The following is a 48,319-nucleotide window of genomic DNA, read 5'->3' on the forward strand; positions in this document are numbered from 1 at the left end:
GGCGCTCCACTGTTCGAGCGGTCAGCGAGTTTGGAGCGTCTTGACTTTTTTGCTTACTTTTTGTGTCAAGACAAAAAGTGAGGCCCGCCCGGCCAGGGCAAGCTATACAACAGCTCAACGGGCAAACCGCAAAACCCGCCGCTACGGTGCACATGCTGCTGCTACAGAGCACTTGACAATGCCCTTACTCCACCGGAACCAACCTGTAAATCGTGCCCGGACTCTCTACAGCCACATAGATATACCCATCCGGCGCCATCCGCACGTCGCGCACACGGCCAATGTTCTTCAGGAGCTTCTCCTCACTCACGATTTTGTCGCCATGCATCTTGAGCTTGCTCAGGAACTGGAAACGGAGGGAACCAACCAGCAGGTCGCCTTCCCAGCCTTTGTAGCGGTCGCCGGTCACGAAAGCCATACCTGATGGACCGATGGACGGCACCCAGTACCAGAGCGGCTGCTCCATACCTTCTTTCTTGGTGAGTTCCGTCAGCACGGTGCCGTTGTAGTTGATGCCGTAGGAAATGACAGGCCAGCCGTAGTTTTTGCCTTTCTCGGCTATGTTCACCTCATCGCCGCCGCGCGGACCGTGTTCATTTGTCCAGAGTGCACCTGTCTTAGGGTGAATCGTCATGCCCTGAATGTTGCGGTTGCCGATAGTATAGATGGTGGCAATGGCGTTTTTCTCATGCACGAACGGGTTGTCGGCAGGTATAGCGCCGTCGTCTTTAATGCGGTGTACTTTGCCCGGGGCGCGTTCTATGGTCTGGGCGTTTTCGTGGTGCTGTCCGCGGTCACCCACCGTGAGGTAGAGCAAGCCATCACGCCCAAACTCAAGGCGGGAGCCGTAGTGGTGGCGGGTTTTGGCCCAAGGGTGCGCCTCAAATATCACCTTCTGCTCGCTCAGTTTGTTTCCCTCCAGTTTAGCACGCATCACGGCAGTGGTGGAGAGGGTCTGGTCGCCTTCTTTCTTGAAAGCGGAGTAGGAGAGGTATATTGTGTTATTCTTCGCGAAGTCCGGGTGCAGCTCCACATCCAGCAGACCACCTTGTCCTTGGGCCAGCACTTCCGGTGCTCCGGCTATCTTCTGCAATTGGCGGGTACTTTTAGGCAAGCGGTAGAAGGAGCCGTTGCGGTCGGTTATCAGCATATCGCCGCTGGGCAGAAAGGCCATTCCCCAAGGTACTTCCATACCTGTCGCCACGGTGTCGAGGCGGTAACGCAGGGCTTCAGAGGTATAGACATCCGTAGCGGTGTCTTCCTGGCTGAAATCGTACTGCTTCACGTTCTGTATACCTTCCTGGATGTAGGCCACCAAGGCGGTTATTTCAGTATCAGAGAAAGTCTTTTCAAAGGCAGGCATACCTTCGTCGGGGTAGCCGTGCTTGATGGCGGCAAAGAGGTTGTCGGCGGAGTTGCCGTGTTTCCACTTGCGGTCAGTGAAGGCCTGCATCTGCTCACCGTGGCAGCCGGAGCAGTAGCTGGCGTAGTTGGTGCGGGCCTTCTCGAGCTGGGCGTCCGTCAGGGCTACTTCCTTGGCGGAAGCCTCGGCTAGGGTGTTGGCTTTGTTGTCAGCTGACGTGGTGGTGTTGGAGCCGGTGCAGCTGTCGAGGGTAATCAGGGCGAGTCCCAGGAGAGGGAGCAGGGAAATGGTTTTTCGCATAGTTGGAAATCGTGATATCGTCTACCCTTACGGGAATGATGTAAATTGGTAACCGCAAATATAGGAAGCAAGTGATGTATGAATAAAAAAGCCACCCGCGGAGGTGGCTTTTTTTTGTTTACAATGGCAGTTTCACATCTTTCATCAGCCTGCCCACCGGGTACATTTGGTGCGTAGGCTCGTAGTGTGGGGAGTTGCGGTACACAAAGTCGAGCTGGGCGCGGGCGTTCTTGGCAAACTCCGGGTCCTGCTTCTTGCGCTCCTCCAGTTGCTTGCGCAGTTCTGGCTTCTGCTTCAGGATGTCGGCGGCCAGGTCTTCAAACACATAGCTGGAAAAGTACTCCTTCTGCATCAGGATGCTGTCGAAGAAGTTCCAGTTGAAGTAGGAGTCCACAGCCTGCGGCTCCAGTGCCTCCACCAGAAAGCGGTTCGCCTCCTGGTTCAGGTATACCACATAGTCACCTTTCAGGAATTGGCGCGGCATGGTGCGCGTCTCCACCTGTGTGCCGTAGTGCAGGTAGTGCCCCTCGTACGGACGCTGCCCGGTCTTGTAATCGGTGATGTAGTAGGTGTCGAGGGTGATGGTGGTGTCGCGCTGGAGCTGGCGCATCTCCACTTTGTTCAGCTTCAATCTGTCAATCACCTCACGCCACGCCTGCGGAATGAGGTAGGCCACCGGCTTCTCCACCGTCACGGTAGGGGTGAAGGTATTGTAGTAGTTGATGTTTTTGGAATAGGGCGCCTTGCGGTCGTAGTACAGGCGCTCCAGCCCGCTTACCTCGCTCGGCTTGTACTTGGCGGCATAGCCCAGGAACGGAATCTGTTCTACTTTGGTGGTGTCCAGTTTCCAGTCCAGCGCGTAAGTTTTCTGGGTCAGCGTCTGCTGCTTCGCCTTCGCGCGCAATTGGCCAATCTCTTTGGCGTCGCGGCTCACGGTGCTAATCATGTGTTCCATCAGCTTGTAAGTGGACTTCACGCGCTGGTCGAAGGGCTTGAGCATGTGTGTCTCCGGCACAAAACCGATGGTGTTGTAAAGGGCCGTATATCCCGTGGCATAGCGTGGCGACTCCATGAACCCTACGATGCCTTTGTCAGGCGTCTCATCAATCGTGTTCATGTACGGCACCATCGGGAATTTGTCTTTCTTCATGCCCTCGTACAGCGTAGGCAGCATTTTGCCCTGCAGGTAGCCAGCCAGCGTCGGGTTAAGCTTGTTGTGCTGCGTGGCGATGAGCGTCATCACGTGCTGGTAGTCGGCGCCGTTGGAGGTATGGTTATCCATGAACACGTCCGGGTCCCAATCGCGGTATATCTGGTGGAAAGTCTGTGCGTTGCGGGAGTCGGTTTTGAGATAGTCGCGGTTCAGGTCGAGGTTGCGTGCGTTGCCCCGGAAGCCGTAGGTCTCCGGACCGTTCTGGTTGGTGCGGGTATGGCTGTTGCGGTTGAGCGCTCCTCCTATATTATAGACCGGTATGATGGCCAGCACCACATTGTCGAGTTGCTTGCGTTTGCGTTTGTCCTGCAGGTAGTCGCGGGCCAGGAGCATGGTGGCGTCAATCCCTTCAGGCTCACCCGGGTGTATGCCGTTTTGGATGAGGAGGATGCGCTTGTCTTTCTGTCGGATGGACTTCGGGTCGAAGTCTTTGTCGGTGGAGACGATGACCAGGTGCAGCGGATGGCCGGCGTCGGTGCTGCCGTAAGGCACCATCTTCACTTCGTCGTAAGCTGCATCGAGTTTGGTATACCAGTCGATGGCTTCGTTGTAGGTGGCAGTCTGGTTGCCGTTGCCTTTTTCGTAAGGCGTCTTGAGGTCTGTTTTGTCAGGTGTTCCGGTAGCCAGAAAAGCGGCTAAGAGTAGGGTGGTTAACATGGATGAGCTTGCAATTGGTGTTGTCAGGCAATGTTAACCATTTCCGGGGAAAAAACCCGCACTACACCCGAAACGTTGCCCTGTTCTTGTTGGTGGGGAACAACTTTTTGTCGAGGCTATACCTCCCGGGGCCTATTAACAGGAGAGAGCAGAAGAGGATGGCTGCCTCCAGAGCGTGGGAGTAGCCGCCAAAGCCTTCGCCAGCCGCCGCGTGTCGAAGGGCAGCCACCAGCATGGTGATGACAAGCAGGATGCACACCGGCCGAAAAAACAAGCCCAGCGCCAGCAAGGCACCACCCACCGTCTCCGCGAAAGCGGCCATAAAACCCCAGAAAACCGGCAGGAAGCTAATACCCAGCAACTCCATGTTGCCACCAATCTGCTCCCATTTCTCCGGACCACCCACCATTTTAGGCCAGCCATGGAGGATGAACATGATGCCGATGCCGATGCGGAGCAGCAGCAGTCCGGTGTTTTTGTAGCTGTAGCGGGAGCGGAGTATAGCCATGAGAGCAATAATACGTATTTCTACATAATATTACAAAAGCCTAATATAGCAAAATGCCTCGCACCAGTGTATTGGCCGGGATGTCGTCTGGTTTCAAGGCGTGTAACTGTGATTTGTCCAGTTGGCTGGTGTCCAGGATGAAGGACATGCCCGCCTCTTCTGATACGGCCACGAAGCCGGCCTCCCCCAGGCTAGCGTATTTAATAGGATAGCGCTGCCTCACCTCACCATACTTGGAGCCGACTCCTATACCCTCGGGAGTTTTGTAGTCATCGTCTCGCAGCCGGATGCGCCATACCTGGCAGTCTGGTTCGCATTGCTGCTCCACCAACAGGCCGCTGGGGCTGGTTGGGCTGCTGTACACGTAGGCGGTATAGGCCTGGCCTTCCAGGTGTAGGGTGGTGTCTTTGATTTGCTGATGGACGGGCACCTGCTGGCGCATCTCCGCAATGGGCATGCCGATACGTATGGTGCCCACCCGCCCTTTGGTTACTACGAAGTGGGCAGGGTCCGGCGTGGCGGCCGTGTCCTCCGCTTGCGACGTCTCAGGTGGGACGTTGCTGGTGGTCGTGGCTGTTCCTGTGTCGTCAGTGTCGGCAAGGCAAGCTGCCATACCCACGCCCAACAGGATAGCGTATAGAAGGTTCTTTAGCATGTGATGAGGATGAAGCAATCGTTATATTATTGTTATAACCTTGTTGCACAGGGGCAGGTTGTAGTATATTAGCGTGAAAACGAAATTAGTTTCTTTTGTCATACATCAACTCAGAATATTAAAATGACTAGACCATTAATCCTGGTATCGAACGACGACGGCATCACGGCTCCGGGCATCCGGACGCTGGTGAAGGTGGCCAAATCCATAGGAGAGGTAGTGGTGGTAGCCCCCGACGGACCGCAGTCAGGTATGGGACACGCCATCACGATAGGAAATACGTTGCGCCTGGACAAGTCCATCGCCTTTGACGATTGGGACGTGGAGGCCTACGAGTGCTCCGGCACCCCGGCCGACTGCGTGAAGCTGGCCAAGTTCCATGTGCTCAAGGACAGGACACCCGACCTGGTGGTGAGCGGCATCAACCACGGATCTAACTCCAGTATCAGCGTGCTGTACTCCGGCACCATGTCGGCGGCTATCGAGGCGGCCATCGAAGGGCTCCCGGCCATTGGTTTCTCCCTGTGTGACTACGGCCACGAAGCGGATTTCTCTCATACCGACGAGTTTGTAGAGTTGATTATCCGGCAGGCGCTGGAGCACCGCATACCGGAGAACACCGCCTTGAACGTGAACTTACCGAAGAAGAGCGAGGAGCCGATAAAAGGAGTGAAGGTATGCCGGCAGGCCCACGCCAAGTGGCAGGAGGAGTTTGACGAGCGCCTGGACCCCCGCAACCGCCGCTACTTCTGGCTGACGGGCAGCTTCGTGAACCACGACAAAGGCGAGGACACCGACGAGTGGGCGCTGGTGAACAACTATGTATCGGTGGTGCCCTGCCAGTTCGACATGACCGCCTACCACGCTATGGCTACGCTGAACGATTGGAATCTATAAGGTATAGGTATACCTGGAAGTGAACAGGCGCGGCTTTACCAACTGGTGAAGCCGCGCCTGTTTTGTGTTATGTCCACTCCGTAAACTGTCATTCCGATGAAAAGAGGAATGACAGAAAGGGGAAGGGGGTGTGTCGTTTTCCTACTTATACCTCGTCACCACCACGTCAGCCGGTTTGGTAGAGGAGGCTTCTGATGGAGAACTGCCGCCGTTGGTCACAAAGCGGATGACGAGCTTTCGGGACACGGGCACAGATTGGCCGTCTACTTTGCCGGGCGTCCATTTGCCTTGTGTGCTCTGAAGCACGTTGGAAATCTCATCATGCAACTCTTTCCCCACAGCTACCGGCAACATGCTGATGACCTTACCGTCTTCCTTGATAATCAGGTACACGTCCACATCGCCCTCAAACGTAGCGTCGGCCGGGTAGCGCAGGTTTTTGGCCAGGTATTTCTCCAAGGGGCCATCCTGCAACACAGGTTTCACATCGGCCTCCTCGTAGGTATAGGAGCTCTTGGTGTACTTCGTCATGGAAGGCGTCTGCATCTCCTTCTCGTTTTTGGCGGCTGTCGTTCCCAGGAACTGCACCGGCAGCACGAGTTCTGCCCCTATGGCCTGTCCGTTTTTAGTGGCGGGTTCCCACTTGCCGGAGGTGGCTTTCACGGCTGACATCGCTGATTCGGAGAGTTGGGCCAATAAGGCTTTGTTCTGCAGTTGGAAGGTGGAGGCATCCATGTAATCAAGGTCGGAGTCAGGGCCAACGGTCTTCTTCAGCTTGGTGCCTTCAAGACGGATGTTAGACACGGTACCGGCTTTGTCCACATAGAACTTCACCACCACGCGGGCGTTCAGGTTCTCCTGCTTGGCCTCGGCTGGCAGGGCCAGGTAGGGGAGCATGGTTTGGTACATAGCTTCCTGTCCGCCTTTGAACTGCGGTGGACGGTTGGCTTTGTCAGCGGCAGCTTTCCGGTCAGATTCCGACATGGCAAACCGGATGGGCAAGGTATAGCGCACCCGCACCGCTTCGCCGTTCTGGCGACCGGCGTTCCAGTGACCGCTCATCAGCCTGACCACGCGCAGGGCTTCTTCGTCGGTGCCGCGGCCTAGCGTTTTCACCGATTTAGCCTCGCTGATGGTGCCATCGGTTTCCACTACGAACGACACAACCACCAGGCCCTCCAGTCCGTTTTCTACCGCGTCTTTGGGGTATTGGATGTTGCTGCCCAGGAACGTGAGCATTTCTTTTTCACCGCCTTTGAATTCGGGCATCTGCTCTACATAGCTATAGGCCTTGTCAGCGGCTTTGGCGGTCTGTGCCGAGGCAGCGCCCAGTGGAGCTGCCACCAGGGCAAGCGCGAGCAAAGGGGCGGCGAGTGCGGTTTTAATGAGGTTCTTGTTTTTCATGAGATGTAAGTTTTATGGTTTGTCTTAGGATTGGAAAGGCAACAGTTCTCCTGGTCCAGCTTCTGGGCTGGATGAATCGGGGAAATCAAGGTATAGGGTGAGGTTATTTCATCGCGAAGCGTACTGGCAAAGTATAGCGCACGGGAACTGGTTTGCCATTCTGACGACCAGCGTTCCAATAGCCGTTCATTTCCTCCACCACGCGCAGGGCTTCTTGGTCCGTCGCGTCGTCCAGCTTCTTCAGGATGGCGATGTCATGCAGGCTGCCGTCCGCCTCCACCACGAAGCTCACCACCACCAGGCCTTCCACGCCAGCCTCCTGCGAGGACTGCGGGTAGCGGATGTTCCGGCCCAGGAACTTGAGCATCTCGGAATCACCCCCCTGGAACTGGGGCATCTGCTCCACAAAGGTATAGGGCTTCACTTTTTCGGGAGAGGCCACTTCAGGCTGAGCAGGTATAGCCGCTGGTTTCTCCGTGTCCGTGTGAGCCACGGCTTTTTCGGCGGGTTGTGTGAAAGTCAGTTTTTCAGGTATGGCTTTCGTGTCATTGGCTAAGTGCTCTTCTGGCTGTAGTTGACCCTGGTTGGCTGTCGCTGAAGCCGCTTTCTTGGCAGGTGACGTAATCAGAGTCTCGTTCAAAGCCGGTGCCTCTGCAAAAGGAACTGCCATGTCTGCATTGACAGAGTTGGCCGAGAAGGTGATTAACAAAGCGAACAGAAGCGGAAGCGCCAGCAGGGGGCGCAGGAGGCTGGCTTTTCGGCCATGTTTCTGCAGCATGCGCAGGCGGCGGAACACCTGCGGCTTCTGGAAATAACTGCCTACCGGTATACCTGCCGTATACAGGGCTTCCTTTGCCAGCAGCGAGCTGTATTCCTGCGGCTTATATTCTGACAGCACTTCGGCATCGGCCTGGTACTCATGCACATCGCGCAGCTCTCCCTTGAGCAGCCACACCAGCGGGTTGAACCACAAAATGGCCGTCAGGACTTCATAGTACAGCACGTCGTAGGTATGGCGCAGGCGCACGTGGGCCAGTTCATGGGCAAGCACTTGCCGCTGTTCGTTGCTTGAGAGGTGCGCTTGCCGGTTCAGGAACACGCGGTTAAGGAAGGCAAAAGTAGGATGATGCGTTTCCACCTGCAGGACGGTGGCCCCATAAGCGTCTTCGTTTAGCGGTGTGGCAGCGGCCGCCAGGCGGCGCAGGCGCACCAGTTGCCAGACCAGTCTGCCCAGCAGCACCAGCCCCACCAAGGTATACAGCGCTAGCAGGGCAGTGCCCAGAGAAATGGAGGATTCGGCTGCCGGCGTTGCCCCGCTATATCCGGTCACCACCACCTCCTGAAGTTGGATGCTGGGCAGCGTAGCCACCGGCAGTTGCGCAGCGAAGGGCAGCGGAATGCGCAACAGCGGCGCTGCCAGGGCCACAGCAGGCGCCAGCAGCAGGAACAGGCGGTTGTAGCGGAGGCTCGGCTGGTCGCGGAGCACGAGGCGGTAAAACAGGTAGAGCAGGAGCAGGCACAGCCCCGACTGTAGGATGTAATTAACGGTTGTCTCCATCGGGCTGGTCCTCCTCTTTCAGGTCATTTTTTACGTGGCGCATCAGTTGGTCGAGCTCCTGCACATCCAGGTTGTTGTCCTTGGCGAAGAAGGACACCAGTTTCTCGAAGGAGCCTCCGAAGTAGCCGCTCATGAAGTTCTTCAAGAAGAAGCTCTTGTACTTGTCCTCGGCTACGAGCGGGAAATATTCGTGCGACTTGCCGTAGGCCGTGTAGCCCACGAAGCCTTTTTTCTCGAGTATACGCACAATGGTGGAGACCGTGTTGTAGGCGGGCTTGGGCTCCGGCATCTGCTCGATGATGTCCTTGACGAATCCTTTTCCCAGCTTCCAGAGAATCTGCATGACCTCTTCCTCTGCTTTGGTGAGCTCTTTCATAGGCGGTGTTTCTGTTCAGTAGGATAAATATATAACTAAATACTTAGTTTACAAACTAAATGTTTAGTTTACCGGTAATATTCTTTCCTATACCTGCTTTGTGTCAGGCTTTTCCAGTACGCTCACACTCAGAAACCCGCTGCCTTCGTGCAGGGTGCTCTTCCAACCCATCTGTTGCAGGTACCGCCTGATGAAGTTGTTCAGCAGACCGTGGGCCACCAGAATGGCGGTGTTTTTCTGCTCGGCCTCCTGCGCCAGTAGCTCTGCGCCTTGTCGGGCCCGTGCCCTAGCCTGCAGGAACGTCTCAATGCCCTTGCTGTTGAAACCCAATAGCCAGAGGGCGCGGGCGCTGAGTAGCCAGAACCGGAGGGGCAGCCGGAGCAGGGGCAGGGAAAAAATGCGGCGTTCAAACTCCCGGAACTCATGCCGGACAAGCAGTTCCACGTCCTCCCCGAAAATGGCCTTGGCCGTGAGTTGTGAACGGATGAGGCTGCTGCAGTATACCTGTTTCACCTCTTTATAAGGTATGGCTTCGTGCTGCAGCACGAACTCCTCCACCTCGGCGGCATCGTAGTCGCTGATGAAGGTGCGGGCATCGGCGGCGCTGAAGAACCCTTTTTTGGAGACTTTGGGCCGCGCATGCCGAATCAGGAAAATCTTCTGCCTGCGCACAGGCTGTGTTGGTTGGCTCTCCAAGGTATAGGCGTTGCGTTCGTTACCACGTGTATACGCACGAGCCTCACCAAGTAGACTAAGAACTGTGCTGCATGCTCAGTCCAGCAAAAATAGTGGCCTTGATAGCCTCCCATTCCGGCCTCAGGATGCTGTAGTAAATCGTGTCGCGGCGGCGGCCGTCCTGCATGAGGGTATGGCTGCGCAGAATCCCTTCCTCGGTGGCGCCAATCTTCCGCATGGCTTGACGGGAGCGCAGGTTCAGCACATCGGTCTTCAACTCCACCCGCTCGTACTGCTGCACCTCGAAGGCGTAAGAGAGGAGCAGGAACTTGCAGTGCCGGTTGAGCCCGCTGCCCCGATAATCCTTGGCCAGCCAAGTCCAGCCAATCTCTAGCCGCTTGTCCCGCTCCGACACGTTTCCGTAGGCGGTGCTGCCCGCCAGTTTACCCGTTGCTTTGTCCACTATCATGAAGGTATAGCGCTGCTCCTTCTCCCTGTCCCGAAGGGCGGCCTGCATCCAGGCGTCGAGTTCCTGCTGGTTGCTGATGCGGGAAATCATGAAGCGCCAAATGTCGTCATCGAAGGCAATGGTTTGCAGTTGTTCCTGGTCGGAATCGTGGAAGGGGCGGAGCAGTACGTGGCTGTTTTCCAGTCGGATATCGCTGTTGAAGTCCATAGAGAATCAGTGTTGCTGTAGGTAACATACGCAAATCTGATTCCGGTGCAAAATCTGAGCGGGGAGAACATTGGTACTCTAAATAAAAAGTGCCTCAGAACAAGGGTAGAGGCAATAATAAGTCAATTTTTATATAGCAGATTAGCAGCATCAACAACCCTATTTCCGTATCGTACGTTTCATATTTAACAAATCAAACTATAAACATTTGTATATATAATAACATATAGATAATAGAAATTGGAGAATTTGAAGGGAAGGAAAGCACTGGTTTCAGGAGGGAGTTCAGGTATTGGACGCGCCATCGCGCAGAAACTCTCCGAGGCCGGTACGCAGACAGCCGTGGCCGATATCGCACCCCCTGACTCGACCTCGTCTGACCGTTTCCATACCTTCCGCTGCGATGTATCCTCCGGACCCGAGGTAGACACCTTGTTCCAACAGGTGCATCAGCAGCTAGGCAAACCTGACATACTCATTTGCAGCGCCGGCCGCGGCATCCACGAGAAGCTCACAGAGGGCGACCCGGAGAAGTGGCGGCACATCATCGAAACCAACCTGCTCGGAGCGCTGCGGATGGTGCGTGCTTTCACCCCAGGCATGCTCGAAGCCGGCCACGGTGACGTGATCTTTTTATCATCAGTGGCAGCACAGCACCCCTATACCTATGGGGGGGTGTATGCGGCAACCAAATCGGCGCTGGAGGTCGTGGCGGAGACGCTGCGCCTGGAAACGCTCCCGTTGCTGCGGGTAACGGTCATTGCACCCGGTGTCACCGACACCCGCTTTTTTGAGAACACTGTTTCCGGCTACCACACCGCCAAGGAGATAGGCTACGGCGCCATCTCCCCGGAAGAGGTGGCCGGAGCTGTACTATACGCCGTGAGTCGCCCACCAGGAGTATCGGTAGGGAACATCACCATCCGGCCCACGGCACAGCCATTTTAAAAGCAAACAGACAAACAGAACAAAACAGACTATGAAACAAAGAATTCTGATAACGGGTGGGGCCGGCTTCATCGGCTCTCATTTGGCAGACGAGTTGCTGCGCCAGGGGTACGAAGTGCGGGCGTTAGACAACCTGAGCGAGCAGGTGCACGGCAAAGATTGCAAGCGCCCGGAATACCTGCACGAAGACGTAGAATTGATAGTAGGCGACGTGCGTAATCCGGAGGATGTGGAGCGCGCGCTGGAAGGTGTGGATGCTGTTTTCCATTTCGCCGCCATGGTAGGCGTGGGGCAGAGCATGTATGAAATAAGAGAATACACCGATGTGAATAACATGGGCACGGCCGTGCTGCTGGAGGCGCTCATCAAGAAACCGGTGAAGAAACTGGTGGTGGCCAGCAGCATGAGCATCTACGGCGAAGGCCTCTACAAAAACCAGCAGGGTGAGCTGATGACGGCAGATGAACGCCCACTGGAGCAGCTCAAGGCAGCAGACTGGGAACTTTACGATGCCCAGAAGCAGGTGCTGCAGCCTATACCTACCCCCGAAACCAAGGCACCGACGCTCTCATCGGTTTACGCCTTGTCCAAATACGACCAGGAGCGCCTGTGCCTTATGACGGGCCGCGCCTACAACATACCTACGGTGGCCATGCGCTTCTTCAACGTGTACGGCACCCGCCAAGCTTTATCGAATCCATACACTGGGGTACTGGCCATCTTCGCCTCCAGGCTGCTCAACAACAATGCTCCCATGATATTCGAGGATGGCTATCAGCAGCGTGACTTCGTGCACGTGCGCGACGTGGCTTTGGCCTGCCGCCTGGCGCTGGAAAATGACGAGGCGAACGGACAGGTGTTCAACGTCGGCAGCGGCAACAACTACACCATACAGGAGATTGCGGAGCGGCTGGCTACGGTCATGGACAAGAAACACCTCGCGCCCCAGATTACGGGCAAGTACCGCGTGGGCGACATACGCCATTGCTACGCCGACATCTCCAGAGCCCAGCAAGTGCTCGGATTCTATCCGCAGGTAGAATTCAACAGTGGACTGGAAGAACTGGCGGACTGGCTGGAAGGACAGATTGCCTACGACCGCGTGAACGAGGCAAGTGCCGAGCTCGCAGCCCGCGGACTGACGGTATAGCCGCAGTCAATTGAATCCCCATCAAAAGAACGAAGAGTGCGATGAAAATAGACAATACGATTACACACAACACAAACTTGCCCACAGTGGGACTGGTAGAGTGGTTCAGACCCGGAGAGTACGAGCATGTGAAGCAAGTGCTGGCAGACCTGAAGGAGTTAGGAATAACCGAACTCCGCACCGGTGTTTCCTGGGCCGATTACTATACCGAAGGCGGCAAGGAATGGTACAACTGGCTTATACCTACACTGGCCCAAGAAGTGACCTTACTGCCCTGCTTCCTGTATACCCCGCCTTCACTGGGGGAGAAGCCGCGCACCTCTGCGCCTCCCAAAAACCTGAAATCCTATGCTGATTTTCTGGATGTGTTCATCACCGACCTGGGGGAGCACTTCGAGTGGGTGGAGCTGTGGAATGAGCCCAACAACCAGGTGGAGTATGACTTCACCCTAGACTACGGCTGGAACAAATTCGCCGAGATGGTGGGCGGAGCCGCCTACTGGTGCAAGCAGCGCGGTAAGAAAACCCTTCTGGGTGGCATGAGTCCCATAGACCCTAATTGGCTGCACACCATGTTCGAGCGTGGCGTGATGCAATACATCGATGCAGTAGGTATACACGGTTTCCCGTATGTGTTTGACCAGCAGTGGGATGGGTGGCAGTCTAATGTGGAGGCGGTGCGCGCGGTACTGGATAAGTTCGGCTCAAAGGCTGAGCTCTGGATAACAGAAGCCGGCTTCTCCACATGGCAGCACGACGAGTACAAGCAACTGGAGGAGTTCCGGTTGGCGCTTGATGCAGACGTGACACGCGTCTACTGGTACGGCCTGCAGGACCTCGACCAAAGCCTGCCCACCGTGGCCGGTTTCCACCTCGATGACCGAGAATATTACTTCGGGCTCAAGCGCGCAGACGGCATCCCGAAACTCCTGTACAGACTGATAGCCAACTACGGGGTAGAGGGGCTCGGCAATCTCAAGCACATCAAGAACTCAACTGAGGCGCTGCAAGGCAGACCCTATACCTTGATAACCGGCGGTGCGGGCTTTGTGGGCACCAACCTCGCGAAGCGACTGCTGGAAGAAGGCAAGCGGGTACTGGTGTTCGACAACCTGAGCCGCGACGGCGTGGAGCGCAACCTGCGCTGGCTGCACACCAACTACCCGGACAACCTGGAGATTTATGTAGGCGACATGCGTGATTTGCACACCGTGCGCAAAGTGGTGAACAACGCAGAGGCTGTCTATCACTTCGCTGCGCAGGTAGCCGTCACCACTTCCCTGTTCCAGCCGCTCAACGACTTTGAAATCAATGCGCGCGGCATCATCAACCTGCTGGAGGCCATCCGGGCGCAGAACAATCCGCCGCCATTGGTATTTACTTCCACCAACAAGGTATACGGCGGCCTGGAGGACATGAAATTCATATCGAACGGTAGCCGCTACAACCCAGCCGACAAGCATATCAAAGCACAAGGAATCAGTGAAAACCGACCACTCGACTTCCATAGCCCCTATGGTTGCTCCAAAGGCGCCGCCGACCAGTATGTGGTGGACTATGCTCGTACCTACGGTATACCGGCCGTGGTCTTCCGGATGAGCTGCATCTACGGTCCGCACCAGTACGGCAACGAGGACCAGGGCTGGGTGGCGCACTTCGCCATACGCGCCATTGAGGATAAACCTATCAGCATTTACGGAGACGGCAAACAGGTGCGCGACATCCTCTTTGTAGAGGACTTGGTTGATGCCTTCCAACTGGCGTTGGAGCACATGCCTGCCATTTCGGGCCAAGCCTTCAACATTGGGGGCGGGCCGGACAACACAGTCAGCCTGCTTGAGCTCATCCAACTCGTTGGGGAGTACAGGGGACAGGAAATTCCGCTGTCCTTCGGCGATTGGCGCACTGGCGACCAGCACTACTATGTATCCGACATCCGCAAATTCAAGGAAGCAACCGGCTGGTATCCGAAACACAATGTACAGGAGGGCGTAGCCAAACTTTACCAGTGGCTGTGCGAGAGCAGAGGTATAGAAGTGCCAGCCTTATTGACAGAAGAACCAGAGAAAAAAGCAGCAGTAGCCTAATGCAACAACAAGACACCCTTATACCTGAGAACACAAGCGCAGCCGCCGACAAAGCGGCTGCCTCTACGATGCAGGCCGCCGTCATCACAGCGCCTGAAACCATTGAGGTACAGGAGGCCCCTATACCTGAGCCGCAGACTGGGCAGGTACGCCTGCGCCTGCAGGGCTGTGGCCTCTGCGCTTCCAGCATACCTGTGTGGGAGGGCCGCGACTGGTTCACCTATCCGGTAGAGGCCGGCAACCCAGGCCACGAAGGCTGGGGCATCATCGATGCCGTGGGGGAGGGCGTGGAAGGTCTGAAGGCAGGAGACCGTGTGGCCGCACTGTCCTATAAATCCTATGCCCAATACGACCTGGCCGATGCCGACAAGGTGGTGAAACTGCCGGAGGCTTTAGCAGACAAGCCTTTCCCGGGGGAGCCGCTGGGTTGCGCTATGAACATCTTCCGCCGCAGCCAAATAGAGGCGGGCCAGACAGTTGCCATTCTGGGTATAGGCTTCCTGGGGGCGCTGCTGGTGCAGCTGGCCAAGCACGCAGGTGCCAGAGTCATAGCCATTTCGCAGCGCGACTTTTCCCTGGACATCGCCAAAAAGTGTGGTGCAGACGAAGTGGTGAAGATGGACGACCATTACAAAATCATCGAAAAAGTGAGCGAACTCACCAACGGAAACTTCTGTGAGCGCGTACTAGAGTGCACTGGCAAAGAATGGCCCCTGAACCTGGCCGGTGAGCTATGCGCCGAACGCGGCAGGCTCATCATCGCGGGGTTCCACCAGGACGGCATGCGGCAGGTCAACATCCAGCTTTGGAACTGGCGCGGGCTCGATGTCATCAACGCGCACGAGCGCGACCCACAGGAATATATCACGGGTATACGAGAGGCGGTGACAGCCGTGGAGCAGGGAATAATCAACCCGGACATGCTCTATACCCACACGTTTACTTTAGATGAAATTGAACAGGCTTTCCACCACCTGGCCACCCGGCCCGATGGATTTGTGAAAGCACTCATCACACTATAGACTATGCAGGAAACCATACTCGGTAACAGCCAGGAGGCTGTTACAGCATCTTCTTCTTCCTCATCTCATAAACCAAGACTTGGCTTCCTGGGCGTCGGCTGGATTGGCCGCAACCGCATGGAAGTGATAGCTAAGAATGGAGCCGCTGAGGTAGCCTATGTGTCTGACACGTCTCCCAACAATGCCGAGGAGGCCATGAAATTTGCCCCAAACGCGCAGCTGTTGAACTCCCTGGAGAGCATCTTGGAGCATCAGGAGTTGGATGCCGTGGTCATCGCGACCCCAAGTGCCTTCCATGCCGAGCAGAGCATGCTGGCGCTGGAGGCAGGCAAGGCGGTGTTCTGCCAGAAGCCGCTCGGTCGCAACCTGGAGGAGACGAAACGCGTGGTGGAAACCGCCCGCAGGCAAAACAAACTGCTGGGTGTGGATTTATCCTACCGCTATACCCAGGCCATGCAGCAGGTATACCAAGTAGTGAAAAGTGGAGAGTTGGGCCAGGTATATGCCGTGGAGCTGGTGTTCCACAATGCCTATGGTCCTGATAAGGCTTGGTTCTATGAGCCGAAACTCTCAGGTGGCGGCTGCGTGATAGATTTGGGCGTGCACCTGATTGACCTAGCCCTCTGGAGCCTCGGCTTTCCGGAGGTGAAGCAAGTGAACAGCCACCTTTACGCCAAGGGCAAACCCATCAGTATGGCCGAAGGCAAGGTAGAGGACTACGCCACGGCCAGCATTGAACTCAAAACGGGCACGCATCTGCAGCTGAGCTGCTCCTGGAACCTGCCCGCCGGACAAGAGGCCATCATCAGCGCCACTTTCTACGGCACCGGAGGTGGTGTCGCGCTCAAAAACATCAACGGGTCTTTCTATGACTTTGTGGCGGAACGCTACTACGGTACCAAAACAGAACAATTGGTTTCACCGCCTGATGAATGGTCGGGTAGGGCCGGTGTGGCCTGGGCGGAGCGACTTCAGAAAGGAGAGGGCTTCAGCGAGGAGGCCGAGGAATTCGTGAAAGTGGCAGAAGTACTAGACAAAATTTACGGGAGATAATATTATGGAAGCACATCATCCTTCAAAAATCTTGATGACAGCAGATACCGTGGGCGGTGTCTGGACATACGCACTAGAGCTCATCAGAGCCATGGCCCCCTTCGGGACGGAGGTAGCACTAGCCACCATGGGCGGACTGATGAACGAAGACCAGCGACGTGAGGCGGAGAGTATCCCTAACCTGACCGTGTATGAGAGTGAGTACAAACTGGAGTGGATGGACGAACCCTGGGAGGATGTACAGAAAGCCGGAGAATGGCTGCTGGAACTCCGTGACAAGGTGCAACCCGACCTGATTCACCTCAATGGCATGGCCCATGGCCACCTGGACTGGGGCAAACCGGTGCTGATGGTGATACACTCCTGCGTGCTGTCGTGGTGGCGCGCCGTGAAAGGCGAAGACGCGCCCGAAACCTGGAAGAAATACAGCGAGATGGTGAAACAGGGACTGCAGACAGCCGACGTGGTGGTAGCACCGACCCAGGCTATGATGCACCAGGCCGAAGAACTGTACGGACCTTTCAAGCAGAGCTCGGTGGTGTACAACGGCCGTGGACAGCACCATTTCCAATTCGGCCGCAAAGAGCCTTTCGTGTTCAGCATGGGCCGGGTATGGGACGAAGCCAAGAACATCTCCATGTTGGCGCACATCGCCTCGGAGTTGCAGTGGCCGGTATACATCGCAGGCGAGGAGAAGCACCCAGCCACCGGAAAGCTGGTCGAACTGGAGAACGTGCACTTCCTGGGCCAGTTGACGAACAAAGAAGTTTCCGACTGGCTATCAAGAGCCTCTATCTATGCCCTGCCAGCCAAGTATGAACCATTCGGACTGACCATTCTGGAAGCGGCTATGTCCGGCTGCGCACTGGTGGTAGGCAAGACAGAGAGCCAGGCCGAAATCTGGGGGAACGCTGCCAAGTACGTGGACCCGCAGAACGCCGATGAGTTGCGTGATGCCATCAGCAAACTGATTGACGATGAGTTCTGCCGCAACATCATGGCCTGCCGCGCCGTGAAGCGATCCCACGGTTACACCGCCGACCAGATGGCGCAAGACTACGCGAACCTCTACCGGCAGTTGACAAAAGCCACAGTCGCTGCATAACAATCCCAAAGCTAACAGCAATCAACAATTGACAAGCAAATGAACATCACCCTTTTCTACCACTCCATCCTCTCAGACTGGAACCATGGCAACGCGCACTTTCTGCGGGGAGTGGTGCGGGAACTGCAGGAACGCGGTCACCAGGTGCAGGTATACGAGCCCAAAAACGGCTGGAGCCTGCAAAACCTGCTGGAGGGCTATGGAGACGAAAAGTTGGAAGAGCTACAGCAATACTACCCGGGCATCCGCACGAACTTCTATACCTTGGACACACTGGACCTGGATGAGGTGCTGCGAAACCAGGACCTGGTGCTGGTGCATGAATGGAACGAGCACGAACTGGTGAAGCGCGTAGGCGAGCATCGCAGCCAACACGACTACAAGCTGCTCTTCCATGACACCCACCACCGCGCCGTAACAGAGCGCGACAGCATGGCTAACTACGACCTTACCCATTACGATGGCGTGTTGGCGTTCGGTCAGGTGATACGCGACCTATACCTGCAGGAAGGATGGACCGCCAAAGCCTGGACCTGGCACGAGGCCGCAGATACATCGGTTTTCTACCCACGGCAGCAGACGGAGCCGGAGGGTGACCTCGTCTGGATTGGCAACTGGGGCGATGAGGAGCGCACGGCGGAACTGCACGAGTTCCTGATAAACCCCGTGAAGGAGCTGGGCCTGAAGGCGAAGATTTATGGCGTGCGCTACCCGAAGCATGCCTTGGAGGCTTTAGCAGATGCGGGCATAGAGTATGGTGGCTGGCTGCCGAACTACAAGGCGGCGGAAGAATTCGCCAAGTACAAAGTGACGGTGCATGTGCCGCGCAGGCCCTATGTGGAAGCGCTGCCCGGTATACCTACCATCCGCCCTTTTGAGGCCATGGCCTGCGGTATCCCTTTGATCTCCTCGCCTTGGGAAGATGCGGAGAACCTCTTCACGCCCGGCCAGGATTTCCTGGTGGCCCGCACTGGCGAGGAAATGAAACAGCAGCTGCAAACTATACTATCAGATAATAAAAAAGCGCAAGAACTGGCGGAGCGCGGGCTGCAGACCATCCGTAGTCGCCATACCTGTGCCCATCGCGTGGATGAGTTAGAGAAAGTGTGTGAAGAGTTGGGCATTGAAACTTCTAAAATCTACATCACCCCTAAAGAGCAAGTGCTGCAAGATGAATAAGAAACTCAATATCGCTTTCTTCGGCTCAAGCCTCGTATCGGCCTACTGGAACGGTGCGGCCACCTATTACCGTGGCATCGTGCGGGCCCTTAACGAGCGTGGACATTCCGTTACCTTCTATGAGCCAGACGCCTACGACCGTCAGCAGAACCGCGACATGCCGGACCCCGACTGGGCAAAAGTAGTGGTCTATGAGGCCACGGAAGAAGCCGTATACAGATGCCTGGAGCAAGCCGCTGAGGCCGACATGGTCGTGAAAGCCTCCGGTGTGGGCGTGTTTGACGAGCTGCTGGAACGTGAAGTGCTGAAACTGCAGACGGCTGAACGGCTGGTCGTCTTCTGGGATGTGGATGCCCCCGCCACGCTGGACCGCGTGCATCACAATCCGCAGGACCAGTTCCTAAGCTTAATTCCGCAGTACGATATGGTTTTAACTTATGGCGGCGGCGACCCGGTTGTGAATGCCTACGAGGCCTTAGGCGCGAAAAAATGCGTTCCCATCTACAACGCACTGGACACCGCCACGCATTTTCCGGTGGAGCCGGACGAACGCTTCGCTTGCGACCTCGCTTTCCTGGGCAACCGCCTGCCGGACCGGGAGGCGCGGGTGGAGGAATTCTTTCTCAATCCTGCCGCCACCATGCCAGACAAGAAGTTTATCATAGGGGGCAGCGGCTGGGGCGATAAGTTCATGAGCGACAATGTGACCTACATTGGGCACGTGTACACCAAAGACCACAATGCCTTCAACTGCACCCCGAAAGCCGTATTGAACATCAGCCGCGAGAGCATGGCCCGCTATGGTTTCTCTCCGGCCACGCGCGTGTTCGAAGCAGCCGGTGCCGGGGCCTGTATCATCACCGACTACTGGGAAGGGATTGACTTCTTCTTTGAACCAGGCAAGGAGATACTCGTAGCCAAAAGTGGGGAAGAAGTGGCTGCAATATTGGCAGACTTAACTGAAGAGAAAGCCAAATCGATTGGCGAAGCAGCCTATAAGAAAGTACTTGACGCGCACACGTACAGCCATCGCGCAGAGCAGCTGGAGAAATTGCTTTATTCAAAAGTTACCAAACAAGACAAGGCACTGGCATGAACATCGTAATACTTGGCCTATCCATCACCTCCTCCTGGGGCAATGGCCACGCCACCACTTTCCGCGGATTGGTGCGCGAGCTACGTAACAGAGGGCATCAGATTCTGTTTCTGGAGCGCGACGTGCCGTGGTATGCCAGTCACCGCGATTTGCCCAATCCCGACTATTGCCAGACCGAACTCTATACTTCCCTCGATGACCTGAAGCAGCGCTTTGCGGAGCAGGTGCGCGAGGCGGATATGGTGATGGTGGGTTCCTACGTGCCGGAGGGCGTGCCGGTAGGCGAGTGGGTATGCCAGACGGCGAAGGGCATCAAAGCCTTCTACGACATCGATACGCCAGTGACGCTGGCCAAGCTGGAGCGCCAGGACTACGAGTACCTGCACCCGGACCTGATTCCGCGCTACGACCTATACCTGTCGTTTACGGGGGGGCCTACGCTGGACCTGCTGGAGCAGAAGTATGGTTCCCCTATGGCTCGCGTGCTGTATTGTTCCTTTGATCCAGAACTGTACTACCCGGAGTACAAGGAAATCAAGTGGGACTTGGGTTACCTGGGCACCTACTCCGACGACCGGCAGCCACCGCTCGAGAAGCTGATGCTGGATGCGGCGAAAAACTGGTCAGATGGGCGTTTTGTGGTGACGGGGCCGCAGTACCCCGAGGGTATAGCCTGGCCTGTCAACACCCAGCACATCCATCACCTGCCGCCTGCTGAGCACCGCGACTTCTACAACAGCCAGCGCTTCACCATGAACATCACCCGTGCCGATATGGTAAAGGCCGGTTACGCACCCAGCGTGCGCCTGTTCGAGGCAGCTGCCTGTTGCACCCCCATCATCTCAGATTACTGGGAAGGGCTTGATTCACTGTTTGAGTTTGACTCGGAAATTCTGGTATCCTACTCAGCGGCGGACACGCTGCGGTACCTGCGTGAAATCTGCAACACGGAGCGCAAGAGTATTGCTTCACGAGCTCGTAAGAAAGTCATGTCGCAGCACACGTCCGCGCACCGGGCACAGGAGCTGGAAAGCTATGCCGCTGAACTGAAGACCATCACACCAGCCAAAGAGGAGCAACTGTCGGTCAGTGAATAAGGCAGTTTCAATCAATTTTAGACGAACCACGACGCATACATGATGCAGGAGATAGAACAACTGGGTCCTTGGTTTCACAACCTGCACCTGCCCAACGGAGAACAGACAGCCCCCAACCACAGGCTCGGTGATTTTCCGGCTTTCAAATGGAGGGAACTGGAGCACGCTATACCTGCCGACCTGACGGGCTGGGAGGTGCTGGACATCGGCTGCAATGCTGGCTTTTATTCTATCGAACTGGCCAAGCGTGGCGCCAATGTGTTGGGCATCGACGTGGACCCGCACTACCTGCGGCAGGCGGCCTGGGCGGCGAAACAATTCGGGCTGGAAGACAGAATCGAGTTGAAGCAGATGCAGGTATACGACGTGGCGCGGCTGGACCGGAAGTTTGACCTCATCTGGTACATGGGCGTGCTCTACCACCTGCGCTACCCGCTGTTGTCGCTGGACATCCTCTCACAGAAACTCCGCAAAATGATGGTGTTCCAAACACTGTCCATGCCGGGCACGGAGGTGGCAGAGGCGCCAGAGGACTTTGACTTGAACGACCGCCAGCGCATGCTGGAAACTGGCTGGCCCAAAATGGCCTTCATCGAGAAGAAGATGGCCGGTGACATCACCAACTGGTGGGCGCCCAACCATGCCGCCATCGAAGCCATGATGCGCTCCTGTGGCCTGCGCGTCATCCAACGGCCAGGCCACGAGGTATACCTACTGGAACTGGACGAAGAGCTACAGAAACAGCAGCAGTGGAATCAATCCGAGTACCTCTCCGCCACGGGGCAGGACTGGACGGAAGCCGTGAAGGAGAAAGTGGGAGACAAAAACCAGTACATGGTGTCCGGGGATAACGGAAAGCAGTAAACCTTTGCTATACCTTAGCCACGCTTGCTGCAGCGCTTTTGCACCAAGCGTGGCTTCTTTGTGTATAATACCCTTTAACTTAGAAGCCGAAAGAGCTGAATTTGAATATGAGAGCAAAAGGAATAGAGCGTTGGAAGACGCTGAAGTCATATAACGTATTTGAACACAAGTGGTATACCTTGCGCCGCGACCACGTGGAGCTGCCCAACGGACACGTCATGGACGACTACTTCGTGAGCGTGCGGCCTAATGTGGTGCTCACTTTCCCGGTTACGGAGGATGGGCAGGTGATTTTCGTGCGGCAGTACAAGCACGCTGCCGGCGATATCTTCATTGAGTTGCCCGGTGGTGTGATAGACGAGGGAGAAATTGAGCCACTGGAAGCCGCCAAACGCGAGCTGCTGGAAGAGACCGGCTATACCTCCGACGACGTGGAACCCCTCCTGCAGGTAATCGACAACCCTACCAAGGATACCAACAAAATATACTACTTCATTGCCCGTAATGTGCAGGAAGTGGCGGCGCAGGACCTGGATGAGAGCGAGAACATTGAAGTGCTGAAAGTGCCGCTGCAGGAGGTGGAGCAGATGATACTGGATGGTCGGGTGAACGTGTCCGGCTCCGTGGCCCTTTGCCTGCTGGCGCTCAGAAAGCTCGGTTTGTAAGTGCCTCAGTTATTTCTATTGAACGAAAGCCTGATTTGAAATTGCCCCTCCCGGGAGGGGCAGTTCCGCTACATGTTCTGTCATTCCGACGATAGGAGGAATCTTGTACCCTTCTTGCCGCAAATCTAGCGTCTGCGAAGATGCGGCTTGCTGTAAAGGCAGACCAGAACAGGAACTCAGGGATATATCAGATGCATACCGGCTCACATCTTCCACCGCCCGTTCCCGCTGCGCTCGCACCGGCGGCAGGTAGCGTAACAGATTCCTCCTATCGTCGGAATGACAAAAGAGAAGATTCCCCCTTCGAAGGGGGCGTGGGATGTCAATCGTTCCCGATTCCCCTCCTCGGAGGAGCAGGTGTGGGTTTAAACCAGAAATAGAAACTAGTTGCCATCCGCTACCCAAGCGGTGGAGGCGATGATGTTGGTGCCTTTCCAGTAAAGGGTGTAGCCGGCGCCGTTCGGCACCAAACTGAATTCTGAGTGCAGCTGCAGCTCTTCGGCCAGCACTGGGGCCAGGTCAGGATGTTGCACAGGGCGGAAGCCGGTGCGGACCAACCGGCGCTGCCAGGCCTCATTGCGCTCATGGCGCTCCACACGTCTGCTGCCTTCGCAGGACACCACATTGATGATTTCCCTCCCGAAGAACTCTTGCTCAATCACCTGGCGCTCCGGCATGTCGGGTGGCAGCAGTGTGTCCAGCACATCAAACACGGTATGGTAATGGCGCAGCGACTCGCGTAGGCGCGGCAGGTAGTCCAGCTTGTTATGCTCCGAGTCAGGTTCGGTCAGGGTAAACACCCGTGGGCGCAGCGCTTTGATTTGATAAAGTACCTGGTCGCGCAAATCTGGCTCCGTTACCAATTGGTCTGGTATGTGGTGGAGCGTGAGCGCTGAGTTGATGACCAATGCCTGCTCAGGGTTTATAGACAGTGAGGTCAAGTCAAAGTCCTCCAGTTTGGTGGCGATGCAGGTATAGGTGAAGGCTATACCCAGGCGCTCGGCCTGTTGCTGCAGGCGCATGCCTGTCTCGCGGAGGCGCTGGTCCGGCTTCCCTTCGGCTGCGGGTATGTCTATACCGGTCAGGTGCAGAGCTGGTGCCCCCTGAGGCCGTGCTGCCAACTGCTCCATCAGGTGGAACCACTGCAAGCCGCTCCCTATACCCAAATCCAGCAGGTATACGGCGTTAGCATCGGCTATGGCAGACAGAATGAGGTGATTGGCGAAACGATGACCGAACGTAACCAAAGGCGTGGCATTCACGAGCACGTTGAAGGCCGCAATCATGTCCATCATCCCGTAGGTGGAGCTGTAGAGGTTGCCGGCATGTTGGGAGGCCTTTTGGTTACGGGCCGCAAAGGCGCGTGCAAAAGCCAGGGCAATCCTTCCTTGGGCATCATTTTGGGTGGAAGCGGCGGCGGCTAGTCTTTCTATGGCTCCGGCTGCCTCCTCAGCAGAGGCTTCTTGCAGGGTGGTGCCTGTTTCCACGACCTGTGCCAGCAGCGGGTGCTGTTGGCACAGGTTGGTTGGGTTCAGTAAGTTCTCAAGCATATAGATAAGGTGTGATTGGTGCTCCTCCTGGCCGATGGTGATGCGCAGGGTATAAGCGTCTTCGGTTTGGCGGGCCTGTATGCCGTGCCGCAGCAGGTGCCCATAAATAACGTCGGCCTTGATGCCAGCATCTAGCAGCAGAAAGTTGCCCTGCGATGGCCAGTACTGTATGCCCAACCGCTGCAGTGCCTGCTCCAGGTGCGCTTTGCCGGCCAGCGTAGCTCGTAGCGTCTGGTGCAGAAAACCATCATCGTTTAGGGCGGCCAGGGCGGCTACTTGGGCTAACTGGTTCACGTTATAAGGTTGCTTCACTTGTAGGAGCTGTTGTATCAATTCCTCGCGCGCCACCATGTATCCGATGCGAAGCGAGGCCAACCCGTAGGCTTTGGAGAAGGTACGCAGCACAACCAGGTTGGGGTACTGGTGCAGAAAGGCTAGGGCATCGCCGTAATCGGGGGCGGTCACATACTCCACATAGGCCTCATCCACCACCAGAATGACGTGCGGCGGCAGGTGGCGTAGTATCCGTTCCAACTCCTGTTGGGGCAAGTAAGTGCCGGTAGGGTTGTTAGGGTTGCAGAGAAAACACAGCCGTGTAGTCGCATCTATTTTCGCCAGCAGGGCATCCGTATCTACCTGGTAGCTGCTGGTGAGTGGCACCACCCGGAATGGCACCTGCAGCGCCTGCGCCTCCATGCGGTAAAGCGGGTAGGAGGGAGCCAGGGAAAGTATACTGGCCGCAGAGGCCGGACCGCAGAAAGCGCGCACCAGCAGCGAAATCAACTCAGCAGAGCCACTGCCAATCACTATTTCGCCTGCACCCACTCCCAACTTCTGGGCGATGGCTGCACGCAGTTCGGCGGCGTCAGGTATGGGGTAGCTGTTGAGCCGGGCCAGCGTATGCTGCAGGGCTTCGGTCACCTTCGGGGAGGTGCCGAACAGGTTCTCGTTTGAGGCTGCGTGGTATGTGGTAGGTTTGTTCCCCATCCTATGAATTGAAATGTTCTAACGAAGCCAAACTTGGCCTGAAAAATAGCAAGTTAACTATTTTAGGTGTATCTGCAGGGATTCGTATGCTTGCATCATGAAATTTTAGTGCAAAACCTGTACAATTTCGTTTATAGAGAGACTCGCTGGGCACAGGTGAAACTATTCGATTAATTTTATTGTATATACAATAGTTGCAATGCCATATTTATGAGATTGGAGGAAGAATTGAAAATGGATAAGTTCAGGAGCGTCTTTCAGAAGGCTTCGCTGAACCTGATGTTCACGGGGGAGTGGCTGATGGCGCGCATCGATAGCCTGCTCAAGCCATACGACATCTCCTCACAGCAGTACAATGTGCTACGCATCCTGCGGGGGCAGCAGGGCAAACCCATCAACCTGTTCGCCATACAGGAGCGCATGCTCAACCGTATGTCCAACGCGACGCGCCTGGTGGAAAAACTGCGCCAGAAGGGGCTGGTGACGCGGGAACTGTGCGAGCAGAACCGGCGCAAAGTCGAAATCGCCATCACGGACAAGGGGCTGCAATTGCTCGATAAGCTAGACCCGATGATTGAGCAACTGGAGGAGACGATGTTCCAGGACGTAACGGAAAAAGATGCCGAGAAACTTAGCGCTACCCTGGATACGATGCGAGGCAAGTAGAAAAGTAATGTTCTTTAGACGACCAAACCCTGCTTGATAGGGATAAGAAGAGCCTGATAGCTGCGATGCTATCAGGCTTTTTTGTGTTGGTACGGCTTTACCTATAAAATCTTAAAACCAAAGTTATAGCAAATAAATTACTGTTGTGCTTTGGCCTGAGGCACCAGGTATACCTCTCCTATGCAGCGGGCACCCAGCCAGGCGGTGGGGGCTTCGTAGCTGTTCACTTTCTCAACGGATACCTGCTCCAGGCGGTGCGCCCAGCTGCCGCCTTTGGCAATCCCCTTCTGCTGGGTCATCTCAGCCACATTGCCTATCAGGTGTGGGTACCGGCCATACAGCACCACCGCTTTACGCTGCGGGTTCGGGTAGGTCTTCTCCGGTTCCAGCAGCCCGTAGTATAGGCCAGGTTCAAACTTCTTGAGGCAGTTGAGGGCCGTGTCAGCATGCTGGGACAGGTATTTCTCCAAAGCCTTCTGCTTGTCGGGGCGGCTGTTGCCCAGGCTGTCGATGATGCTGTAGGCCGCGGGCGCTGTGGCTAGCTTTCTGGTGAGCAGTCTGGTGTTGCGGCTCTGTTCTGCAGCCATTTTCCACTCGGCCTCCGTTGGGAGTCGGTACCGGAACACCACCTCCTGGCCTTGCAGCTTATACTTTTTTTTGTTCTTTGGATTGCTGTTGAAGGCGGCTGTGGCGGCGGCGGAGCGCCAGCGGCAGTAGTTCAGCATCTGCTCATAACTCACCCCCACCACCGGGAAGAAACGATAGCCGGGCGAACGGAAGTAGTTCTTTTTCATATGGCCCGTCACGTCTACCTTATCCCATACCGTGGTGTCGGGCATGGCGGCCTTGTACTGCGCCAAACTGGAGTCCTTTTGCAGGTGATGCATATACTCCCACCAATGGATGTTGGATACCTCGGTCTCGTCCAGGTATAGGTTTTCCTGCAGCCTGATGCCGCCGGGCGGAACGGGCAGCGCGTCTTTGGCAGGCGCCGCAGGAAACGAGGACATCAAAAGCAGGTATAGCGACAGGAGGTAAATCAATGGCATAAGGGGCAAAAGGCTTTATCGGCCATTCAAGGTACGTAAAATCTTGGAGAGAACGGCCCTTCGCTCCAGGTAGTATACTTACGGCTGCGATGTGTGTTTTAATAAAACATCCTGCGGCCGCCCAAAGGGTTAAGTAAACCCGAATACGTGTGGACCGTTAAGAGAGATTGGATTCAACCACAAAAGCTATGGAACAAGAACAAACCACCTTATTGAAGGAATACTCAATGGAAGAGAAGGGCGCCTACCTGGCCGCCCTGGCGACGGTCGCATCGGCCGACGGACATGCCTCAGAAGAGGAACTGGAATTTTTGCGCATCCTGAGTGAGGCAGCCGAAATGCCCGGGAACGTGGAGCAGGAGGTGCTGGAAATCGCCAAGAACCCGTCGCAAATTAGCCTGCAGCGCGTGCTGGATGTGCTCAAGAAAAGCCAGTTGCGCTTCTCCTTCATCACCGACATCATCAGTTTCGCCAAAGCCGACGGCCAGTATACCCCGGATGAGCAGAAGCGCATACAGGAGATGGCCGATTACCTGGGCGTAGACCAGAAGCAGTACAGCCTGCTGGAGCAGTTCGTGAACAAGGCAGATGAGGCGCAGCAGCAGGGCGAGGACCCAGCTGCCCCGGCCTTTGCAGAGAAAACAGGCTTCGCAGAAAAGTTCAAGAGCCTGGGCATATCTCCCCAGATGGTGCAGGGCATGCTCGGCATCGTGGCCCCACTGGTGATAGCGCGTATGATGAGCGGCGGCAGACGCCGGAGCGGAGCGGGCATGATGGGTGGCCTTGGCGGACTGGCAGGCGGTGGCTTGCTAGGAGGCCTGCTTGGTGGTATGATGGGCGGCAGAGGCGGCCTGATGGGCGGCGGCCGTCGTTCTAATAGCGGACTGGGTTCCATGGCCTCCGTGCTAGGCGGCTTGAATGGTCGGAACCGCTACGGTGGCATGGGCTCAGGCGGACTGGGTGGCTTGCTGGGAGGTCTGTTCGGCGGCAAGCGCGGGGGCGGCACCAGCTGGTAAAGCCAGTGCACAGGTATAGCGTTTGCCATACCTGCCATTAGATATATAGAGCAACAAGAGCTGGTAGAGCAACAAGAGCTGGAGGCGCATTACGCTTCCAGCTCTTGTTTTATCAGCTTCCGCAGGTCTTCCTCGCGCAGCAATCCCCGCACCACTTTGTTGCCGACGAGGAAGGTCGGCACCGCCCGCACACCCATCTCCTGTGTGGCATGCCGCAGCGCCTGCTGATGCACTTCCTTATACCTGCGTGTTTGCAATGCCTGCCGGAAATCTTCGCCTTCCAATCCAACTTCTTCAGCCAGTCTGGTCAGCACCTCCACGTCTCCAATGTCCTGTTCCTCCTGAAAAAAGGCGGTGAACATGCGGTGGGTATAGGCCGCTCCCTTACCTTGCTCCTTCGCGAATTGGTAGCCTTCAAAGGAGAGATGGGTATAGGGTTGCGGCGAAACCTTGGGAAGCACGATGGCTATACCTAACTGCTCGGCCATCGGGTATACCGATTGCTTCCAGGTGGTCTGCAGGTAGTCCTCTTCTGGCTTTAGCGTGGGCGTCGGTTCCGGCCGCAGCTCGAAGGGCATCCATTCCACCTGCACCTGCTCCTCCATACCTGCCAGGGCCTTCTCCAGCACCTGCTCCCCCAAAAAGCAGTAAGGGCAAACGTAATCTGAGTATACTTTTATCTGTAGCATGGCTTTTCAGTCTAAGTAATACGTACCGTCGGGGCTACACATTTGTTCAGCAGGCAGTGGTTGGCGTTGCACAAATACCTGCCTTTTGCGTAGCTTTAGAATCAGAAAATGATACTCGACACGATGTTGAAAAACAGAATCCTATACCTGGCGCTGGCGCTGAGCACTCTTGCGTGCCAGCAACAACCGCAGCAGCCCACCGCCACTGCCCAAACACACCGCACCGAGGCCAAGGTATACTATCCGGGCAAAGGGGACAATTGGGAGAAGAAGCAGCCCGAGCAGGTAGGTATGGACGCCAGTTTGCTGCAGGAGGCGGTGGCTTGGGCGAAGCAGCAGGAAACCACTCAGATGCCCAAGGACTTCTCCACGCAGGAGGAGATTTTCGGAAGGATGCTCGGACCTATACCAAACGACAGGGCGAGCACCAACGGCATCATTTTGAAGGATGGCTACATCGTGGCGGAGTGGGGCGAGACCGAGCGGGTGGACCCCACCTACAGCGTCGCCAAAAGCGTACTCTCCACCATGTTAGGCATCACCATCGATAGGGGTATGATACAGGATGTGAAAGACCCGGTGGCCAAGTACGTGCAGGACGGTGGCTATGATTCGGAACAGAACCGTAAGGCGACCTGGGAGCATCACGCCCGGCAGACGAGCGAGTGGGAAGGGGAAATGTGGGGCAAGAAGCATGACTTTGTGGGCAAGGAGGAGTTTGGCAGAGGCGAACGCAAGCCACGGGAACTGCAGGAGCCGGGTACCTATTACGAATATAATGATGTGCGCATCAACCGCTTTGCCTTATCGCTGCTGCGCCTCTGGAAGAAACCGCTTCCTGAGGTGTTCGAGGACGAGGTGATGGACCCGATTGATGCCTCTGATACCTGGAAGTACGTGCCCTACCGCAATTCCTATGCGGAGATTGACGGGAAGCGCATGCCATCGGTGAGCGGCGGAACCCGCTGGGGCGGCGGCCTTTGGATAAGCGCCCGGGATGAAGCCCGTTTCGGCTACCTGTTCCTGCGTAACGGCCGCTGGAAAGACAAGCAAATCGTGTCGGAGGACTGGGTGAAGGAGGCGACAACTTCGCGCGGACCCGTAGGCCCGGACTACGGCTATCTGTGGTGGCTCAACACCGAAGGCAAGGCCTGGCCCAGCGCTCCCACCACCAGTTACGCCGCCTTGGGCGCTGGCTCCAACACCATCTGGATTGACCCGGAGCATGACATCGTCATCGTCTGGCGCTGGCACAACGGCAATCCTGATGAATTGATTAAACGGGTGCTGGCGGCGGTGAAGAAGTAAAGGCTTTTGCTGTACAATCGCTGAACTGCTTTGTAGCTTCGCCTGTGCGGCGGGCACTCACTTTTTCCCTGATGAAAAAAGTAGGCAAAAGAATCAAGACGATTTTGAACTCGCTGACCGCTCGAACAAAAAATCGTCATCGGTCCACCTGGCTGATGCCATTAATATGGCTGCTGTGGAAACTCTCCCCTTGAGGGGAGTCAGAGGGGTGTCAAGGCTATACCTGACGACTATACCTACTCCCTGTCCTTTGCCTTGCTATACCTGTCACTCCGTTCTGCCATTATTCCACCCGTTTCTGTCATTCCGACGAAAGGAGGAATCTGTTACCCTACCCACCGCCGGTGCGAGCGCAGCGGGAACGGGCGGTGGAATAAGCCGGCCGGTCTGCACCTGGCGTATCTCCTACTTTCCTCGCCAGTGTCCTCACAAAAGCCGCATCTGCGCTGGCGCTGGATTCGCAGCCAACAGGGCGTGAGATTCCTCCTTTCGTCGGAATGACAATATACCTGATAGGATTCGTGCTTGCGTTTTCCTATTGATAGGGGTAGGGGTAAGTCAACCGTTGGAGGTAAAAATCTGGATCAGTGGCAGAATGACTGTATCTAGTTCTTAATAATGGTGATTCCCTTTTCTGGCTCGAGAACGGTTAGACCTTGGATTGCAAAATCACCAAAGGAAGCAATCAGAATAACCCGCTATACCTCAAAACCGCTTCAAATGACTTCGTTGAAAAGTCCATTCCGGTGTGAGAAGAGGACCGCTGAAATCACTGCTGTACCAAGGACTTATACCTGGGTTCATCGGGTTTTTCAGAATCTGGATTTCCTGTGCCGGCATGTAGCTCTGGGCTAGTAGGAACAGCTTTTCCCCCGTCTCTTCGTTGATAGCCAAATCCATCACGATGACGGCGTGACCGGGGCTGCCGCCTTTGATGAATACATCACCAACCTGAATGTCCTCCATAGAAACCGCCATCATCTCCTTTTCCAGCGACAGGGTGCCGGCATACGTGAACACTACCTGAAGGTAATCCTTGAATGAGGCGTAGGAAGTGCTCGCATCTGCCTTTTTCACCCAAGTACAGGTGTTCCCTTTTACGTTGACCCGATACCCTTGCCGCCATTTGCTGTAGTCTGCCCGGAAGCCGCTCGTGAAGTTGAAATGGATGACGTCGTGACGCTGCTGTACAAACAGGTACTCAGCCCGCAGACGCATCACGGCATCGGCGCACTGTTGCAGGTCCCGCTTACCTACATCTATGTCCAACACGGCGTCATAAATGCCGTCATTGGGTTTGACGGCCCCATTGTAATAATGCACCACGGCTCCATGGGGCTTTAAGTTGAAGTTCTGTAGATAAGCCCCGAAACTGCTCTCGGGTTGTGCAACTCTCTTAAAACCCTTTGGCGGCAGGAACCGCTCCGCCACCGTTTTGCCTGCTGGGTTGAGCAGCACGTCGGTTTCGGCTATACCTATTGGGACTTCTTCGGTCACCTTCTCGGCTTTGGAGCCGCAGGCTGTGAGCAGGACGAAGAGGATTGAGAACAGGTATAGCGGCATAGGTAGAAAGTATATGACTTAGCTAATATACATTTATTCTTTCAGAAAAGGTACAGCAGCATGTGATAAGAGCAGGAGAGGTGCAGAAAAGACCATAAAACAGAACGAGCCGACTCACATGAGTCGGCTCGTTCCATATCAGATTAGACTAATCGCTTAGTGGCGGCAGGTGCAGTGCTCGCCGGCTATACCTTCAAAGCGGGTGTCGGTACCCTCGTGCCAGTCAAAGGCCGAGGCGTACTTGTTGTTCTCCCACCAGAATTTGCCTGGCTTGCGGTCGTAGTTCCCTACTTCGTTCATGGTGGCGGCATCGAACAGACGGCCGTTCACCATGGTGTACTTCACGTGCTCAGAATTCTGTATGTTCTCCAGCGGATTCTGGTCCAGCACGATGAGATCCGCTAGTTTGCCTGTCTCGAGTGAGCCAAGGTCTTTGCCCATACCCAGGTACTCGGCACCGTTCAGGGTGGCAGCACGGAGGGCTTCCATGTTCGTCATACCGCCTTGCTGCAGCATCCACAGCTCCCAGTGTGCCCCAAGGCCTTGCAGCTGTCCGTGCGCACCAAGGTTCACTTTCACGCCGGCGTCGGTCAGGGCTTTGCAGGCTTCGGAAGTCTTGAAGTAACCGTTGCGGTATTCTTCGTCCGGCACCTGCATCACAAAGCGTGAGCGACCGTCAATCACAGAGCGCGGTGTGAACTTCAACAGCCTATCTTTTTCCCATACCTTGCTGTTCTGATACCAGTAGTACTCGCCGCTGGTCGCGCCGTAGTTCACAATAAGGGTAGGGGTATAGCCGGTCTTAGAAGCTTTCCATACCTCCACCACGTCTTTGTAAAGCGGATGAACCGGGATGTTGTGCTCAATGCCGGAGTGGCCGTCGAGAATCATGCTCATGTTGTGGAAGAAGGTCGAGCCGCCTTCCGGCACCACGGTCATGTCGAGTTCGCGGGCAGCTTGGATTACCTGCTGGCGCTGCTCACGGCGTGGCTGGTTGTAGCTCTTCACTGAGAAGCCACCGGCAGCCTGAATGCGGCGCAGGTGTGAACGGGCATCGTCAAGGCTGTTGATAACGGCTTTGAAGTTGCCATCGGCACCGTACAGAATCGTACCGGTAGAGTAGATGCGCGGTCCTACCATGTGACCTGCCTTCACAGCTTCTGACTGACTGAACACCATTTCAGTGGTAGAGGACGGGTCGTGCGTTGTCGTTACGCCATAAGCCAGGTTGGCCAGGTACGACCACTGCTGTTTCGGGCTCATGCCGTTGCGGAAGGTGCCGAGGTGGGCGTGTACGTCCACCAAACCTGGCATGATGGTCTTGCCGCTGGCATCAATCACTTTGGCATCTTTCGGCACGGCTATACCTTCGCCTACCGATACAATGCGGTTGCCGTCCACTACTAGCGTACCGCCTTCAATCACTTCATCGCCTTTCATCGTGATGATGCGGGCGTTGGTGAAAGCCACTTTGCCTTGCGGAATGTCCGTTTTGAACTCAAGGCCAATTTTTATACCTGTTGTATCAATGGCAGGGAGTTTCTCCGGAGCGCCTTCTATGAACGCGAAGCGGTCTTTGAGGTCATTGGAGAAATACTCATCGCCTAATACCCAGTTTACTTTCTTGCTATCGCCTGACCAGTGTACGCTCGTGCCGGCGTCCTTGGTGAAGCGGGCAACAGGCACGGCTTTGGTCTCCGCGCTCAACTCCATACCTGCACCGTTGGCCGAGAAAGGCACTACGTAGCCGTTGAACAGCTCCACAAAAGCCAGCCACTTGTTGTCAGGGCTCGGGTAGAACTGGTCGGTATAAGTAGAGGTATAGTGCGTGCGCTCCTCCTTGCCCTGCAGGTCCACGCTCTTGAACGCATATTTGCCGCCTGCACCAGAAGTGAAGAAAATACGGTCAGAAGTCGCGTTGAACATCGGGGAGAAGCCGTTTTTCTGGATGAAAGTCGGGTTCTTGCCTTCTGCTGTCATATAATAAGTTCCGCGCTCGTTGCCGTGCGCATAGCCCATGTGGTTGTTGCCACCGTCTTTGCTGTACACAATCAGCTTGCCGTTCGGAGAGAAAGAAGCGTTGGTATAAAAACCTTTTTCAGCAGTTAGCTTGGTTGGTTTCGAGTTCTTCTTGCGTACGTCCACTTTCATCAGCGCACCCATGTTGTCATCGTCCCAGGTAGAGTACACAAGCGTCTTACCGTCAGGTGAGAAAGCCGGGTAGAACTCAAAGTCCTTGCCATTGGTCACGCGCTCTGGCTTGCCGTTTGGCAGTTCTTTTTTGTAGATATGACCCGCCGCGTTGAACACGAGTAGCTTTCCGTCAGGGGAAGTCACGGCGTGGCGGATGGCCTTGGCGGCGAACTGCGCCGGCGAAACGCCTTCTTTGTTGAAGTCGTGGCGTACTGCCTCGGCGATGTGGTGCGTGGCTGTGGCTTCGAAAGGTATGTTGGTTACTTTCTTGCCGGCTACGTCTATTTTGTTGATTTTGCCACCTGCCCAAAATACGATGCTCTTGTTGTCGGGTGTCCAGGAGAAGTAAGGGTACACGCCGAAGATGGCCCAAGCTTCCTGCTGGTCGTGGTTCAGCTGGTCGTAAATCGGCCATTGTTCCCCCGTCTTCAGGTCGTGGATGAAGAGCACCGACTTGGTGCGCACACGACGCACAAAAGCCAGCTGCTTACCATCGCGGGAGATAACTGGGCGGACGGAGCCACCGTTGCCGGTCACCACGTTCTCAATCTCACCCGTGTTGCGGTCCACGCGACGAATCACGTAAATCTGGCCGTTTGGGTCTTTGTTGTACTCAAAGGTAGTGCCACCGCTCATGTCTTCGGAGAAGTACACATACTTGCCATCCGGCGAAACCACCGGCTCTCCGGCGTCCTGCTGGTCGTTTTTGCGCTTGGTCAGCTGCACGCCGTTGCCGCCCGACTTGTGGTACATCCATATCTCGCCGGCACCCAGCGAACGGGAGGCCGTGAAGTGCTTGCGGGCAATCAAATATTCGCCATCCGGTGTCCAAACGGCGTTGTTCAGCAGGCGGAAGTTCTCTTTGGTGATTTGCTTGGCATCCGAGCCATCGCGCTTCATCACCCAGATGTTGTCGCCGCCACCGGCGTCGGAGGTAAAGGAGATGAACTTACCATCCGGGCTGAAACGTGGCTGCACCTCGTAGGCGCGGCCGCTGCGAAGCAACTTAGCCTTGCCGCCCGATATAGGCATGCTATAGATGTCGCCGAGCATGTCGAAGACAATCTCTTTGCCGTCCGGACTCACGTCCAGGCTCATCCAGGTGCCTTCGTCGGTTGTTACGGTGATTTCTTTTTGCGGTCCGCGGGCTTCCTCCACGTTCCACTTGTTGTCTTTTTTGTCCTGCGCCGTGGCTGTGCCCATGGGTAAGGCAAGCGCCGCCGCCAGGAACATACTCCAATAGGTATGCTTCTTCATGACAGGGTGTTGGTCGATTAGATTAGGTTAGATTCTCAAATTTAGGTATTTGAGGGGAGAAATCAGAAAAGGTTTAAATGGGATAGGCAGAATCGATAACTGCGGTGAGAAATGAACGGCGGTTTCGTAGGGACAGGTCGCGACCTGTCCGAGCGACGGCCATGCGATGAAATGTGAGCGGCATACCTAGCTGCGGCACCCGCTATAACTTGATTTTGAAAGTTAACAGGACGTGTTTTCCGGTGCACGATTGGACAGGTCGCGACCTGTCCCTACAAAATAAACTACCCAAGGTGTCTTGATATTTACTCCACCACAAACTCCCTCGGCAAGTCAAAGCTCAGGGGCTTGTTGCGGCTGTGGATTTGCTCCAGAAAGCTGTCCAGTTCGGCCTTATACTCCAGGTGGTAGTCTTCGTGCAGGTTCTTGCGGATGAGCTGCACGGTGCGCTGCAGGAGGCGGGCAGTGGCGGTATAGAAGGCCTTGTAGTAGCTGTCGAACTGGCCGGTGAAGTTGTCGAAGATGAGGCGCAACAGGTAGAGGTGCAGGTCCGTCTCCAGCTTCACGTCCTTGGTGATGCGCTTGAAACGGGCGATTTCCTTAGCCGACTTGCGCAGCGACTTGGTCAGCGCCCTGCCCAGAAAGCGGCCGGAGGTACCTATCATCAGGTCGTGTATGGTACTGGCGGTCTGGTTGTAGAGGTCCTCCAGCGTCAGCTCGCCCAGCTCGAAGGCTAACAGGTCGTACAGTTCCGCGTCGCGGCGGGCGGCCCTGAGGATGATGGCTTCCTTATCTTTGTCGCTGAGCTTCTTGACGGCTTGTTTGAAGCCAGTGGAGACGGATGGCATAGGGGTTAGTCGGGCAAATTCTGTAAATCCAGCAGGTCCTGCTGCCGGGCAGTGGCCCTTTTGTTCTGCTTCAGGTCATCCAGGCTGATAAAGTTAGCCATAATATCTTCATAAGGTATAGAAACCTTGTTCTTCCAGCAGGAGGCAAACTCAACCCCAGCCAAGCCCGTGGCAATATCGATGCGGTTAGGCGGGTAGCCCAGTTGTGTCACCACGTCCGGTGTGGTCAGGTCTTCGAAGGTCACCTGCTCCTCGTTGTAGCCAAACTCCTGCAGGGCTTTCAGCAGCGTATTGGCATTCTCGGGAGTAGGGTTAATCCAAATATCAATGTCGCCGGTATAGCGGGGGTATCCGTAAAGGGCCACGGCAAAGCCGCCTGCCACCATGTACTCTATCTGGTAGGTGTTGAGCAGGTGTATGAAATTCCTAAAGTCGTGTTTCAGCTCCATGTTCACTAATGTACAATACCGTTGGCGCAGGTGCTCCACCGCGGCAAGGCGTGCCGCGGTGGTCTGAGCGAGCCAATACGCTAAATCATTGTGGCTGTCCGACAACTTTTTTTTGCTAACCGCTCTGTCTGCCGGGTGCTGCAGAGGGGTGCTGACTTCTTCTCTCAAAATATAAACCTGACAGGGTGTAAGGTATATAAATACCAAAGCAGCAAAAAGAATAAAAAGCCTCCGAGGGGAAGGCGTTTCTTGCAAAATTATAAAAATAGGAATTCATGTCAAACCTATACGAGTGGATTATAGAAGGATAGCAGGCCGCGAAACACCAGAAACGTTTACTTTAGAAGTAACAAACGCAGTTTATGGTTGTTTGGGACTGTACCTGAGAGGTTTAAAATTGATGGCAGTTCAGGAATTTAGATACCCTGCCGATTGTTCTAATCTATACCTTTTCCATGAATGGTGGGGCGGCCGGTGAGGCCTGTATTAAAGCAGGTTGCTGTTCCATAGCTTTACAAAAATTCGTAAATTTGCAGCATGAATATTGAGACAGAGATTTTATACCAGGAAGACGTAGCCCTGCTGGAGGAAAGTACCGACCTACGCAACCTGATTGTGTACAACGACGATGTGAACACCTTTGACCACGTCATTGCCACACTTATCAAGGTATGCGGCCACTCGGCAGAGCAGGCAGAGCAGTGTACGCTACTCATCCATTACAAAGGCAAGTGCACCGTTAAGGTAGGGTCTTATGAGGAGTTGGCAGGTATGTGCACCGCCCTCCACGACAAAGACCTTTCTGCCAACATAGAGTAGCGGGAGGTTTCATGAATTTTCCGTCTAAACTGATTGAGAACGCCGTAGAGGAGTTGGCGAAGCTGCCGGGTATTGGCCGAAAAACCGCGCTCCGGTTGGCGCTGCACCTGCTCAAAGAGGAATCGGAGGAGAGCTTTCTGCTGGCCGAGGCCCTGGTGAAGATGCGCACCGAGGTGAAGCACTGCAAGCAGTGCCACAACATCTCCGATACAGAGGTATGCGATATCTGCCTGAACCCCTTGCGCGACCGCAGCCTGCTGTGCGTGGTGAGCGACATACGGGATGTGATTGCCATTGAGAACACTTCTCAATTCAAGGGATTGTACCATGTGCTGGGCGGCGTGATTTCGCCCATTGAAGGTATAGGGCCGTCGGACCTGCACATCGACTCGCTGCTGGAGCGCCTGCCTAACTCCGAGGTGAAGGAGATACTGCTGGCCATCAGCCCCACCATGGAGGGCGACACCACCGCCTTTTACCTGACCCGCAAGCTCCGCGACCACAACGTGCGCATCACCACCATTGCGCGGGGTGTGCCGGTCGGCGGGGAGCTGGAATATACCGATGAAATAACCTTGGGGCGTAGCATAGTAGAGCGTACGTCCTACGGCAAGAGCTGATACTTGTAGCTTTCGATAACCTGTAAAGGACATGCTTTGGCATGTCCTTTTTGTTTCGAAGCGACCGGAGCTGACACTAGACTTGATATCTGGCATCAAGGCGGTGATTTAGCTGAAATTACAGGGCTTGTTCTTTCTATTCCCACAATTCCTCGCCATCTTAAAGCTTCCTTGACTGAAGTCCTAATCTCAGTCCCGCTTTACTGGAATTCTGTTTCAGAATAAGTAACTTTGGGACTTAATTCTGAACGAACATGCAGAGCACAGCACTGAACATACTTTCTGATAGAATTCTTTCCCTGTCGGAGTCGCAGACCATCGCCATGGCCAAAAAAGGCCGTGAACTGGCAGCACAGGGGCACGATATCATCAACCTGAGCTTTGGGGAGCCTGACTTCCAGACGCCACAGTACATAAAAGACGCCGCCAAGCAGGCCATTGACGAAGGGTTCACCTTCTATACCCCGGTGCCGGGATACCCGGCGCTGCGCCAAGCCATTGCCGACAAGTTCAAGCGCGACAACAACTTGGACTATGGTCCGGAAAATATCGTGGTATCTACTGGGGCCAAACAGTCCATTGCCAATGCGGTGATGTGCCTGGTGAACCCGGGGGATGAGGTTATTGTCTTTTCGCCTTACTGGGTGTCGTATGAGGAGATTGTGAAGTTGGCCGAGGGTATACCGGTGCCATTGCAGGGCCGTCTGGAGAACGACTTCAAGGTGACGCCGGAGCAACTGGAGAGTGCTATTACTTCTAACACCAAACTGGTGATGTACTCCTCGCCCTGCAACCCGACCGGCTCTGTGTTCGATGAGCAGGAACTGCTGGCGCTGGCGAAGGTGCTGGAGAAGCATCCGCAGGTATACATCATCTCCGACGAGATATACGAGTATATCAATTTTGGAGGCAAGCACACCAGCATGGCCAGTTTCGACTTCATCAAAGACCGGGTGGTGACGGTGAACGGCTTCTCCAAGGGCTATGCCATGACGGGCTGGCGCGTGGGCTACATTGCGGCACACAAAGACATTGCGTCCGCCTGCGACAAAATGCAGAGCCAGATTACATCCGGTACCTGCTCCATCGCCCAGAAAGCAGCCCATGCGGCCCTGCTGGGCGGCAACGAGTCGGCCTTGGAAATGCGCGACGCTTACCGCCGCCGCCGAGACCTGGTGCTGGGCATCATGAGCGACATACCCGGATTCAAGACTAACGTGCCGACAGGCGCCTTCTACATTTTTCCGGATGTGAGCTATTATTTCGGTAAGAGCTGCAACGGCAACATCATCAGCAGTGCCCTCGACCTGAGCCTATACCTGCTTACCGACGCCCATGTGGCCCTAGTGAGCGGCGAAGCCTTCGGGGCGCCGCAGTGCATCCGTTTCTCCTACGCCACATCCGACGATAAACTCATTGAGGCACTCCGCCGCATCAAGGAGAGCCTTGCCAAACTGCAGTAATGGACCAATTGACCAATTTAGAAGATATTTTCAGTTCCTTTGGGCGGCTAAAAGTGCTTATAGTGGGCGACGTGATGATTGACTCCTACCTGTGGGGCAAGTCAACACGCATCTCCCCGGAGGCACCGGTGCCCATCGTGAACGTGGTGAAGCGGGAGAAGCGATTGGGCGGTGCTGCCAACGTGGCCCTGAACGTGCAGGCCATGGGCGCCACACCGCTGCTCTGCTCCGTGATTGGCGACGATTCGGACGGAGGCGATTTCCTGCGCCTGATGGAGGAGCGCAACCTCTCGACGGAAGGCATAGTGCAGAGCCCGGAGCGGGTGACGACCATCAAGCACCGCATCATAGCCGGCGGGCAGCAGCTGCTTCGCGTGGACGCGGAGATAGAACACAACCTGGCCGATTACGAAGAGCGCCACCTAGAGGAGCATTTCCTGAAGCTGCTCCACCGGGCTGATGTGGTCGTGTTTGAGGATTATGATAAAGGCGTTTTCTCGGAGCAGAACATCGCCCGTTTCATCCAACTGGCCAACGAGCGAGGTATACCTAGCGTGGTAGACCCGAAGAAAAAGAACTTCCTGAGCTACAAAGGCTGCACGCTGTTCAAACCCAACTTGAAGGAACTGAAAGAGGGGCTCAAAGTCGACTTTGCCGAAGAGAACCTGCCTGCCTTTGAGGAGGCGGTGGCACAGCTGCAGCAGCGCTTGCAGACCGCACAAGTGCTGGTCACGCTCTCGGAGCGAGGCGTGTTTGTGGCCGATGGAGAAGAGAAAACCTATATACCTGCGCACCGCCGCGCCATTTCCGACGTTTCGGGTGCCGGCGATACGGTCATCAGTATAGCAGCGCTTTGCATGGCCCTGAAAACACCCCTCCCCTTCCTGGCGGGCCTGAGCAACCTGGGCGGCGGCTTGGTATGCGAACAGGTGGGGGTGGTGCCTGTAGACAGAAACCGCTTGTACGAAGAAGCGCAGGAGAACAGGCTGTTTGATGCCTATGAACACCGAACAGCTTAACAGGCTACTTTACGGAAGCAAGTTGCTGGCGTACATGCTGATGCGCCGCACGACCTATACCCTCACCATTGTGGCGATAGGCTTGCTGCTCTATGCCCATGGCGTAGAGTCAGACCCCGGCAACCTGCAGCTCATCTACTACGCCATCGATGCCATTCTGGCTGTTTTCGTCTTTATCTACCTGCTCCGCATCCTGTATGGGTTTGAGCGGGTCAAGTTCCTGAAACGCACTTGGTTTGAGGGCAGCTTGATGGCGCTCATCCTGGTGAACCACGTGGGCACTTACCTGCTGGATTTCCCCATCATTTACAACTTGTTTGAAGGGATAGGGATGCCGCTGTCGGTGGAGGTATACCGCGTGTTCATCTCTTTGTACATGCTCATGCTGCTGGTAGTGGAGCTGCTGGAAACCAAGGTGCACCTGAAAACCCTGCAGGTGAAACCGGCCATCACCTTCCTGATGAGCTTCATTTCGCTCATTGCTGTAGGCACGGCTCTGTTCATGCTGCCTAAAATGACCAATGACCCGGACGGAATGCGCTTCATCGATGCGCTTTTCATGGCGACCAGTGCCTCCTGCATCACAGGGCTGGTGGTGATAGACCCAGGAACGTATTTCACCTTCTCGGGCCAGGTGGTGTTGCTGTTGTTGGTGCAGTTGGGCGGACTGGGCGTGATGACCTTTGCCACGTTCTTTGCCATGCTTATGCGCGAGGGTCTGGGTATCCGGCAGCACGTGGCTATGTATGAGATTATGGAGAGCGAGTCTATCGCGTTCACCAAAGGCCTGCTCCGGAAGCTGATTTTGATGACCTTGTCCATAGAGGCTATAGGGGCCCTCATCATCTTTATGACGTGGGGGAAGGAGGCGGAGTTCGTTAATCTGGGCAGCAAGATATTCTACTCCATTTTCCACTCCGTGTCGGGCTTTTGCAACGCCGGTTTCTCCTTGTACCCGGAGGGCTTGTACAGTAACCCCTTGCGACATGCCTACGTCCTGCACCTGACCCTGGCGGCGCTGATGATTCTGGGTGGGCTCGGCTTTCCAACCATGATTGATTTGTTCTCTCCAAAGGCCATGCGGGCCCGTCTGCATGCCCCTTGGCGCAACTGGAAACTGATGACGCGCGTGACGGTCTATACCTCAGCGGGGCTTCTGGCTTTTGGGATGGTGACTTTTTTCCTGCTGGAGTACTTTAACACACTCTCGCAGCTCAACTTTGTGGAGGCGCTCATCGCCTCTTTCTTCCAGTCCGCTACGACGCGCTCCGGCGGTTACCACACTGTGGACACCTCGGCGGTGTCGGTGCCGGCGCTGCTCATCATGATGATTCTAATGTTCATCGGTGCCTCTCCGGGCTCTATGGGGGGAGGTATCAAAACCACTACGTTCACAGTAATCGTTCTGTCGGTATGGGCCACTATTGTGGGTAAAAGGAACATCGAGATTGGCAGACGCACCATTCCGCACTCTGTATCCTACAAGGCATTCGCGGTATTCACCTTCGCGGTGGTGTTCAATATTTTCTTCCTCATCGTGCTCTCTATCTCCGATGCGCAGTTCGACATTGTCAGGCTGGCCTTTGAGCAGGTATCGGCCTTCGCTACGGTGGGTCTGAGCACAGGTATAACCGCCGGCCTGTCTGATGTGGGCAAAACGGTTATCATTCTGTCCATGTACATCGGGAGGGTAGGGACCTTGACGCTGGCGCTGGCCATCAGCACACGCGCGGCTTCCACCGCTTACAAGTACCCGGACACGCACCTAGCCATCGGATAAGGTATGCCCACAACAACGTATTGGTGCGCAGGTATGGGAGCGACAAAGCATTCGGGGAAGGCGGGATTGGTGGATATTTCTGAAAGCTACAGGGCTATATGAGTACAGAAAGACTCAACAGGGCACTCTACGGAAGCAAACTGACGGCGTACGCCATCATGCGCCGGACGACTTACCTGCTCACGCTGGTTTCGGTAGGCCTGCTGGTATACGCACATGGTATGGTAGAGGAGCCTGTCACGCTCCAGCAGCTCTATTACGCCATCGATGCCATCCTGGCCATCTTCGTTATCATCTACCTCATTCGCATTCTGTATGCCTTTGACCGGGCACGGTTTCTGAGACGGACTAAGTTGGAAGGGATTCTGATGGGAATCATCCTCATCAACCAGCTAGGCACCTATGGGCTGGACACGCCTGTCATCTATAATCTGTTCGAAAGCATGGGCATTCCGCTGTCGGTGGAGGTATACCGGTTAGCAGTTTCCTTGTACATGCTCGTTTTGCTGGTGGTAGAGCTGCTAGAAACCAAGGTATACCTGAAGACGGCGCAGTTTAAGCCTACCACCATGTTCATGTTCAGCTTCGTGGTGTTGGTATTGCTCGGTGCAGGTTTGCTGATGATGCCGAAGATGATTGTCTCACCCGGTTCTATGCGCTTTATCGATGCGCTGTTCATGGCCACCAGCGCCGCCTGCGTAACGGGACTGGCTGTAGTGGATTTGGGTACCTATTTCACCTTCTCGGGCCAGTTGGTCATGCTGATGTTGGTGCAACTCGGCGGCCTGGGTATACTGACTTTTGCCACTTTCTTCGCCTCATTGATGCGACAGGGTATAGGCATCAAACAGCACGTGGCCATGTTCGAGATACTGGAAAGCGAGTCCATCTTCTCGACCAAAAACCTCCTGCGGAACCTGGTTCTCATGACCTTCGCCATAGAGGCGGTGGGAGCGGTCATCATCTTTATGACGTGGGGCCGGGAAGCGCACTTCGTGACGTTGGGGGATAAAATCTTCTTCTCTGTCTTCCATGCCGTGTCCGCTTTTTGCAACGCGGGCATGTCCCTATACCCGGAGGGGCTCTATACCGAGCCCGTCCGGCAGGCCTATGTGATGCACATGACGGTGGCGCTGCTGATTATATTGGGAGGTATAGGCTTCCCGACTATGATTGATGTGCTGTCTCCTAAGTCCATGCGGGCGCGCATGCTCACGCCTTGGCGCAACTGGAAACTCCTGTCCCGCATCACCATCTATACCTCAGCGGCCCTGTTGGCGCTGGGTACGGTAGGATTTCTGCTGCTGGAGTACTTCAATACGCTGGCGCACTTGAACTTTGCGGAGGCTATCATCACGGCCTTTTTCCAATCTGTCACCACGCGCACCGCCGGCTACAACACGGTTGACATCGCGTCGCTGACGGTTCCCACCTTGCTGATGTTCATCTTCCTGATGTTCATTGGGGCCTCCCCAGGCTCTACTGGCGGCGGTATCAAAACTACTACGTTCACCATCATCCTGCTCTCCGTCTGGACCACCATCCGGGGTAAGCGCTATGTGGAAATAGGCAACAGGACGATTCCGCACTCGGTATCGTACAAAGCCTTTTCAGTGTTTGCCTTCGCCGCTATGCTCAACCTCTTTTTCCTGTTCATCCTCACCATCACAGACCCGCAGTTCGATATTTTCAGACTAGCCTTTGAGCAGGTGTCGGCCTTCGCAACAGTGGGCCTGAGCACAGGTATAACCGCCGGTATGTCGGATGCGGGCAAAGGCGTCCTGATTGTGTCGATGTTCATCGGCAGGGTGGGCACTCTTACGCTGGCCCTCGCCCTCAGCACACGTGCCACCACCACTGCTTACAAGTACCCACAAACGTATGTGCCGGTTGGGTAAAGGGAGCTGGAGTGATTTCAATAAAAAGCAGAAGGCCCGCTATACCTAGCGGGCCTTCTGCTTTTTATGATTAAAAATAGCTCTGTAACTCGCTAGCTTCTCATACTTCCGCTGTACTCCTTCACCGTCTGGATGAAGCACTTCACTTTTTCGGGATCAGTATCAGGGTATACGCCGTGGCCGAGGTTGGCGATGTGGCGCTGCGTACCGAATTCCTTCAGCATTTTGATGGTCTCCTGCTGTATGGTTTCGAAGGAACTGTAAAGCAGGCAGGGGTCCATGTTGCCCTGTAGCGTCTTGTTCGGCCCAACCTGTGCCCTGGAAGTCTGGATATCCATGTTCCAGTCTAGGCCGATGGTCTCGCAGTTGAGGCGGCTGAAATCCTCCAGCGCGAAGAAGGCGCCCTTGGCGAACACCGTTACCGGCACCTCGCGTATGGCGTCGCAGATTTCGCTGATGTAGGGGAGTGAGAACTCGCGGTAGTGAGCCGGCGTGAGTATGCCTGCCCAGGAGTCAAACACCTGAATCAGGTTGGCACCTGCCTCTACCTGTGCTTTCAGGTAGGCGATGGTGGTGTCCGTAATCATGCGCAGCATTTGGTGCGCCAGTTTTGGATTGGTATACAACAAGCCGCGTGCATGTGAAAACGTCTTGGAGCCGCTGCCTTCCACCATATAGGCCAGGATGGTCCAGGGTGCTCCGGCAAAACCAATCAGTGGAACACGTCCGTTCAGGGCTTTCTTGGTCACTTTAATAGCCTCCAGCACATAGCCCAGGTGCTCGTGCGGGTCGGCTACGCGCAATCGGGCCAAGTCAGCCTCAGTGCGTATGGTCTTTGGGAACCAAGGACCACGTTTCTCCACCATCTCATAAGTGCAGCCCATCGCTTCGGGTACTACCAAGATGTCAGAGAAAATGATGGCCGCGTCTACATCGAGCAGGTCTACTGGCTGGATGGTCACTTCGGCGGCCAGGTCAGGTGTCTCCACCAATTCCTTAAAGCCGCTCAGGCTTTCGCGTACGGCTCTGTATTCCGGTAAAATGCGCCCTGCCTGGCGCATCAGCCACACCGGAGTACGTTCTACGTTTTCTCCTTTGGCAGCTCTTATAAGCAGGTCATTCTTCAGTTGCATGTCACAAAGATACGAGTTTCTGCCGCACTCCGTTTATGCAAATCGTCCTCTGCCTGCGTAAATTAGAGATAAGTGATGAACATCATCTTTCAAGAATCAAGTGATGGGCCGGAAGCGGTGCTGTGTGCTAGACCTTGTTTAGGCTGGCTTACTCCGTGAAAAACAGGGCGCGCAGCGCTGACACAATGAAGTTCACCCCGATGGAGAGCACGATGAAACCCATAATGCGGGAAAGGGCCGACAGTCCGGCCTTGCCCATGAAGCGGGTCAACTGGTGGGAAAAGCGCAGGATTACGTAACTGATGACGGCCAGCAGGATAATGCCTATCAGAATCAGGGCCATGTCTAGGATGGAGAGGGACGTGGTGAACAGACCGATGCTCACCGCAATGGCACCCGGACCGGAGAGCATTGGCATGGCCAGTGGCGTGAACGAGATGTCTTCCTTTTGCTGGGCTTCCTCCACCACATCCGGCGACACCTTTTTGTTGCTGCCACCAGGAGTCAGCAGTTCGAATCCGGCTCGCATAATCATCAGGCCGCCTGCTATGCGCAAATCGTGTATTCGGATGCCAAAAAAGTTGAGCACGTACTGGCCCGCCAGGAAAAAGACAGCCAATATACCTACCATGTATAGGCAGGCTTTCAGTGCTTGCTGGTTGCGGTGTTCCTGGGTATCGTTTTGCGTAAGCGTCAGAAACACAGGCATCGCCCCGAAGGGATTCACGACAGAGAAGAGGGCAGAAAGCGTGGCAAGGATGATTTCCATGGGTAAGTAGCAGGTATAACCCACAATATAGGGGTTAACTATATAAATACAAAGAACGGCAGAAGTGATGCAGAAAGCGGATTGGAAGCAGGCTGTTTAAAACATAATCCTTAATTTTGGGTAGAACAACACCCTAAGCGACGATACTATGAAAGGAGAAGTAAAGCTGGGCATACTGGGCGGAGGCCAACTGGGCCGCATGCTCATACAGGCTGGCCTCGATTTTAACCTCTATACCCTGGTACTGGACCCGGATGAGAACGCCCCTTGCAAAGACGTATGCCATGAATTCTACGTAGGCAGCTTCCGCGACTTTGATACCGTGTATGAGTTCGGCAGAAACTGCGACATCGTCACCATTGAGATAGAGCACGTAAACGCCGATGCCCTGGAGAAACTGGAGCAGGAGGGGGTGAAGGTATACCCAGATGCCAGAACCGTGCGCACCATACAAGACAAAGGTCTGCAAAAGGAGTTCTACAAGCAGCATGCTATACCTACTGCTGACTTCAGGATTCTGGCAGGAGCCGATGAACTGGCCGTCAACTCAGACTTTCTGCCTGCTTTCCAGAAGCTGCGCCGCGAAGGCTATGATGGCCGGGGGGTGACGAGACTGCAAAGTGAGAATGACTTCGGCAAAGGCTTCACAGAACCCTCTGTGCTCGAGAAACTCGTGGATTTTGAGAAGGAGATATCTGTCATCGTGGCCCGAAACGTCAGCGGGCAGGTGACGGCTTTTCCGGTAGTAGAACTGAGTTTCCACCCGGAGCACAACCTAGTTGATTCTCTGTTTGCCCCTGCCAACGTGCCGTACAAGCTGCAGCGCCTGGCCATCGAAATCGCCACACGCGTCATTGAGTCATTCGACATGGTAGGTATACTTGCCGTGGAGATGTTTCTGACCAAAGACGGGCAGATACTAGTGAATGAGGTGGCGCCTCGTCCACACAATAGCGGTCACCATACCATCAAGGCTAACTATACCTCACAATACGAGCAGCACCTCCGTGCCATTCTGAACCTGCCACTTGGCAGCACCGACATCCAGAGCGCCGCCGTGATGCTCAACCTGCTGGGAGAGACTGGCTATGATGGAGAAGCGAAATATGAAGGCCTGCAGGAGGCATTGGCTATACCTGGCGTGTACATTCACCTGTATGGGAAAAAGTATACCCGCGCCGCCCGCAAAATGGGGCACATCACCGTGTTGGGCACCGACCTGCAGGAAGCCCAGCAACGGGCAGATTCAGTTAAAAACGTAATCAAAGTAATCGCATAATATGGCTAACGAAACCCCTTCCACCCAACCGTTGGTGGGCATCATCATGGGCAGCCAGTCCGACATGAAAGTGATGGACGCAGCCGCCGAGATACTGGAGAACCTAAGTGTTCCCTTTGAGATTACCATTGTATCGGCGCACCGCACGCCGCACCGCATGTTCGAGTATGCTGAGCAGGCCCGCAAACGCGGATTGAAAGTCATCATTGCTGGAGCCGGGGGAGCTGCTCACCTACCAGGAATGGTGGCCTCCATTACGACGCTCCCCGTTATCGGCGTGCCCGTTAAGTCCAGCAACTCCATCGACGGCTGGGATTCCGTGCTGTCCATACTGCAAATGCCGGGCGGCGTGCCCGTAGCAACGGTAGCGTTGGATGGTGCCTTAAACGCTGGCATACTGGCCGCGCAAATCATTGGCACATCCAACGCCGCAGTGGCGGATAAGCTTGAGAAGTACAAGGTAAGCTTGAAGGATAAGGTGATGCGCTCGGTGGAAGAGTTGAGAAGAGGCGACCGCGATTTAGATTAGGTAAAAGATTGTATATTGGAAAATGTACTCCTACTTTATCATTATTGACTAAATAAGTGGTGATAAAATAAACGATTTTTTAAAGGAAAGAACTACTATTTCTAAGGCTAGCACTTAAATAAGATTGATTAGCTCGCATGATAGCTTTTTAAATATTGGCTTAAGTATAAAAGTTGCAATATTTTAGGGGATTTTGAATAAAATTTTAGTAAGTATTATTGTTGCTTTGATACATAGTTTAAAGTCTACATGCATATTAAAAACTTTTTTTAAAATTGATTTCACATATCCTATGTTTTTGTATTCCTGCCAGACGGAATAGGCAACTCCTATACCATTATGTGCAACAATTTTTTGTGCTCTTCTAAGTACTTGCTTCTGGCTTTCCGGAGGAAGATGATTTTTAATAAGCACAAATACATAAGCTATATCTATCAAATAGTCTCCTGTTCGATGCTTTACCTCGGATATAGAACCCAAGTGTTTCCTGTATTCGGCCAGAATCTGGGAGGTATAGGCTACAGGATAATGCTTAGCTATACGTACCCACATTTCCCAATCTTCCCCATAAGTTAGACCGTAGAAAGAGCCGAGCTTTTCATATACTTCTCGTTTTACCGTGATGGTGGCGTACTGAATGTATTGCCTTTCGCTAATGCGAAGCAGCCAATCTTTCAATATGCCTTCTTCTAANGAAGAAGGGTTTGTTCTTGGACTCAGATTCCTGTTTTCCTCATCAATGTGGTGGTACCTGCAGAAGGCAGCACCTGCTTGCGGATATTCCTCAAACAGCCTTTGAATGGTGGTGTAGTAGCCAGGTTTGACGCGGTCGTCGCCATGCAGGATGTGCACCAGGTGGCCTTTCGCGTGATTGATGCAGGTTTCGA

At 55.0% G+C, this 48,319-nt stretch carries 41 protein-coding genes; 23 read left to right on the top strand and 18 right to left on the bottom strand.

All coding sequences use genetic code 11. The features are described 5' to 3' along the window. Nucleotides 1-184: 184 nt before the first annotated feature. From B051_RS0120380 to B051_RS0120395, 4 genes are all read right to left on the bottom strand, one after another. Nucleotides 185-1,663: a PQQ-dependent sugar dehydrogenase gene (locus tag B051_RS0120380; protein WP_018480091.1), complete on the bottom strand. Its 1,479-nt coding sequence runs from the start codon at nt 1,661-1,663 to the stop codon at nt 185-187. 118 nt (nt 1,664-1,781) lie between these two features. Continuing rightward, nucleotides 1,782-3,533, bottom strand: a complete 1,752-nt coding sequence (locus tag B051_RS0120385) for a M14 family zinc carboxypeptidase (protein WP_018480092.1) — start codon at nt 3,531-3,533, stop codon at nt 1,782-1,784. 61 nt (nt 3,534-3,594) lie between these two features. Beyond that, complete coding sequence (locus B051_RS0120390) at nt 3,595-4,041, bottom strand: DoxX family protein (protein WP_018480093.1); 447 nt, start codon at nt 4,039-4,041, stop codon at nt 3,595-3,597. Nucleotides 4,042-4,081: 40 nt separating this feature from the next. Then, nucleotides 4,082-4,696: a hypothetical protein gene (locus tag B051_RS0120395; protein WP_018480094.1), complete on the bottom strand. Its 615-nt coding sequence runs from the start codon at nt 4,694-4,696 to the stop codon at nt 4,082-4,084. 123 nt (nt 4,697-4,819) lie between these two features. Between B051_RS0120395 and surE the strand changes: the two genes are divergently transcribed. Next, nucleotides 4,820-5,593, top strand: coding sequence for a 5'/3'-nucleotidase SurE (surE, locus tag B051_RS0120400; protein WP_018480095.1), 774 nt, complete (start codon nt 4,820-4,822; stop codon nt 5,591-5,593). A 141-nt stretch (nt 5,594-5,734) separates the two neighbouring features. Here the strand turns inward: surE and B051_RS22130 are convergent, their stop codons facing one another. The 5 genes from B051_RS22130 to B051_RS0120425 form a co-directional block, all read right to left on the bottom strand. Continuing rightward, a complete protein-coding gene (locus B051_RS22130; RefSeq protein WP_018480096.1) occupies nt 5,735-6,997 on the bottom strand; it encodes a TonB family protein in 1,263 nt (420 codons plus the stop codon). A 103-nt stretch (nt 6,998-7,100) separates the two neighbouring features. Then, on the bottom strand, nt 7,101-8,555 hold the full coding sequence (locus tag B051_RS0120410; protein WP_018480097.1) for a M56 family metallopeptidase: 1,455 nt from the start codon (nt 8,553-8,555) through the stop codon (nt 7,101-7,103). Continuing rightward, nucleotides 8,539-8,931, bottom strand: a complete 393-nt coding sequence (locus B051_RS0120415; RefSeq protein ID WP_018480098.1) for a BlaI/MecI/CopY family transcriptional regulator — start codon at nt 8,929-8,931, stop codon at nt 8,539-8,541. Before B051_RS0120415 ends, B051_RS0120410 begins: the two co-directional genes overlap by 17 nt. 87 nt (nt 8,932-9,018) lie before the next feature. Next, the gene (locus B051_RS0120420; RefSeq protein ID WP_245539678.1) at nt 9,019-9,603 is read right to left on the bottom strand and encodes a histidine phosphatase family protein; all 585 of its coding nucleotides are present in this window, start codon (nt 9,601-9,603) and stop codon (nt 9,019-9,021) included. A 79-nt stretch (nt 9,604-9,682) separates the two neighbouring features. After that, nucleotides 9,683-10,282: a GNAT family N-acetyltransferase gene (locus tag B051_RS0120425; RefSeq protein WP_018480100.1), complete on the bottom strand. Its 600-nt coding sequence runs from the start codon at nt 10,280-10,282 to the stop codon at nt 9,683-9,685. Between the two features lie 240 nt (nt 10,283-10,522). On the opposite strand from B051_RS0120425, the gene B051_RS0120430 reads away from it, so the two are divergent. From B051_RS0120430 to B051_RS0120480, 11 genes are all read left to right on the top strand, one after another. Continuing rightward, nucleotides 10,523-11,230 (top strand): SDR family oxidoreductase, encoded by a 708-nt coding sequence (locus B051_RS0120430; RefSeq protein WP_018480101.1) that lies wholly within the window; start codon nt 10,523-10,525, stop codon nt 11,228-11,230. 31 nt (nt 11,231-11,261) lie between these two features. Further along, nucleotides 11,262-12,380 carry an NAD-dependent epimerase/dehydratase family protein gene (locus tag B051_RS0120435; RefSeq protein WP_018480102.1) on the top strand — a complete coding sequence of 373 codons (1,119 nt, stop codon included), beginning with the start codon at nt 11,262-11,264 and terminating at the stop codon, nt 12,378-12,380. A 41-nt stretch (nt 12,381-12,421) separates the two neighbouring features. Further along, nucleotides 12,422-14,467, top strand: coding sequence for a GDP-mannose 4,6-dehydratase (locus B051_RS0120440; protein WP_018480103.1), 2,046 nt, complete (start codon nt 12,422-12,424; stop codon nt 14,465-14,467). Continuing rightward, on the top strand, nt 14,467-15,489 hold the full coding sequence (locus tag B051_RS0120445) for an MDR/zinc-dependent alcohol dehydrogenase-like family protein (protein WP_018480104.1): 1,023 nt from the start codon (nt 14,467-14,469) through the stop codon (nt 15,487-15,489). The genes B051_RS0120440 and B051_RS0120445 overlap by 1 nt, the downstream gene beginning before the upstream one ends. A gap of 3 nt (nt 15,490-15,492) precedes the next feature. After that, a complete protein-coding gene (locus B051_RS0120450; protein ID WP_018480105.1) occupies nt 15,493-16,542 on the top strand; it encodes a Gfo/Idh/MocA family protein in 1,050 nt (349 codons plus the stop codon). A 34-nt stretch (nt 16,543-16,576) separates the two neighbouring features. Beyond that, nucleotides 16,577-17,647, top strand: a complete 1,071-nt coding sequence (locus B051_RS0120455) for a glycosyltransferase family 4 protein (RefSeq protein WP_018480106.1) — start codon at nt 16,577-16,579, stop codon at nt 17,645-17,647. 39 nt (nt 17,648-17,686) lie between these two features. After that, nucleotides 17,687-18,826 (top strand): CgeB family protein, encoded by a 1,140-nt coding sequence (locus tag B051_RS0120460; RefSeq protein WP_018480107.1) that lies wholly within the window; start codon nt 17,687-17,689, stop codon nt 18,824-18,826. Continuing rightward, the gene (locus B051_RS0120465) at nt 18,819-19,922 is read left to right on the top strand and encodes a CgeB family protein (protein ID WP_018480108.1); all 1,104 of its coding nucleotides are present in this window, start codon (nt 18,819-18,821) and stop codon (nt 19,920-19,922) included. Before B051_RS0120460 ends, B051_RS0120465 begins: the two co-directional genes overlap by 8 nt. Further along, nucleotides 19,919-21,019 (top strand): CgeB family protein, encoded by a 1,101-nt coding sequence (locus tag B051_RS0120470; protein ID WP_018480109.1) that lies wholly within the window; start codon nt 19,919-19,921, stop codon nt 21,017-21,019. The genes B051_RS0120465 and B051_RS0120470 overlap by 4 nt, the downstream gene beginning before the upstream one ends. Before the next feature lie 39 nt (nt 21,020-21,058). Next, complete coding sequence (locus B051_RS21775; RefSeq protein WP_018480110.1) at nt 21,059-21,883, top strand: TIGR04290 family methyltransferase; 825 nt, start codon at nt 21,059-21,061, stop codon at nt 21,881-21,883. A gap of 107 nt (nt 21,884-21,990) precedes the next feature. After that, a complete protein-coding gene (locus tag B051_RS0120480) occupies nt 21,991-22,548 on the top strand; it encodes an NUDIX hydrolase (RefSeq protein ID WP_018480111.1) in 558 nt (185 codons plus the stop codon). Nucleotides 22,549-22,931: 383 nt separating this feature from the next. Here B051_RS0120480 and hisC read toward each other — a convergent pair whose 3' ends face one another. After that, complete coding sequence (gene hisC, locus B051_RS0120485; RefSeq protein WP_018480112.1) at nt 22,932-25,085, bottom strand: histidinol-phosphate transaminase; 2,154 nt, start codon at nt 25,083-25,085, stop codon at nt 22,932-22,934. Between the two features lie 210 nt (nt 25,086-25,295). On the opposite strand from hisC, the gene B051_RS0120490 reads away from it, so the two are divergent. Further along, the gene (locus tag B051_RS0120490; protein ID WP_018480113.1) at nt 25,296-25,751 is read left to right on the top strand and encodes a MarR family winged helix-turn-helix transcriptional regulator; all 456 of its coding nucleotides are present in this window, start codon (nt 25,296-25,298) and stop codon (nt 25,749-25,751) included. Between the two features lie 137 nt (nt 25,752-25,888). Here the strand turns inward: B051_RS0120490 and B051_RS0120495 are convergent, their stop codons facing one another. After that, nucleotides 25,889-26,800 carry an SUMF1/EgtB/PvdO family nonheme iron enzyme gene (locus B051_RS0120495; RefSeq protein WP_018480114.1) on the bottom strand — a complete coding sequence of 304 codons (912 nt, stop codon included), beginning with the start codon at nt 26,798-26,800 and terminating at the stop codon, nt 25,889-25,891. A gap of 188 nt (nt 26,801-26,988) precedes the next feature. Here B051_RS0120495 and B051_RS22985 point away from each other — a divergent pair, with 188 nt between their 5' ends. After that, entirely contained in the window at nt 26,989-27,816 is an 828-nt protein-coding gene (locus tag B051_RS22985; RefSeq protein WP_018480115.1) for a TerB family tellurite resistance protein, read from the top strand. An 89-nt stretch (nt 27,817-27,905) separates the two neighbouring features. On the opposite strand, the gene B051_RS0120505 is transcribed toward B051_RS22985, so the two are convergent. Then, complete coding sequence (locus B051_RS0120505) at nt 27,906-28,505, bottom strand: DsbA family oxidoreductase (protein WP_018480116.1); 600 nt, start codon at nt 28,503-28,505, stop codon at nt 27,906-27,908. A 108-nt stretch (nt 28,506-28,613) separates the two neighbouring features. Between B051_RS0120505 and B051_RS0120510 the strand changes: the two genes are divergently transcribed. Continuing rightward, nucleotides 28,614-29,813 (top strand): serine hydrolase domain-containing protein, encoded by a 1,200-nt coding sequence (locus B051_RS0120510; protein ID WP_018480117.1) that lies wholly within the window; start codon nt 28,614-28,616, stop codon nt 29,811-29,813. Nucleotides 29,814-30,518: 705 nt separating this feature from the next. On the opposite strand, the gene B051_RS0120515 is transcribed toward B051_RS0120510, so the two are convergent. The 4 genes from B051_RS0120515 to B051_RS0120530 form a co-directional block, all read right to left on the bottom strand. Then, nucleotides 30,519-31,376 (bottom strand): DUF4846 domain-containing protein, encoded by an 858-nt coding sequence (locus B051_RS0120515; RefSeq protein ID WP_018480118.1) that lies wholly within the window; start codon nt 31,374-31,376, stop codon nt 30,519-30,521. A 156-nt stretch (nt 31,377-31,532) separates the two neighbouring features. Continuing rightward, the gene (locus B051_RS0120520; RefSeq protein ID WP_018480119.1) at nt 31,533-34,802 is read right to left on the bottom strand and encodes an amidohydrolase family protein; all 3,270 of its coding nucleotides are present in this window, start codon (nt 34,800-34,802) and stop codon (nt 31,533-31,535) included. A gap of 329 nt (nt 34,803-35,131) precedes the next feature. Next, entirely contained in the window at nt 35,132-35,674 is a 543-nt protein-coding gene (locus tag B051_RS0120525) for a hypothetical protein (protein ID WP_018480120.1), read from the bottom strand. Nucleotides 35,675-35,679: 5 nt separating this feature from the next. Continuing rightward, entirely contained in the window at nt 35,680-36,123 is a 444-nt protein-coding gene (locus tag B051_RS0120530; protein ID WP_026236569.1) for a nucleotidyltransferase domain-containing protein, read from the bottom strand. Nucleotides 36,124-36,660: 537 nt separating this feature from the next. On the opposite strand from B051_RS0120530, the gene B051_RS0120535 reads away from it, so the two are divergent. The 6 genes from B051_RS0120535 to B051_RS0120560 all read left to right on the top strand — a co-directional run bounded on the left by B051_RS0120535 (nt 36,661) and on the right by B051_RS0120560 (nt 43,722). Continuing rightward, nucleotides 36,661-36,942, top strand: a complete 282-nt coding sequence (locus B051_RS0120535) for an ATP-dependent Clp protease adaptor ClpS (protein ID WP_018480122.1) — start codon at nt 36,661-36,663, stop codon at nt 36,940-36,942. An 11-nt stretch (nt 36,943-36,953) separates the two neighbouring features. After that, nucleotides 36,954-37,562 (top strand): recombination mediator RecR, encoded by a 609-nt coding sequence (gene recR / locus B051_RS0120540; protein ID WP_018480123.1) that lies wholly within the window; start codon nt 36,954-36,956, stop codon nt 37,560-37,562. A 254-nt stretch (nt 37,563-37,816) separates the two neighbouring features. Further along, complete coding sequence (locus B051_RS0120545) at nt 37,817-39,025, top strand: pyridoxal phosphate-dependent aminotransferase (RefSeq protein ID WP_018480124.1); 1,209 nt, start codon at nt 37,817-37,819, stop codon at nt 39,023-39,025. Then, nucleotides 39,025-40,044 (top strand): bifunctional heptose 7-phosphate kinase/heptose 1-phosphate adenyltransferase, encoded by a 1,020-nt coding sequence (locus tag B051_RS0120550; RefSeq protein ID WP_018480125.1) that lies wholly within the window; start codon nt 39,025-39,027, stop codon nt 40,042-40,044. Before B051_RS0120545 ends, B051_RS0120550 begins: the two co-directional genes overlap by 1 nt. Then, nucleotides 40,025-41,824: a TrkH family potassium uptake protein gene (locus B051_RS0120555; protein WP_018480126.1), complete on the top strand. Its 1,800-nt coding sequence runs from the start codon at nt 40,025-40,027 to the stop codon at nt 41,822-41,824. The genes B051_RS0120550 and B051_RS0120555 overlap by 20 nt, the downstream gene beginning before the upstream one ends. Before the next feature lie 98 nt (nt 41,825-41,922). After that, a complete protein-coding gene (locus tag B051_RS0120560; RefSeq protein WP_018480127.1) occupies nt 41,923-43,722 on the top strand; it encodes a TrkH family potassium uptake protein in 1,800 nt (599 codons plus the stop codon). A 92-nt stretch (nt 43,723-43,814) separates the two neighbouring features. Here B051_RS0120560 and hemE read toward each other — a convergent pair whose 3' ends face one another. Together hemE and B051_RS0120570 are read right to left on the bottom strand one after the other, a co-directional pair. After that, nucleotides 43,815-44,855, bottom strand: coding sequence for a uroporphyrinogen decarboxylase (gene hemE, locus B051_RS0120565; RefSeq protein ID WP_018480128.1), 1,041 nt, complete (start codon nt 44,853-44,855; stop codon nt 43,815-43,817). A 148-nt stretch (nt 44,856-45,003) separates the two neighbouring features. Beyond that, nucleotides 45,004-45,624, bottom strand: coding sequence for a MarC family NAAT transporter (locus B051_RS0120570; RefSeq protein ID WP_018480129.1), 621 nt, complete (start codon nt 45,622-45,624; stop codon nt 45,004-45,006). A 148-nt stretch (nt 45,625-45,772) separates the two neighbouring features. On the opposite strand from B051_RS0120570, the gene B051_RS0120575 reads away from it, so the two are divergent. Then, on the top strand, nt 45,773-46,903 hold the full coding sequence (locus B051_RS0120575) for a 5-(carboxyamino)imidazole ribonucleotide synthase (RefSeq protein WP_018480130.1): 1,131 nt from the start codon (nt 45,773-45,775) through the stop codon (nt 46,901-46,903). 1 nt (nt 46,904) lies between these two features. Then, nucleotides 46,905-47,432: a 5-(carboxyamino)imidazole ribonucleotide mutase gene (purE, locus tag B051_RS0120580; RefSeq protein ID WP_018480131.1), complete on the top strand. Its 528-nt coding sequence runs from the start codon at nt 46,905-46,907 to the stop codon at nt 47,430-47,432. Nucleotides 47,433-48,319: the final 887 nt, after the last annotated feature.

It is taken from the genome of Pontibacter roseus DSM 17521, from assembly GCF_000373265.1.
Taxonomy (GTDB): Bacteria; Bacteroidota; Bacteroidia; order Cytophagales; family Hymenobacteraceae; genus Pontibacter; species Pontibacter roseus.

What these genes read in the sequence shown, in the direction of transcription:
- B051_RS0120575 (WP_018480130.1), top strand. Translation starts at nt 45,773, where the DNA reads ATGAAAGGAGAAGTAAAGCTGGGCATACTGGGCGGAGGCCAACTGGGC.
- B051_RS0120530 (WP_026236569.1), bottom strand. Translation starts at nt 36,123, where the DNA reads ATGGAGCTGAAACACGACTTTAGGAATTTCATACACCTGCTCAACACC.
- B051_RS0120520 (WP_018480119.1), bottom strand. Translation starts at nt 34,802, where the DNA reads ATGTTCCTGGCGGCGGCGCTTGCCTTACCCATGGGCACAGCCACGGCG.
- B051_RS0120440 (WP_018480103.1), top strand. Translation starts at nt 12,422, where the DNA reads ATGAAAATAGACAATACGATTACACACAACACAAACTTGCCCACAGTG.
- B051_RS0120510 (WP_018480117.1), top strand. Translation starts at nt 28,614, where the DNA reads ATGATACTCGACACGATGTTGAAAAACAGAATCCTATACCTGGCGCTG.
- B051_RS0120550 (WP_018480125.1), top strand. Translation starts at nt 39,025, where the DNA reads ATGGACCAATTGACCAATTTAGAAGATATTTTCAGTTCCTTTGGGCGG.
- B051_RS0120390 (WP_018480093.1), bottom strand. Translation starts at nt 4,041, where the DNA reads ATGGCTATACTCCGCTCCCGCTACAGCTACAAAAACACCGGACTGCTG.
- B051_RS0120445 (WP_018480104.1), top strand. Translation starts at nt 14,467, where the DNA reads ATGCAACAACAAGACACCCTTATACCTGAGAACACAAGCGCAGCCGCC.
- B051_RS0120460 (WP_018480107.1), top strand. Translation starts at nt 17,687, where the DNA reads ATGAACATCACCCTTTTCTACCACTCCATCCTCTCAGACTGGAACCAT.
- B051_RS0120395 (WP_018480094.1), bottom strand. Translation starts at nt 4,696, where the DNA reads ATGCTAAAGAACCTTCTATACGCTATCCTGTTGGGCGTGGGTATGGCA.
- B051_RS0120425 (WP_018480100.1), bottom strand. Translation starts at nt 10,282, where the DNA reads ATGGACTTCAACAGCGATATCCGACTGGAAAACAGCCACGTACTGCTC.
- hisC (WP_018480112.1), bottom strand. Translation starts at nt 25,085, where the DNA reads ATGGGGAACAAACCTACCACATACCACGCAGCCTCAAACGAGAACCTG.
- B051_RS0120490 (WP_018480113.1), top strand. Translation starts at nt 25,296, where the DNA reads ATGAGATTGGAGGAAGAATTGAAAATGGATAAGTTCAGGAGCGTCTTT.
- B051_RS0120525 (WP_018480120.1), bottom strand. Translation starts at nt 35,674, where the DNA reads ATGCCATCCGTCTCCACTGGCTTCAAACAAGCCGTCAAGAAGCTCAGC.
- B051_RS0120385 (WP_018480092.1), bottom strand. Translation starts at nt 3,533, where the DNA reads ATGTTAACCACCCTACTCTTAGCCGCTTTTCTGGCTACCGGAACACCT.
- B051_RS0120535 (WP_018480122.1), top strand. Translation starts at nt 36,661, where the DNA reads ATGAATATTGAGACAGAGATTTTATACCAGGAAGACGTAGCCCTGCTG.
- surE (WP_018480095.1), top strand. Translation starts at nt 4,820, where the DNA reads ATGACTAGACCATTAATCCTGGTATCGAACGACGACGGCATCACGGCT.
- B051_RS0120545 (WP_018480124.1), top strand. Translation starts at nt 37,817, where the DNA reads ATGCAGAGCACAGCACTGAACATACTTTCTGATAGAATTCTTTCCCTG.
- B051_RS0120555 (WP_018480126.1), top strand. Translation starts at nt 40,025, where the DNA reads ATGAACACCGAACAGCTTAACAGGCTACTTTACGGAAGCAAGTTGCTG.
- B051_RS0120505 (WP_018480116.1), bottom strand. Translation starts at nt 28,505, where the DNA reads ATGCTACAGATAAAAGTATACTCAGATTACGTTTGCCCTTACTGCTTT.
- B051_RS22130 (WP_018480096.1), bottom strand. Translation starts at nt 6,997, where the DNA reads ATGAAAAACAAGAACCTCATTAAAACCGCACTCGCCGCCCCTTTGCTC.
- B051_RS0120380 (WP_018480091.1), bottom strand. Translation starts at nt 1,663, where the DNA reads ATGCGAAAAACCATTTCCCTGCTCCCTCTCCTGGGACTCGCCCTGATT.
- hemE (WP_018480128.1), bottom strand. Translation starts at nt 44,855, where the DNA reads ATGCAACTGAAGAATGACCTGCTTATAAGAGCTGCCAAAGGAGAAAAC.
- B051_RS0120450 (WP_018480105.1), top strand. Translation starts at nt 15,493, where the DNA reads ATGCAGGAAACCATACTCGGTAACAGCCAGGAGGCTGTTACAGCATCT.
- B051_RS0120410 (WP_018480097.1), bottom strand. Translation starts at nt 8,555, where the DNA reads ATGGAGACAACCGTTAATTACATCCTACAGTCGGGGCTGTGCCTGCTC.
- B051_RS0120455 (WP_018480106.1), top strand. Translation starts at nt 16,577, where the DNA reads ATGACAGCAGATACCGTGGGCGGTGTCTGGACATACGCACTAGAGCTC.
- B051_RS0120495 (WP_018480114.1), bottom strand. Translation starts at nt 26,800, where the DNA reads ATGCCATTGATTTACCTCCTGTCGCTATACCTGCTTTTGATGTCCTCG.
- B051_RS0120480 (WP_018480111.1), top strand. Translation starts at nt 21,991, where the DNA reads ATGAGAGCAAAAGGAATAGAGCGTTGGAAGACGCTGAAGTCATATAAC.
- B051_RS0120570 (WP_018480129.1), bottom strand. Translation starts at nt 45,624, where the DNA reads ATGGAAATCATCCTTGCCACGCTTTCTGCCCTCTTCTCTGTCGTGAAT.
- B051_RS0120515 (WP_018480118.1), bottom strand. Translation starts at nt 31,376, where the DNA reads ATGCCGCTATACCTGTTCTCAATCCTCTTCGTCCTGCTCACAGCCTGC.
- B051_RS0120465 (WP_018480108.1), top strand. Translation starts at nt 18,819, where the DNA reads ATGAATAAGAAACTCAATATCGCTTTCTTCGGCTCAAGCCTCGTATCG.
- recR (WP_018480123.1), top strand. Translation starts at nt 36,954, where the DNA reads ATGAATTTTCCGTCTAAACTGATTGAGAACGCCGTAGAGGAGTTGGCG.
- B051_RS0120560 (WP_018480127.1), top strand. Translation starts at nt 41,923, where the DNA reads ATGAGTACAGAAAGACTCAACAGGGCACTCTACGGAAGCAAACTGACG.
- B051_RS22985 (WP_018480115.1), top strand. Translation starts at nt 26,989, where the DNA reads ATGGAACAAGAACAAACCACCTTATTGAAGGAATACTCAATGGAAGAG.
- B051_RS0120470 (WP_018480109.1), top strand. Translation starts at nt 19,919, where the DNA reads ATGAACATCGTAATACTTGGCCTATCCATCACCTCCTCCTGGGGCAAT.
- B051_RS21775 (WP_018480110.1), top strand. Translation starts at nt 21,059, where the DNA reads ATGATGCAGGAGATAGAACAACTGGGTCCTTGGTTTCACAACCTGCAC.
- B051_RS0120415 (WP_018480098.1), bottom strand. Translation starts at nt 8,931, where the DNA reads ATGAAAGAGCTCACCAAAGCAGAGGAAGAGGTCATGCAGATTCTCTGG.
- purE (WP_018480131.1), top strand. Translation starts at nt 46,905, where the DNA reads ATGGCTAACGAAACCCCTTCCACCCAACCGTTGGTGGGCATCATCATG.
- B051_RS0120435 (WP_018480102.1), top strand. Translation starts at nt 11,262, where the DNA reads ATGAAACAAAGAATTCTGATAACGGGTGGGGCCGGCTTCATCGGCTCT.